At 45.1% G+C, this 44228-nt stretch carries 44 protein-coding genes and 1 tRNA gene; 21 read left to right on the top strand and 24 right to left on the bottom strand.

Annotated elements, in window-relative coordinates:
• Window positions 1-32: 32 nt before the first annotated feature.
• Window positions 33-117: transfer RNA gene (locus AACQ79_RS17280), tRNA-Tyr, on the top strand.
• Window positions 118-216: 99 nt separating this feature from the next.
• On the opposite strand, the gene AACQ79_RS17275 is transcribed toward AACQ79_RS17280, so the two are convergent.
• The 9 genes from AACQ79_RS17275 to gmhB all read right to left on the bottom strand — a co-directional run bounded on the left by AACQ79_RS17275 (window position 217) and on the right by gmhB (window position 9198).
• The gene (locus tag AACQ79_RS17275) at window positions 217-984 is read right to left on the bottom strand and encodes a PKD domain-containing protein (RefSeq protein ID WP_094166367.1); all 768 of its coding nucleotides are present in this window, start codon (window positions 982-984) and stop codon (window positions 217-219) included.
• Between the two features lie 22 nt (window positions 985-1006).
• Complete coding sequence (locus AACQ79_RS17270) at window positions 1007-1243, bottom strand: hypothetical protein (RefSeq protein WP_094125026.1); 237 nt, start codon at window positions 1241-1243, stop codon at window positions 1007-1009.
• A gap of 76 nt (window positions 1244-1319) precedes the next feature.
• On the bottom strand, window positions 1320-2954 hold the full coding sequence (locus AACQ79_RS17265) for an ATP-binding protein (RefSeq protein WP_170899444.1): 1635 nt from the start codon (window positions 2952-2954) through the stop codon (window positions 1320-1322).
• Window positions 2945-3667 (bottom strand): winged helix-turn-helix domain-containing protein, encoded by a 723-nt coding sequence (locus AACQ79_RS17260; protein WP_017044211.1) that lies wholly within the window; start codon window positions 3665-3667, stop codon window positions 2945-2947. The genes AACQ79_RS17265 and AACQ79_RS17260 overlap by 10 nt, the downstream gene beginning before the upstream one ends.
• Before the next feature lie 259 nt (window positions 3668-3926).
• A complete protein-coding gene (gene treC / locus AACQ79_RS17255) occupies window positions 3927-5618 on the bottom strand; it encodes an alpha,alpha-phosphotrehalase (RefSeq protein WP_170899443.1) in 1692 nt (563 codons plus the stop codon).
• A 61-nt stretch (window positions 5619-5679) separates the two neighbouring features.
• Window positions 5680-7104: a PTS trehalose transporter subunit IIBC gene (gene treB / locus AACQ79_RS17250; RefSeq protein WP_026027679.1), complete on the bottom strand. Its 1425-nt coding sequence runs from the start codon at window positions 7102-7104 to the stop codon at window positions 5680-5682.
• A gap of 168 nt (window positions 7105-7272) precedes the next feature.
• On the bottom strand, window positions 7273-8220 hold the full coding sequence (gene treR / locus AACQ79_RS17245; RefSeq protein ID WP_013857380.1) for a trehalose operon repressor TreR: 948 nt from the start codon (window positions 8218-8220) through the stop codon (window positions 7273-7275).
• 55 nt (window positions 8221-8275) lie between these two features.
• Window positions 8276-8620 (bottom strand): MliC family protein, encoded by a 345-nt coding sequence (locus tag AACQ79_RS17240; RefSeq protein WP_170899442.1) that lies wholly within the window; start codon window positions 8618-8620, stop codon window positions 8276-8278.
• Window positions 8621-8646: 26 nt separating this feature from the next.
• Entirely contained in the window at window positions 8647-9198 is a 552-nt protein-coding gene (gmhB, locus tag AACQ79_RS17235; protein ID WP_013857382.1) for a D-glycero-beta-D-manno-heptose 1,7-bisphosphate 7-phosphatase, read from the bottom strand.
• Between the two features lie 197 nt (window positions 9199-9395).
• On the opposite strand from gmhB, the gene metN reads away from it, so the two are divergent.
• The 3 genes from metN to AACQ79_RS17220 are packed head-to-tail and all read left to right on the top strand — an operon-like array spanning window position 9396 to window position 11956.
• Complete coding sequence (metN, locus tag AACQ79_RS17230; RefSeq protein WP_013857383.1) at window positions 9396-10430, top strand: methionine ABC transporter ATP-binding protein MetN; 1035 nt, start codon at window positions 9396-9398, stop codon at window positions 10428-10430.
• Window positions 10420-11097, top strand: coding sequence for a methionine ABC transporter permease (locus tag AACQ79_RS17225; RefSeq protein ID WP_017044205.1), 678 nt, complete (start codon window positions 10420-10422; stop codon window positions 11095-11097). The genes metN and AACQ79_RS17225 overlap by 11 nt, the downstream gene beginning before the upstream one ends.
• Window positions 11098-11146: 49 nt before the next feature.
• The gene (locus AACQ79_RS17220; protein ID WP_013857385.1) at window positions 11147-11956 is read left to right on the top strand and encodes a MetQ/NlpA family lipoprotein; all 810 of its coding nucleotides are present in this window, start codon (window positions 11147-11149) and stop codon (window positions 11954-11956) included.
• Between the two features lie 94 nt (window positions 11957-12050).
• Here AACQ79_RS17220 and AACQ79_RS17215 read toward each other — a convergent pair whose 3' ends face one another.
• Window positions 12051-12827 carry a Zn-ribbon-containing protein gene (locus AACQ79_RS17215; protein ID WP_088728698.1) on the bottom strand — a complete coding sequence of 259 codons (777 nt, stop codon included), beginning with the start codon at window positions 12825-12827 and terminating at the stop codon, window positions 12051-12053.
• Window positions 12828-12829: 2 nt separating this feature from the next.
• Window positions 12830-13375, bottom strand: coding sequence for a SecY-interacting protein (gene syd / locus AACQ79_RS17210; RefSeq protein WP_047688882.1), 546 nt, complete (start codon window positions 13373-13375; stop codon window positions 12830-12832).
• Between the two features lie 98 nt (window positions 13376-13473).
• On the opposite strand from syd, the gene queF reads away from it, so the two are divergent.
• The 5 genes from queF to xni all read left to right on the top strand — a co-directional run bounded on the left by queF (window position 13474) and on the right by xni (window position 20861).
• Window positions 13474-14319: an NADPH-dependent 7-cyano-7-deazaguanine reductase QueF gene (gene queF / locus AACQ79_RS17205; RefSeq protein WP_013857388.1), complete on the top strand. Its 846-nt coding sequence runs from the start codon at window positions 13474-13476 to the stop codon at window positions 14317-14319.
• A 14-nt stretch (window positions 14320-14333) separates the two neighbouring features.
• Window positions 14334-16601 (top strand): tetratricopeptide repeat protein, encoded by a 2268-nt coding sequence (locus AACQ79_RS17200; protein WP_170899441.1) that lies wholly within the window; start codon window positions 14334-14336, stop codon window positions 16599-16601.
• A 109-nt stretch (window positions 16602-16710) separates the two neighbouring features.
• On the top strand, window positions 16711-18267 hold the full coding sequence (locus tag AACQ79_RS17195) for a GGDEF domain-containing protein (protein WP_064624685.1): 1557 nt from the start codon (window positions 16711-16713) through the stop codon (window positions 18265-18267).
• Between the two features lie 301 nt (window positions 18268-18568).
• Window positions 18569-19936: a nucleotide 5'-monophosphate nucleosidase PpnN gene (gene ppnN, locus AACQ79_RS17190; RefSeq protein WP_094151183.1), complete on the top strand. Its 1368-nt coding sequence runs from the start codon at window positions 18569-18571 to the stop codon at window positions 19934-19936.
• Window positions 19937-20075: 139 nt separating this feature from the next.
• Window positions 20076-20861, top strand: coding sequence for a flap endonuclease Xni (gene xni, locus AACQ79_RS17185; protein ID WP_026028115.1), 786 nt, complete (start codon window positions 20076-20078; stop codon window positions 20859-20861).
• 44 nt (window positions 20862-20905) lie between these two features.
• Here xni and rlmM read toward each other — a convergent pair whose 3' ends face one another.
• From rlmM to pomA, 6 genes are all read right to left on the bottom strand, one after another.
• Window positions 20906-21997 (bottom strand): 23S rRNA (cytidine(2498)-2'-O)-methyltransferase RlmM, encoded by a 1092-nt coding sequence (gene rlmM / locus AACQ79_RS17180; RefSeq protein WP_170899440.1) that lies wholly within the window; start codon window positions 21995-21997, stop codon window positions 20906-20908.
• The gene (locus AACQ79_RS17175) at window positions 21994-22392 is read right to left on the bottom strand and encodes a DUF423 domain-containing protein (protein ID WP_013857395.1); all 399 of its coding nucleotides are present in this window, start codon (window positions 22390-22392) and stop codon (window positions 21994-21996) included. Before AACQ79_RS17175 ends, rlmM begins: the two co-directional genes overlap by 4 nt.
• Window positions 22382-23293, bottom strand: a complete 912-nt coding sequence (locus AACQ79_RS17170; RefSeq protein ID WP_026027676.1) for a transcriptional regulator GcvA — start codon at window positions 23291-23293, stop codon at window positions 22382-22384. Before AACQ79_RS17170 ends, AACQ79_RS17175 begins: the two co-directional genes overlap by 11 nt.
• Before the next feature lie 376 nt (window positions 23294-23669).
• Window positions 23670-25118, bottom strand: a complete 1449-nt coding sequence (gene thiI / locus AACQ79_RS17165) for a tRNA uracil 4-sulfurtransferase ThiI (protein ID WP_026028114.1) — start codon at window positions 25116-25118, stop codon at window positions 23670-23672.
• A 162-nt stretch (window positions 25119-25280) separates the two neighbouring features.
• Window positions 25281-26225, bottom strand: coding sequence for a flagellar motor protein MotB (locus tag AACQ79_RS17160; protein WP_017045578.1), 945 nt, complete (start codon window positions 26223-26225; stop codon window positions 25281-25283).
• A gap of 11 nt (window positions 26226-26236) precedes the next feature.
• Window positions 26237-27001 carry a flagellar motor protein PomA gene (gene pomA / locus AACQ79_RS17155; protein ID WP_017045579.1) on the bottom strand — a complete coding sequence of 255 codons (765 nt, stop codon included), beginning with the start codon at window positions 26999-27001 and terminating at the stop codon, window positions 26237-26239.
• Between the two features lie 353 nt (window positions 27002-27354).
• Between pomA and xseB the strand changes: the two genes are divergently transcribed.
• From xseB to dxs, 3 genes are all read left to right on the top strand, one after another.
• A complete protein-coding gene (gene xseB / locus AACQ79_RS17150) occupies window positions 27355-27597 on the top strand; it encodes an exodeoxyribonuclease VII small subunit (RefSeq protein ID WP_010319093.1) in 243 nt (80 codons plus the stop codon).
• Window positions 27598-27745: 148 nt separating this feature from the next.
• Window positions 27746-28630 carry a (2E,6E)-farnesyl diphosphate synthase gene (gene ispA / locus AACQ79_RS17145; RefSeq protein ID WP_013857402.1) on the top strand — a complete coding sequence of 295 codons (885 nt, stop codon included), beginning with the start codon at window positions 27746-27748 and terminating at the stop codon, window positions 28628-28630.
• A gap of 19 nt (window positions 28631-28649) precedes the next feature.
• Window positions 28650-30533 carry a 1-deoxy-D-xylulose-5-phosphate synthase gene (gene dxs / locus AACQ79_RS17140; RefSeq protein WP_013857403.1) on the top strand — a complete coding sequence of 628 codons (1884 nt, stop codon included), beginning with the start codon at window positions 28650-28652 and terminating at the stop codon, window positions 30531-30533.
• Window positions 30534-30658: 125 nt separating this feature from the next.
• Here dxs and truC read toward each other — a convergent pair whose 3' ends face one another.
• Both truC and AACQ79_RS17130 read right to left on the bottom strand, forming a co-directional pair.
• Complete coding sequence (gene truC, locus AACQ79_RS17135; RefSeq protein ID WP_064624677.1) at window positions 30659-31381, bottom strand: tRNA pseudouridine(65) synthase TruC; 723 nt, start codon at window positions 31379-31381, stop codon at window positions 30659-30661.
• The gene (locus tag AACQ79_RS17130; RefSeq protein ID WP_017047976.1) at window positions 31375-31695 is read right to left on the bottom strand and encodes a YqcC family protein; all 321 of its coding nucleotides are present in this window, start codon (window positions 31693-31695) and stop codon (window positions 31375-31377) included. Before AACQ79_RS17130 ends, truC begins: the two co-directional genes overlap by 7 nt.
• A gap of 122 nt (window positions 31696-31817) precedes the next feature.
• Between AACQ79_RS17130 and AACQ79_RS17125 the strand changes: the two genes are divergently transcribed.
• Together AACQ79_RS17125 and AACQ79_RS17120 are read left to right on the top strand one after the other, a co-directional pair.
• Entirely contained in the window at window positions 31818-32861 is a 1044-nt protein-coding gene (locus AACQ79_RS17125) for a DUF3549 family protein (protein ID WP_170899439.1), read from the top strand.
• A gap of 11 nt (window positions 32862-32872) precedes the next feature.
• Window positions 32873-33172 (top strand): DUF3301 domain-containing protein, encoded by a 300-nt coding sequence (locus tag AACQ79_RS17120; RefSeq protein WP_017045584.1) that lies wholly within the window; start codon window positions 32873-32875, stop codon window positions 33170-33172.
• Here AACQ79_RS17120 and AACQ79_RS17115 read toward each other — a convergent pair.
• Entirely contained in the window at window positions 33132-33644 is a 513-nt protein-coding gene (locus AACQ79_RS17115; protein WP_013857407.1) for a GNAT family N-acetyltransferase, read from the bottom strand. The genes AACQ79_RS17120 and AACQ79_RS17115 overlap by 41 nt on opposite strands.
• Window positions 33645-34512: 868 nt before the next feature.
• Between AACQ79_RS17115 and AACQ79_RS17110 the strand changes: the two genes are divergently transcribed.
• Complete coding sequence (locus AACQ79_RS17110) at window positions 34513-34800, top strand: hypothetical protein (RefSeq protein ID WP_013857408.1); 288 nt, start codon at window positions 34513-34515, stop codon at window positions 34798-34800.
• Window positions 34801-34807: 7 nt separating this feature from the next.
• Window positions 34808-35257: a YaiI/YqxD family protein gene (locus tag AACQ79_RS17105; RefSeq protein WP_026027673.1), complete on the top strand. Its 450-nt coding sequence runs from the start codon at window positions 34808-34810 to the stop codon at window positions 35255-35257.
• A 51-nt stretch (window positions 35258-35308) separates the two neighbouring features.
• Here AACQ79_RS17105 and ykgO read toward each other — a convergent pair whose 3' ends face one another.
• Together ykgO and AACQ79_RS17095 are read right to left on the bottom strand one after the other, a co-directional pair.
• Window positions 35309-35434 (bottom strand): type B 50S ribosomal protein L36, encoded by a 126-nt coding sequence (gene ykgO / locus AACQ79_RS17100; RefSeq protein WP_010319082.1) that lies wholly within the window; start codon window positions 35432-35434, stop codon window positions 35309-35311.
• A 3-nt stretch (window positions 35435-35437) separates the two neighbouring features.
• On the bottom strand, window positions 35438-35692 hold the full coding sequence (locus AACQ79_RS17095) for a type B 50S ribosomal protein L31 (protein WP_010319081.1): 255 nt from the start codon (window positions 35690-35692) through the stop codon (window positions 35438-35440).
• A 121-nt stretch (window positions 35693-35813) separates the two neighbouring features.
• Here AACQ79_RS17095 and tsaA point away from each other — a divergent pair, with 121 nt between their 5' ends.
• From tsaA to AACQ79_RS17070, 5 genes are all read left to right on the top strand, one after another.
• Window positions 35814-36509 (top strand): tRNA (N6-threonylcarbamoyladenosine(37)-N6)-methyltransferase TrmO, encoded by a 696-nt coding sequence (gene tsaA, locus AACQ79_RS17090; RefSeq protein ID WP_047688902.1) that lies wholly within the window; start codon window positions 35814-35816, stop codon window positions 36507-36509.
• A gap of 88 nt (window positions 36510-36597) precedes the next feature.
• Window positions 36598-38313, top strand: a complete 1716-nt coding sequence (locus tag AACQ79_RS17085) for a proline--tRNA ligase (RefSeq protein ID WP_017047972.1) — start codon at window positions 36598-36600, stop codon at window positions 38311-38313.
• Between the two features lie 140 nt (window positions 38314-38453).
• On the top strand, window positions 38454-39095 hold the full coding sequence (locus AACQ79_RS17080; RefSeq protein ID WP_088731992.1) for a tellurite resistance TerB family protein: 642 nt from the start codon (window positions 38454-38456) through the stop codon (window positions 39093-39095).
• 108 nt (window positions 39096-39203) lie between these two features.
• Window positions 39204-39410, top strand: coding sequence for a YaeP family protein (locus AACQ79_RS17075; RefSeq protein WP_010319078.1), 207 nt, complete (start codon window positions 39204-39206; stop codon window positions 39408-39410).
• Window positions 39410-39601 carry a DUF4250 domain-containing protein gene (locus AACQ79_RS17070; protein WP_010319077.1) on the top strand — a complete coding sequence of 64 codons (192 nt, stop codon included), beginning with the start codon at window positions 39410-39412 and terminating at the stop codon, window positions 39599-39601. Before AACQ79_RS17075 ends, AACQ79_RS17070 begins: the two co-directional genes overlap by 1 nt.
• Window positions 39602-39680: 79 nt before the next feature.
• Here AACQ79_RS17070 and AACQ79_RS17065 read toward each other — a convergent pair whose 3' ends face one another.
• Together AACQ79_RS17065 and purL are read right to left on the bottom strand one after the other, a co-directional pair.
• Window positions 39681-39914, bottom strand: coding sequence for a DUF3622 domain-containing protein (locus AACQ79_RS17065; RefSeq protein ID WP_010319076.1), 234 nt, complete (start codon window positions 39912-39914; stop codon window positions 39681-39683).
• A gap of 240 nt (window positions 39915-40154) precedes the next feature.
• Window positions 40155-44051: a phosphoribosylformylglycinamidine synthase gene (gene purL, locus AACQ79_RS17060; protein ID WP_170899438.1), complete on the bottom strand. Its 3897-nt coding sequence runs from the start codon at window positions 44049-44051 to the stop codon at window positions 40155-40157.
• Window positions 44052-44228: the final 177 nt, after the last annotated feature.

The raw sequence follows: 44228 nt of genomic DNA, 5'->3' as shown, positions 1-44228 counted from the left end.
TTCAAGCCTATTTTTAGAATAGGAAAACACCCGGAGGGGTTCCCGAGTGGCCAAAGGGAGCAGACTGTAAATCTGCCGGCTCCGCCTTCGATGGTTCGAATCCGTCCCCCTCCACCATATTTTCTCGATTGAGAACGATAAAAAGCCAGCTTTCGAGCTGGCTTTTTCGTTTCTTTACATCATAGCTCTATAAACTGACGTCACTAAGTAGTCTAGTTAACCCTCAATATACTGAAGTAGAGCGGTAACACAGCTTTGTGCATCACTGCAATTGATACTCTCTGGCAGTTCAGTCTGCAATAAAAACCCTTGTTCCAAAGAGTGGCAAGATGAACTTTCACTTAAACAAATCGGAACTCCTTGAGCAGAAAGGGCATTTAATAACAACAAAGCCGTTTGTATATTTCCCCCAGCATTGGCGGCAAAATGTAGCTCAAACTCAGCAGCGCTATTGAGTGAAGTCAGCGCATGCTCTAATTGAGTGTCCACTTCGCTTAAAGAAACCGAATCTAAATCACTAAAGCTCAGCATGCCTTGGTTCCTATCAGCATACCGCCAAGCAACGATATCAACCTGCTGCATATAGGCTCGCTGCATGCTTTGCGCGGCCGCCTGAATGATCACCTGCATTTGGTCACTGTTGCTTCTTCCACCACTGTCTTTGACTGATAATTCAAAAATATACGTGCCAGCAATCGTAGGATAAAACGCCGTTGCTTTCAGAGAATCTGCATTGATTAAGGTAAGCGATTGAGGCCCAGAAACTTGACGCCAAGACTTCGTTTTAATTTCATATATTGATAACTCAGATTTCGCCGTTCCGCTCAACGTAATACTATTTACTGGCAGTATTAACATCTGATCAGCACCAGCATTAACCGTAGGCTTAGTCAGCTTATCCGCATCTTTCAAATCATCGGCTTTACATCCCACGATAAGTGCGAGCACACTCAGGATCACGAACAACTGGTTTAACTTAAACATAATATTTTCCTGTGATTAAGCATTAGAAGAGGTAACTGGTACTGATGGAAAGAAAGGCGACTTCACTACCGTCCAAATACAATGCAGCATCTTGTTGCGAGTAATCCATCATCACATTCGATTGCGTATTGGTTTGGCTGAGCTGGTCATTTAAGCGGACCCCATCGCTGAAGGCTGAGATCCATTCCATCGGTTTAGTGGCACTGGTGGATGAGAAAAATACGCCGCTTAAAAACAGCGCTAATAATTTGGTATTCATGCTTACTCCTTGTGAGCGGTCTGATTCACCGACCCATTCAAGGTAGCATTCTCAATACAAATAAATCGTCAGCAGTTTATTGACCATTTGTATCCAGTTTGGTCACATTAGGTAGCGAAATCTGCTTTGGCCATTGCAGTTCAAAACATGCGCCCCCTAATGCTGAACCATTTACTTTTACTCTAACCTTACCTTGATGCCAACGAGTGATCTGTTTGACAATCGCCAGCCCAAGACCATGGCCTTTTTCACTATTACGCTCTTGATTATTCACTTGAGTAAAGGGCTCAAAAATACGTTCAATATCATCTGGCGCAATACCGGGGCCATCGTCTTCGACCACCAAAAAAAGTTGCCCATTAGATTCGTTCAACGAGAGATGGATCTCTTGCTGCGCAAATCGCGCGGCATTACTCAGCAAGTTTTTAACGGCCCGCAATAAAGCTCGATTATCGACAAATATCGTTTGCTGTCGCAACGAATCCAACACGCTGACACGCAATGTGAGTTGCGGGTTTTCAAGCTGGAAATGCTCCGCTTCTGCAACCAAATTGTCGGCAAAGTGGCAATAAGAAAAATGGCGAATATCTGTGATACGGTTATAGCGCGACAAAACAAGTGTCTGGTTAATCAAATGATCGAGATCTTCAATACTGGAGTGAATCACTTGGCGGTATTTTTCTTTCTGGCTTAAGGCAATGTCTTCATCCTCAAGCATTTCAAATGCAAAGCGTAAACGGTAGAGCGGTGTTCGTAAATCATGCGCCACGGCGTTGGTTAAGGTTCTTTGGCTGGCAATCAGCTTTTCGATGTTATTTGCCATATTATTAAAAGAATGACTGAGCTGAGAGACCACGGAAAGCCGAGACGTCGTCGCTCTACGAGATAATACTCCTTGACCAAATTCATTCGCCGTTTTTACCAGACGTTTCAGATCTCGCCATAAAGGATAAATCCACATAACTAAGGCCACAGAAATGGCTAAAAAAAAGAAACCGCCGATAGCCGTAGTGAGCTTTAATTGGGTTTGGTAGGAAATATTGTCCTCGACGCGTAACCACGTATTCTCATCCACCGCAGCCAATAAGATCATGCTGCCTTGTTGATTGATATAACTAGTCATCTGCTCTTCATCAGCCAACAACTTACTTCGCTCGATGGGTGACAAATCTTGCTCTCGCAATAGACTTAACTCTAAAGGTATTCGGCTATTTTGCTCAGCAATACTGGTTTGCCATTGAGTACGAGGTTGGCTACGAAGATTTTCTACCGCGAGGTATAATGTACCTCTGGACTGGTTAAGCGCAGCGAGTTCTCTCGGTTCATTGATCGCGAAATAGAGCACTTTGTCACTGTTCAGCACTCTTTGCAAAAGTGCCATAGGATCACCATCTTGAAAAATGATCTCGCCTTTTTGCAACGCTTGATAAACTTCTGGGGAGGAGTGGTAACTGTCTAATGCCTCTAATCGAAGTGGGTAACTGAAATGCTTAGCATAGCCGTCAATAATCGTTGTCCACTCAGCTTGAGGCGCTTGACGTAATTTTTCAGATAGAAACGTAAAGTTACTCTGATAGACAGGCTTATAAAACTCTTCAGAGATACTGCGGCTAAGATATGGGATCGGATTAAATTGCGTGGGAATACTGAGTAATAAGATCGGCAGAAACACAGCTACCCAGAGTACCCAAAAAGATCGAATCATGACCACTTCCCTTCCGATACAGCGCAGAGCTGATATCCTTTACCTCGAACCGTTTTTATCAACTTAGGTTCATTAGGATCATCTCCGAGCGCACGCCGCAAGCGTGATATACGACGATCAATTGAGCGATCTAAACCATCATATTCAAAACCACGCACATGCTGAGCGATATCATCTCTCGTGACAATGGTGCCGACATGTTGGGCGAGTAAATACAAGAGCTCAAACTCGCTGGTCGTGAGTTTTATGGGCTGCTGCTCAAGTAATACCGCTCGATGTTGCAAATTCATCCACAAGCTACCTATGCACAATTCATATTTGTCACTTTGACTTCCTCTTGCTTGCCTTCGAAGTAAGGCTCGAATACGTGACAGTAGCAAACGGGGCTTAACCTGCTTAACAACATAGTCATCGGCACCCAGTTCCAACCCCATCACCTGATCAATATCGTCGTCCAACGCCGTTTGCATTAAGATCATACCGTGGTATTGATCTCGGACAGCGCGGCAGACATCCATACCACTTTGCCCTGGTAGCATAATATCCAGAATGACTAAATCAGGTTGCTCATCCAAAATCCGATCAACGGCTTGAATCCCATCCGCAACCGTTGAGACACAAAATTCATAGTGGTTGAGAAAGTCTTTGATCAGTTCCGAGAGTTCTAAATCGTCTTCAACGAGAACCACTCGATAAGAGGGGGAGAGAGTACTGTTCATTGTGTTTCACACATCCGTTTGCTAAGAACGCAAACTATAGCGGATTGTGTTTCATCTTTGTGTGACTAATTGTGACCAAGCAACAAAGTTGTGGTGTTGTTAAAATATTAAACAAACCATCAACAGCCAAACCTACCGCGTTGAATCAATAAGAGCACGAAGAAAGTACCATTGAGCCGTGACTCATAAACAGAGTCGATAAAAAAGCCCCGAAAATTCGGGGCTGAAAAATGACTGAATCTATAGGGGTAGGACTCAATCAGGATACTAAATCGAACAAAATTACGCGTGTTTCATACGGACGAAGCACTTGATGTTCCAAAACTTTGAGTGGTTTTATATCTGTATAGTTGCCTAACAGGTATTTTGCTTTCTCAACCGGTAACTCTTTTGGCAGCACGCATTCGGTGTCAACGCCATAATAGTTATTGATACAGATCAGCACCTGTTTCGCGTTGCGTCGCTGGTAGGCAAAAATCTCTTTATGATCGGGTAGTAAATCGGTGTAATCACCATCGGTAATTACACCGATTTTTTTACGCAGCGCTATCAACTCTCGATAGAAATAGAACACCGATTGCTCATCAGCTAACGCACATTGCGCATTCAATTCTTGATAGTTTTCTGCAATGTCTAGCCAAGGCTGACCTTGGCTAAAACCAGCAAAGCGCTCTGCATTCCATTGCATTGGCGTGCGAGAATTGTCACGGGATTTTTGTGCAAGAATGACCATCATCGCTTCATGACTTACCCCTTGCTGGTTCACCATGATGTCGTAAATGTTAGTACTTTCCACATCTCGGTACTGTTCAATAGCGGTGTAGCCGGGATTGGTCATGCCAATTTCTTCACCTTGATAAACATAAGGCGTGCCTTGCATCATATGAATCGATGCGGCCAACATTTTTGCCGACTCAACGCGATAACGTTGATCATCCCCTAAACGGCTCACGATACGAGGCTGATCATGGTTACACCAAAAAAGTGCTCCCCACCCTTTACCATTTAAACCCGTTTGCCAATGGTTGAAAATCTGCTTCAATTGCAAGAAATCAAATGGCGCTTTCGTCCATTTTTCACCATTCGGATAATCCACTTTTAAATGGTGGAAGTTAAACACCATCGACAGCTCTTTGCCGTCCAAGCGTGAATATTGTTGGCAATGTTCAAGCGTTGTTGAGGACATTTCCCCCACGGTGACACTGCCGTACTGTTGGAAAACCGCTTGGCTGATCTCTTGTAAAAATTCATGCACGCGCGGGCCATCGGTATAAAAACGGCGTCCATCACCTTGGTGATCATCACTGAAATCCTGCGCTTTTGAGATTAAATTGATCACATCGAGACGAAAACCATCCACCCCTTTTTCGGCCCAAAAACGAATCACTTGCTTCACTTCCTCACGAACTTGAGGATTTTCCCAATTTAGATCCGCCTGCTCTTTGGCAAATAGGTGCAGATAATATTGCCCTGTTGCGTCATCTAACGCCCATGCACTACCACCAAACTTTGACTGCCAATTATTTGGAGCCTGACCATTAATCGGGTCTTGCCAAATATAATAGTCACGATACGGGCTTGATTTATCACCCAACGCCGACTGAAACCAAGTGTGCTCGGTTGAGGTGTGGTTAACCACAATATCCATAATAATGCGGATACCTCTTTGATGAGCTTGAGTCAGCAGTTCATCAAAATCTTGCATGCTACCGAATTGAGGATTGACACTGTAATAATCCGAAATGTCATAACCGTTATCAACCATCGGAGATGAATAAATGGGTGTCAGCCAAATGGCATCAATTCCCAAGCGGTGCAAGTAATCCAGTTTAGAGATGATCCCTTTGATATCTCCCGTTCCTTTATTGCCGCTATCACAAAAACTTTTGGGATAAATCTGATAGATGGTAGCGGTTTTCCACCACTGACTATCACTCTTGGTTATAACCATATTGACAACTCACTTACCAAAATGAAAATGAGTGGTGAAAACTCACCACTCGAATGAAAGGTTATGCACTTGCTGGCTCTAGCTCGCCTTTAGCTTGAGCTCGTTTGTATAAAAACAGAGTAAGCAGAATTGGGACGGCCATCGCCACCAGCATCGCGATGCCGTAAATACCCCAGTATTGTGGTTGAATCGAAAGAATACCTGGTAAACCACCCACACCGATGCCATTCGCCATCACCCCTGCACTACCACAAATTGCGGCTGCAATAGCACTACCAATCATGGCGCTTAGCATTGGGAACTTGTACTTTAAGTTGACACCATACATCGCTGGCTCTGTCACACCCAAATAAGCCGAAATAGCCGCAGGAACAGAGATGTCTCGCTCACCGTGTTTTTTGCTGATAAAGATGATACCGACGACCGCAGACGCTTGAGCAATATTTGACAGTGCAATCAGTGGCCAAATTGGCGTACCACCCATTTCTTGCATCAATTGCAGATCCACCGCGTTAGTGGTGTGGTGAATCCCGGTAATGACCAGTGGCGCATACAAGAAACCGAACACCATTGAACCGATAACCGCAAAATCGCCAGTCATTGCAGCTTTAGCCGCAAACGCGACGCCATCGCCCAATACGCGACCAAATGGACCAATTAAAGCGTGGGCCAAAATAACGGACAATATGATAGAGATAAACGGCACAACAACGAGGTAAAGATAAGAAGGGATGATGCGCTTTAAGTTTGTCTCAATAAACGCCAGAGCAACACCCGCCAACATCGCAGGAATCACCTGAGCTTGATAGCCGACTTTCTCTATCACAAACAAGCCAAAATCCCACACTTCGGGCATCTGCTTACCGATCAGATAAGCATTCATTAATTGAGGCGAAACCAGAGTCACACCCAAAGTAATACCTAGTATCGGTGTTCCACCCAACTTTTTCACCGTTGACCAACAAACACCAACCGGTAGGAAGAAGAAAATAGCCTCGCCAATTAACCATAAGAAAGAATGAACCGTGGCCCAAAATTGGCTAATTTCAACCAAGGTTTTGCCATCGAACATACGAATGTCGCCAATGACATTACGAAAACCGAGGATTAAACCGCCGGTGATGATCGCTGGCAGCAAAGGAACAAAGATTTCCGCAAGATGCGAAATGCCACGTTCTAAAAAGTTCATGTTTTGGCGAGCGGCTTTCTTCGCTTCATCTTTAGAAACGGCTTCTTTGCCTGAAAGCCCGATTAAGATGGCGTAAACTTCGTCCACCTCAGTACCAATCACAACTTGAAACTGCCCAGCATTGGTAAAACACCCTTTAACCATGCTCAGCTGTTCTAGTCCTTTTTTATCCGCCTTGTCGGTATCATTTAGAACAAAGCGTAAACGAGTCAAACAGTGACTCACACTGGCGATGTTCTCTTTACCACCTACCAGCTCGATAAGACGTATCACGTCTTGCTTCGCTATCTTGGCCATACTTTTGCCCACCCTATATTGGAATACTGTCTGTTTTTTCTTTTTAATGGGAACATTCCCACCTACAAGTGCAATATTGACATAAATAATAAAAGGTAAAAATAGGAACAATCCCATTAATTGAATAAGATCACAGACTAATTGTAATTCACTTTAAGAAATAAGGAGTTAGCTTGTTAGCGGTTGTTGAGTGATGTGTGCAGGGTTCATTTCATTATTAAGCTGTAAAATCAATAAATTAGCTGCTTTTTCTCCCGCTTGAGCATAGCCAGGATCAATACTGTAAATATTAGGGAAAAGAAAAGAGAGCAGTTCATTACCACCCACACCAGTGACGGCGATATCATCTCGGCCCAATTCTTGGAGACGTTTAATCACGCCAAGTGCCAGAGTGTCACTGGCGCACACGATAGCTTGAGTCTGATCATTCAGCACTTCATCAACCAGTTGGTAGGCACTTTCATGATGCAAACGTCCAGTGCGATAATTGGGAGTGCATCCACTTTGTTTGCACCAATCTAAGTACGAATCTAAACGTAATTTACCTGTCGTTTTATCGCTAGGATCGACCCCAATGTAGGAAATATGAACTCGATTTTTCGAAGTCAAATGAGCAAGCGCGCCTTGAATAACACCATAATTGTCATAGTTAATCGATGAGACTTTATCGGCATCCATCGCAATCACAACCGCTCGCGATGCCCATAGGTTGAGTTGTGTGATATCGAGATCGGTAAAACCAAATACAATTACACCATCCACATTACGCTTATGTAAAACCTCAAGGTGCTCGTTCGTTTTAGTACGATCAAACTGGCTTTCCATAATCACCACATCGTACCCATTTTGATACAACACCTGTAGCATTCGCCCCACGGCGCGGTTTTCAGACGGTGACTCAAGGCGTGAGATAATCACGCCAATCACTTTCTCACTGCCACCACGCATTAACTGAGCCGATTTCAGTGGCACATACCCAGAATCTTGGATAACGCGTTCCACTTTTGCTCGTGTTTCAGGCTTCACTTTTGGGTCGTTCGTCAATACACGAGAAACCGTCGATTTACCAACACCAGACAGTTTTGCAATATCCAAGATAGTCAGTTTTCTGCTCATGCGAACCTATAGCGTAAATAAAAATGGAAGATAGCATGCGCTTATCTTAAATGAATTATTGAGTGGTACAGCCTTGATAAGTCATTGATCCCACTTCGAGCAAAGCCTCATCGCCTTTCGTATGTAAAAGCACGGTTTGAGGCTGAGTTTGCTCGCTATCGTCGATCACATACTTTGCGCCAGAGGCAGCTGGAATTTGTATTAATGTATATTCGCGATCGGCAATACGGAGAACGGCTGACTGTTGCTCAATATACGCAACATCAAAATGCTCACCAGAACGGCATTGATAATGCTGGAACAGGTTCTCACTTTCAACGCGCGAATCGTTCGCGTAGTGTGGTGAGCATGCCGCTAAAAAACCAACACTGAATCCAACAAAAAGAAATGATTTATTCATATTGCCTTCCACAAAGGGGGGAATTTTTACGGTGCAAGAAAAGCAGGGACATCGCGAATACTATCAAGTACCACGGTGGCGAGTAATTCACCTTGCTCAGTAACGGGTTTACCCGTACGCACTAACACACGAGTACCAACACCTGCGGCTTGTGCAGCCATCATATCTTCAGCTTTATCGCCTATCATCACGGATTTTTCCATATCGATATCAAGAAAGTCCCGTGCGGAGATAAACATACCAGGCTTGGGTTTGCGGCAATCACACTCTTCTTTATACTTACCTTCACCGTGCTCTGCATGGTGCGGGCAGTAATAAATACCATCAAACTCGACACCGTGATCGGCAAAATTCCAGTCCATCCATTGCGTTAAAGATAAAAAGCGCTCTTCACTAAATTTCCCACGAGCGATACCTGATTGGTTGGTCACCAAAACCAGCAAATACCCCATGTCTTGAAACTTCTTAGTGGCTTCAAATACACCATCAATAAACTCAAAATCATGCTCATCATGAACATAGCCATGGTCAACGTTGATCACGCCATCGCGATCTAAAAACACTGCAGGTTTAGCCAAAATAACTCTCTCATATCACGCCAGATATGATGATTATTACACGCTTTATTTTTTTCATCACTACCTAATTCACTAAAGCATTTAGACGTCTAGACGTAAAAATATCTATTGACTTAAATCAAGTTAAGCCATAGCATCGTCCAACAAGTGAGAGAGAGTTCAACATTTTATTCTGTTATCCCTGCACAGGTTTTCCGATGATTCAAATTAATCAAGTAAATAAAGTTTTCTATCAAGGCAATAAGGAAATTCATGCTTTGAAAGAGATTAATCTTCACATTAAGCAAGGCACTATTTTTGGTGTAATTGGCTCGTCAGGTGCAGGGAAAAGTACGCTGATTCGCTGTGTCAACATGCTAGAAGCTCCAACAACAGGTTCGGTTGTGGTTGATGGCGTTGATTTAACTCAACTGAGCAAATCAGAACTCAGCCAAGCTCGTCGCAACATTGGCATGATCTTTCAACACTTCAATTTGCTTTCATCACGTACGGTATTTGACAACGTTGCTCTGCCACTTGAACTGGCTGGTGTCGAAAAAAATAGCATTGAAAAGAAAGTGTCGGAGCTGTTGCAACTGGTCGGCCTGACGGATAAGCGCGAAACTTATCCTGCAAATCTGAGTGGTGGTCAAAAGCAACGTGTTGCAATAGCGCGAGCACTCGCCTCTGATCCCAAAGTATTGCTGTGTGACGAAGCCACCAGTGCGCTTGATCCTGCGACGACTCAATCGATTTTAGAGCTATTGAAAGAGATCAACCGCACACTCAATATCACCATTTTGCTAATTACTCACGAAATGGATGTGGTAAAAAGTATTTGCCACGAAGTGGCCATTATTGGCGACGGTGAACTGGTTGAAAAAGGCACAGTTGGCGAGATTTTTGCTCACCCTAAAACCGCCTTAGCTCATCAATTTATTCGCTCAACGCTCGATTTATCAATTCCGGAAGATTACCAAGCTCGCCTGCAAGCCACTCGCGTAAAAGGTAGCTACCCGCTGGTGCGATTAGAGTTTACAGGCGCAACGGTTGATGCTCCCTTGATGACACAAATTGCCCGTAAATTTAATATTGATGTCAGTATATTAAGTTCTGATCTTGATTACGCTGGTGGCGTTAAATTCGGCATGATGGTCGCTGAACTGTTTGGTAATGAGTCGGACGATACGGCCGCTCTTGAATTTCTTCGCGAAAACAACGTAAAAGTAGAGGTACTTGGTTATGTCCTTTAACACCATCACCGCTTGGTTAAACCTGAATGGCGATCTTCTACTGATGGCAACCTGGCAAACACTCTACATGGTCGCTGTCGCGGGCATCGTCGGTTTCGTGGTTGGTATTCCACTGGGGGTTATTTTACATACCACCAAAAAAGGCGGCCTCCTCGAAAACACTCAGCTGAACCGCATTCTTGGTGCCATCGTCAACATTGGTCGCTCTGTGCCATTTTTGGTGCTTATGGTGGCCATTATTCCGGTGACAAAACTGCTTGTCGGTACGTTTATTGGTACCACTGCGGCTATTGTTCCGCTGACGATTGGCGCAATTCCATTTGTCGCTCGTTTAATTGAAAGTGCATTGCTGGAAGTGCCCACTGGTTTGGTCGAAGCTGCGCAGTCAATGGGGGCTACGCCGATCCAAATTATTCGTAAAGTGTTGCTTCCTGAAGCGCTACCAACGATTGTCAACTCAGTCACCATCACTATGGTCACTCTAGTAAGTTACTCTGCCATGGCCGGAACCGTTGGCGGCGGTGGCTTGGGCGATGTTGCTATTCGTTACGGCTTTCATCGCTACGACTTAGGCATCATGACGGTCACCGTGGTGATGTTGATTGTCTTAGTACAAATTATTCAATCGATTGGCGATAAGTTTGTCCGCCGTGTCGACCACCGTTAAATCACAATAAAGTTAAAACACAGATTCGTTTTATAACAAGGAGTTAATCATGAAATTTAGCCTTAAAGCTCTACTTACCCTCGCCGTTAGCGCTTCAGCACTCGTGCTGGCAGGCTGTGGTGAAAAAGCGGTCGACAACAATAAAATCAAAGTGGGTGTCATTGCCGGTGCTGAAGCACAAGTTGCTGAAGTTGCAGCAAAAATTGCAAAAGAAAAATACAACCTAGATGTAGAACTCGTAACATTTACCGACTATGTTACCCCTAATGCGGCACTGGATGATGGTTCGATTGATATCAATGCATTCCAACACAAGCCATACCTTGATCAACAGATCGCTGACCGCGGTTACAAATTAGCGATTGCAGGTAACACCTTTGTTTACCCGATTGCTGGCTATTCAAAACAAGTGAAATCGGTTGATGAGATTCAAGATGGCTCTCGTATTGCGGTACCTAACGATCCAACCAACCTTGGTCGCTCTTTACTGCTGCTAGAACAGCAAGGCCTTATTACTCTACGTGACGGAGCAGGCCTACTGGCAACGGTACGTGATGTGGTCGCCAACCCAAAAAACATCACTATTGTTGAGTTAGATGCCGCGCAACTGCCTCGTTCACTTGACGACGTTACGCTCTCTATCATCAACACGACCTACGCCAGCTCAATCAATCTAACGCCTGAAAAAGATGGTGTGTTCGTTGAAGATAAAGAGTCACCTTATGTCAATATCATTGTTTCTCGTGCAGAAAATCTGAATGCTGAAAACGTGACTAACTTTGTTAAAGCCTACCAAACAGAAGAAGTGTACCAAGCCGCTTCGAAAATCTTTGACGGTGGCGCAGTAAAAGGCTGGTAATTAATAAGCCTATTACCTGTGCAAAAAAGCCCATAAAAACAGAAAAGCCGATACGCGATGTATCGGCTTTTTCGTATCAACAACACGCACCTGCTTACTTAATATGATCCCAAGACATATTGGACACAATACGGCATGGGTCGCACTTAAAATGGAAAATGTCGTGCAGCGGTTCATCGAGTAGCCACTCTCCCCCACATTTCGGGCATTTTCTGGCTTGTTCGTCCGCTAGGCTCTGGCCGCCAACTCGATATTGGTAGTAATAAGTAGGGACGTGGGTCAAAAACTCAATTCGTCCTCGTAAATCCCATCCTCTAATAAACAGCACACTGTCCACATCGCAAATCTCGTGCAATGCAGCGTGTTCTGCTCGGCAACCACCCGCCATCTGAAGTTCATCACACGCCTGCCACTCTGTTTGCCATTTGATCACTGCTTTATGATCGCCATTTAAGGTCGCAGAATTACGATATAAAGGGATCGGCAGCAATGTGTCACCACTGCGCAGCGGAGAACAAGTGTGTACATAAGTGGTGTAAAGTATCTGCCAGCTAGGCAAAACATCATCAGCGGCTTGCTCGGAATTAAGATCGCGCCCCAACAAACGGGCTTTCGGAGCCAGCAAACTAGCCTCCGTCAAGCGACTCAGGCACACCCTAACAAAATCAGAATGATACTTAGGGTGTAAGCTTTCTTGCTCTGGGCAAACCACCCGCACAAAGAACTCGCCCTCTCCCATCACGATGGGGAATTCACGCCCAAGCACTTGACCGTTATAGCGTAAAGCATCCATTAGGCCATTAATCGCTTTATCTACCGCCGAGATAGTCGTGTTATCAAAACACTCAAACTGCAATTCAACCACGTACATCGTTACACCACAGGTTCTAAATTAGCGAAAAACTCGGCCACACTTTCGGCCAGCACGTCGCGTTTATCGGTACCTAAACGTTCTAAAATCACATGTCCAGAAAGGTTACAGATCGAAATTACATCCATCTCCGCATCGGTTGCACCAATAAACACGGTTGGTTTGAGTTTTAGTCGGCGCTGAGTCACCAAATGACCGAGGATATTTTCCTGCAAACGAACAAAATCATCCTCACTCCACACTTGCAATAGAGCGAGCTCGTTGCCTTGCCATTTAGCGGGCATGTCCGCACAAAACTGTACGCCATAAAAGGCTTTAATATCAGAATGTAGAGTCAATTCAATCGCTGCTTCTACGTTAGAAAAATCAGCTGCAACCGATCTGACGACGGGCTTCCACAGCACACTGTCTTGGTCGTTCATCACTGCGCAAGGAGAATCCAACTCAGCCAACTCATCATTACGAGGAGACTCGCCATGCTTTGTTTGGTAAGCGTCAAGATAACGTTGAGTAAATGAAAGTAAGGCTTGCTCGGCAGTTTGTGCCATGAAGTGCTCCAAAATTGATGAGTCGCTGCCTTGTGTGATGACAGCAACACTAGGATTGCGTAAAATTCTGCTTATTCTAATCGAATTGACGTGAAAGTATGAGCAAATATTCCGATGCCAAAGCGCTGGCAGGGTTAACCCTTGGCAAAAAAACCGACTACGCCAAACAATACGATCCAAGCTTACTGCAACCTGTCCCTCGTAGCTTAAACCGTGATGATCTGCATTTGGGGGATAGCTTACCGTTTAAAGGCTGTGACATTTGGACTTTGTACGAGCTCTCTTGGCTCAATGAAAAAGGGTTACCACAAGTGGCAATTGGCGAGGTTTCTATCCCTGCGACAAGTGCTAGTTTGATTGAATCTAAATCCTTTAAGCTCTACCTCAATAGCTATAACCAAAGCAAAATAGCCAGTTGGGATGAAGTAACGCAGCGCTTAACCAACGATTTATCGGCCTGTGCCGGCGCGCCAGTCAGTGTCACTCTCAACCCGGTGACCGATTACACTGGCCAAGCGATTGTGACTATGCAGGGTGAATGCATTGATGGACAAGATATTGAGATTGAAAGTTACCAATTTGATGCCAGCTTACTGAAAAGTGCCGCGCGTGGTGAGCAAGTCAATGAAACACTGCACAGCCATTTACTGAAATCGAACTGTTTAATCACCAATCAACCCGACTGGGGCAGCGTCGAAATTCATTATCAAGGTCAACAAATTGATCGAGAAGCACTGTTACGTTATCTCGTCTCATTTCGTGAACATAATGAGTTCCACGAACAGTGTGTAGAGCGCATCTTCACCGACATTATGCAATACTGCCAACCGACACAGTTAACGGTATACGCTCGATACACTCGCCGCGGCGGTTTGGATATCAACCCATTTCGCTCAACCGAACAAGAACGGCCAACACATAACCAACGTATGGCCCGTCAATAAGGATTAGCATTAGGATGATCAACGTGCGCTGGACACTTTTGCTCAGTTTAACTCTGGCTCTGTTTTCATTGGCTTCACAAGCCACTATCTACTCGTCGCCAATGTTAAATGAAGCCAATGGGTTGATTGATATCTCACCGAATCAAGCCAAAACCCTAGCCACTGAGTATCTGACTCAGCGCAAGTTGGCCGAAAAATCAGAAAAATCATCATCAGTGATGGCGCGCGATGAAAGCGACAGTCGGATTCGAACTCCGGGCAGCAGCGTTGATGCGTTAAAGATTTTAGCCAAAGCAGAGTTCCAGTTGCACAATATGGATGCCGCACTGGCCGCGTTAAAACTTGCTGAAGAGCTCACGCAACACTATCAATTGCCTTATTTAGCCACGGATGTACAAATACTCAAAACTCGTCTAATTTGGCTCAATAATAATGATGCAAGCGCCGCTCGGCAGGCGCTACGCGCGATCAGCATTCAATATGATGCCATCAAAAATGCGGATCAAGTGGCAAAAGGTCTCGATTATAAAATTACCCTGCTCAAAGCAGAAATTGCCTCAAAAGCCAATGATATCGAACTGGCCAATAAGCTTTTTGCTGACCTAAAGCCTTACATTGATTCGATCTCCTCACCGAAAACCGTGATTGAATATCAGATTGTTATTGGTCAACATTTTCTCACTCATGGCTTTTACAATCGCGCTTTATCTGAGTTGCTAGTTGCCTATTGGGGCGCGATTGAAAACAACTCAAGCGCCCTACTCGCTAAAACTAATACCTTACTGGCTCAGCTTTTTTTTGAAAGAAAAGTGCTCGATAAGGCTTTAGAGCATTTGTCTCAAGCCGCCGATTTTTATGACGGCTATAACAAGTCGCCAGCCTTGGCTGATGTATTGCAACGTATGGGCGATGTCTATTACCAGCAAGGTAAATACAATCTAGCGCTCGTTCACTACTTCAACGTGATCGATCACGAAACGAGCCGCAATGATCTGGAAAAAGTCATTGAAGTGCGTATTAGTTTGGCGGCGACCTACCTTAGTCTCTATAACTACCCATTAACTGACCAGTATCTCACTCGCGCTGAAGACTTGCTTGAGCTGAAAGATTATCCTCGTTTAAAGGCACAGGCTTACTTACTGCATTCAGGATTGGCCTTTCACCAAAAACAAGCCGATGTGGTCATCAGCAACGCTCAACACGCCTTAAGCGTTGCTAAAACGATGCAAGATGAAGAGATTGAAGAGCATGCCTATCGGTTACTGGCCTTGGGTTATGAGCAAAACGGTCAGTACGCACAGGCCTTAGAGAACATAAAACGCAGCAATGCACTATCGCAAATACGCCAAGAAAAACTCAATCAGATCAGTGAAGATGCTTTTCGTCAGCAAAAAGAGTTTGTAGAACAAACCCTACATCTGGTTGGGCAAGAAAAAGCGCTGCTCAAAACTCAAGAAGAGTATAATAAATTCAAAAAGATCGCCTTTATTCTGTTTATCATCTCCATCATTTTATTTTTACTGCTACTGCGTAGAGGCTACCTTATCCAGTTGCAAAATGAAGAAATCGATGAACTCAACAGCACGCTCTTTACCCATTCTCGCTCTCGCTTGCGTAACTTGCGCATGCTCAATGCTAAGCTTCCTTCAGCGATGCAAAAAAGCAGCCGTCATTTTGAGCCGTGGTATATTGGTGAACTCATCCACGAGCCACTGAGTGATCGCCTCCGCTTTGTGATGATTGATATTCCCTTTCTGCGCAACATGTACTTAGAACATGGCTATTCAGCTGGCTTAGAATTGGAGCATCAATTTGGTCAGTTTTTAAAATCGAAAATCAAAGAACCGAATCGGATTTATCACTTTTCAGATTCCAATCTGCTCTATATCGAACCGAATGCCGATCGCAATACACTGCCTGAAATCGCATTCGATCAAATTCAGCAATGGATAGATGAATTTCAACCTGAACGTCGCTTAAACCGTACAATACGGATGGGCATCGCCGACTACCCATTTTTGCCAAGAGCTTATATGGCGATTAATGATAAAGAGCTGCTCGATATTCTGCTGATGGCAACCAACACGGCTCGTGAGCTAAGCATGAGAGAAGGAGCAAGCCATTGGGTCTACTTAAAAGCGATCGATAACGCTCCAGCCGCTAGTTTTGCCTCCAACAATATTCGCAAATCATGCAAGCACGCCATCAATCAAGGGTTGATAAAAGTGCATTCTTCTTATAAGAATGAGGAGAGCATCAAAAAACTCCTAAAAGATGGGTAATTACTCGGCATTCAATGTGTTAAAGCAGTGACGTGGGCAATTAATTTGTTATTATCGATAAATCAATTAATAGGATCCTAACGATCCTCGCAGTTTAGTTTAGTTGTACATGGGCGCTCTCGAACAGGATATTCAAACACAGTTACAGCAGCTGAAAACTCAGTTGGAACAGGTTCGTTTGACACACAGGGACACTTCGTTCAAATTTAAACGAGAACATACTGTCCTAAAACGGATCGTCGCATCATTAAGCTTGGCGTGTCAGGGCAATGATCATCAGCTAAATATTAATTTATCGGATCTTCGTGAAGCTCTAGAGCAACAAAAAGACGTAAGCACGCTCATACCTCGCTTAGCCGTATTGGAGCGCATGTTGAAGCAACAAACTTTGGTTATGGAAAAAGAAAACTCTCATTTGGACTCTCAAATCAAACATTGTGGAGAAACATTACTTCGCGTTGCTGGCCTACCCGCCAAACTTAAGCGTGATTTGCGTGATTTGCTCAGTTTTTCAGAAGCTCAGCCTAAAGCCGAACAAGCGATTCAACTGCTTGGGATTTATGAACGTGCAATCAAAATAATAACAGCGAACCCAAACACGGCCATCAGCGAGCTGCATGTCGCGGATAGAGAGCTATTGACCAAGCTATCCGATGAACTGCAACACCTAATCACTGAATTAGATTTTGAAGGCGAATCAGGGGAACTACTGGTAGATATTCGTGCCAAGCTGTTGATTGGCGTATCAACATCAACGCTCTTAGAGTTGACGTTAGAGATTCTAAAACTGGTGATTGATGGCACCAACAGTGAGCGCAAAACATCTGAGAAGTTTTTAGAACAGGTCAACTCATCACTCACAAAACACATTAAAAGTAGCACTCACAACGCAGACCAAAGCCAGAGCTACTTTGAACATCGCCAAGAGATGAATGCTGAACTCGCCGCTTTGATTACCCAAAGCCAAACCCTAATCAAAGATTCTGTGGCGATTGACGATCTTAAGCTCTCCGTTTCACCTATATTATGCGAAATGGCGTCACTTTCTGAACGCTTAAGTCATGCAGAGCAACGCGAGCAGGCACTGATTGAACGCTTAAATTATGGCAAAAATCAAATGGAAGCTCTGTTTGAGCTCACCCAAGATTATCGCCGTCGATTGGAAGATCAGTCTCAGCGCTTGCTGCTTGATCCACTGACAAAAGTCTATAATCGCACCGCCTTTAATGACCACCTTGAGCTGGAATATCGGCGCTGGATAAGAGCTCAACACACTTTCCGAATCGTAATCTTTGATATTGATAAGTTCAAAACTATCAACGATAGCTTTGGCTATACGGCAGGTGATAAAGCCCTTAAAATTATTGCCCGCACCATATCCAAAGAAGCATCCGATACGGATACCGTGGCACGTTTCTCTGGTGAAGAATTTATTATTTTACTTCCCGATCAAGAAGATAATCACTGTTTCAAGCTAGTACAAAATATTCAACGTAATGTGTCTAAACTGCCTTTCAAGTTCAGAGACAAGAGTATTACGATTACACTTTCAGCCGCGAGTACCTGTTTTAAAGACTCCGATACGCCAGAGGAAGTACTTGAACGTTTACGCCGCTCGTTACTAGAAGCCAAGAGTTTCGGCCCTAACCAAGTGGTTTGGAAATAAACACAAGTCCAGATCGGATGTAGACAAAAGAAACCCATTCAAATCGCGGCCTTAACTGGTCGCTATTTGAACAAAACCAAACTAAAGCGTGCTTAACATCACACTCTGCTTGCATAAACATTTCCTAACAATCGAGAAAAGAACTAGATTGATACTGTAATTTCAATCAGTTATGTCGTCCTATCGCACATCCGCCACTAAACGAACCATGACCTATACTCCATACTAAGCGGGTATATATAAAAACCAACTTTAGTCGTAGCGTGGACATTTTCCTTACTTCTCAACTAAGGAGGCCAGTATGATTACTCATATCAGCCCTACAGGCAGCATGGATCTGCTTTCTCAACTTGAAGTTGAGCGTCTAAAAAAGACCGCGTCGAGCGATCTATATCAACTGTATCGCAACTGCACTTTGGCGGTACTTAACTCTGGTAGCCATACGGATAACTCAAAAGAACTTCTTGAAAAATATAAATCTTTTGATGTCACTGTCATGCGCCGTGAACGCGGTATCAAGCTAGAGCTGACGAATCCACCAGAACATGCCTTTGTTGATGGGCAGATCATTAAAGGAATTCAAGAACATCTGTTTTCGGTCCTACGCGATATCGTTTATGTCAACATGCATCTGGCGGATAATCAGCGCCTAAATCTTACCAATGCCATTCACATCACCAACTTAGTGTTTGGTATTTTGCGTAATGCCAGTGCCTTGGTTCCCGGTCTTGAACCTAACTTAGTGGTTTGTTGGGGTGGACACTCTATCAACCCTACTGAGTACCAATATACGCGGGAAGTGGGCCATGAACTGGGTTTGCGTGAACTGAACATTTGTACAGGCTGCGGACCAGGCGCTATGGAGGGGCCAATGAAAGGGGCCGCCATTGGACACGCTAAACAGCGCTATACCGCACAACGCTATCTTGGCTTAACCGAACCATCGATCATTGCCGCCGAGCCACCAAATCCGATTGTGAACGAATTGGTGATTATGCCGGATATTGAAAAACGCCTAGAAGCTTTTGTGCGAATGGCGCACGGCATCATTATTTTCCCCGGTGGAGCAGGAACAGCGGAAGAACTGCTGTACATTTTGGGTATCATGATGCATCCAGATAACGCAAGCCAACCAATGCCAATTGTACTGACTGGGCCAAAAGAGAGCGAAGCCTACTTCCGTTCAATCGACACATTCATTGCCGAAACATTAGGTGAAAAAGCACGCCAACATTATCAAATCGTCATTGATGATCCAGAAAAAGCGGCGCGTATCATGAGCCAAGCGATGCCGCTGGTTCGTCAACATCGTAAAGATAGCGGTGATGCTTATAGTTTCAACTGGTCCCTCAAAATCGAGCCTGAGTTCCAACTGCCTTTTGAACCGACTCACGACAGTATGGCCAACTTGGATTTACACCTAAACCAAAAACCAGAAGTACTCGCTGCTAACTTGCGTCGCGCCTTCTCTGGCATTGTCGCTGGTAATGTGAAAGCGGAAGGCATTCGAGAAATTGAACGTCACGGCCCATTCATCATTGATGGCGATGCCCAATTGATGAAAAAAATGGATCTATTGCTAAAAGACTTCGTTGCACAACACCGAATGAAGCTACCGGGTGGCAGTGCTTATGAACCTTGCTATAAAATTGCAACCATTAACCATTAACCATTAACCATTAACCATTAACCATTAACCATTAACCATTAACCATTAAAGGCAAAAATAACTTATGCCGGGGATGAGTGGCAATATTAAGTGAGATCATTACAATAAGGGCTTATTAAGCCCTTATTTTTTGGTCGTTATGTCTTTACACCTTGTCATCATTGATGCTTTGAATTTGATCCGTCGGGTGCACTCCGCACAACCCGATCCTAACGATATGGCAAGAACCATAGAGACAACCTCGCGCACCTTGCACCGTATCATCAATGAAGCTCAACCGACCCACATCATCGCCGTGTTTGATCATCACTTACAAGACCGGGGCTGGAGAGCACAACTTCTACCGACTTATAAGCAGAACCGGAAGCCGATGCCAGAAGCACTGCAACTTGGCTTAGACGCCATTCAGCAAGCATGGTGGGAATTAGGGATTGATTCACTGCTCTCGGAAGGTGATGAAGCCGATGATTTGGTGGCCACCTTAGCCACGAAAGTGGCAAGCCACGGTGAAAAAGTAACGATCATTTCAACCGATAAAGGCTACTGCCAACTGCTCTCTCCCACTTTACAAATTCGTGACTACTTTCAACATCGTTGGTTAGATCAACCCTTTATTGAACAGGAATTTGGCGTAAAGCCGAGCCAATTAACCGATTTTTGGGGATTAACGGGCATCAGTTCAAGCCAAGTTCCCGGCATTGCCGGCATTGGTCCAAAAGCAGCAAAAGAGATATTAACACAATTTCCCGACATAGAAGCGGCCTACGCCAGTGCTGATTTGGCCAAGAAATACCGTAAAAAATTTGATGAGCAGATCGATATGGCGCGAGTCTGCAAACACATTGCCACACTAAAGACCGATATAGAGCTCGGTTTTAACTTGCAAGACATTCGCTTTTCAGCGCAAGTATCCCATCCAGAATAGCAAAACGCTCCTAGAAAGGAGCGTTAAATTAACCTATTGGAGCATTAGTGCGGAGAGATGTTCGACAAGCATTGGACATGCACTGTGATCTCTTCACGATCATGATACAAATGCTTTGCCTGCATGCGGAACTTTACATCATTTTTAATCAGAAAAACTTTTAGGTTTTCAATATCTTGTAAAACTTCATCATAGCGCCCTTTCATTGGCAGCTTTAAGTTGAAGATGGCTTCTTTCGCCCAACCCTTGAGGATCCACTGCCCCATTAAATGCGCAACACGAGCTGGCTTTTCAATCATGTCACACACAATCCAAGTCACGTTCTTGCGTGGCGGCTCAAATTTAAAACCATCCTCGGCATGGTGTTTCACTTGTCCTGTGTCCATCAAACTTTCAGCCATTAGACCGTTGTCGATAGCATGAACAAACATCGAACGCTTCACCAGTTGGTAAGTCCAGCCCCCCGGGCATGCGCCCAAGTCTACCGCCCACATTCCCGGAGCCAAACGTTCATCCCACTCTTCACGAGGAATAAACACATGGAAAGCCTCTTCCAACTTCAGTGTGGAACGACTTGGCGCATCGGCTGGGAATTTCAAACGAGGAATACCCATGAAAAAAGGCGAGTTATTGTTGGTGTACGAATACCCGACGAAGCAGTGGCCGGGTTGAATAAAGCAGACATGTAGCACAGGTCTCTTCGCCGACTCTTTGTTAGACAGAATCCCCTTGCCACGTAACGCTTGACGCAATGGCACGGTAAACTTACGACAAAATTTGAGCAACTCTTTCGCTTCATTGGTATCTGGCGTTTCAATGCGAATGTCACCACAACGCGGAAAACCCTCAAGTTCGGCGAGTTCAGATAAGATAGGCGAAATACGATCATCTTTAGGTAAATCGCTAAATTCCGTCGCTACCGCAAACATCTGACGAGCAAAAATAAGCGATTGGAAATCGATCTCTTTAACCAACTTATCAGCATCACCGGCCTGATAGCACTCAAACAAAACGTAACCCGTATTGTTTTTCAAACGAGGAAAACCAAAAACCTCTAGCTTAGTCGCTTTATCTTGGATCTCTCCGGCACACTCTTTTTCAAAGCCTGCACGACAATAGAGCATTACGTGTTTCACTGGTCCACCTCTTGAATATTAAGTGCTGCATAGCCAAACACTCCCCACCCTAGCATAAAGAACACGCCACCAAATGGCGTGATCGGGCCAAACCACTTGATGCCCGTGAGTGCTAAAGCGTAAAGACTGCCGCTAAAACAAAGGACGCCGATGATAAAGCAAATTGCCGCAATGAAAAAATATTTTTGTGCTTTCGATCCCAAACGACAACGCAGCAAAATACCACACGCTAATATGGCTAAAGCGTGAATCGATTGGTACTGCACTCCCGTTTCAAACACCGAAAGCAAGTAAGGGGTTAAATACGCTTTTAGGCCGTGCGCCGCAAAAGCTCCTAGAGCGACACCAACGCCCGCCATAAAAGCCGCGATAGTGAGCAATAACTTACTCTTCATCTAGCAATACCTCTTGTTCCCTTCTGGCTTTTTTGAGCATCCAATCACGGAAAGTGGCGATGCGCCCCATATCGGCCTGCTTCTCGTGACAGACCACATAGAAAGCATTTTTAGTCATCAGCACTTCGTCAAAAGGCGCAATCAAGCGACCCGCTTCCAGCTCCGGCTGAGCTAACACGTTATTCCCCAGTGCGATACCTTGCCCATGCGCCGCCGCTTGTAGCACCATGGTCGAATGGCTAAAAATGGGGCCGTGGTTGACATTCACCCCTTCAAGATCGTTCTCTTTGGCAAACTGTTTCCAATCTTTACGTGAAGTATCGTGTAGCAGAGTATGGCGTGTTAGATCGTCCAGTGTTTCTAAAGGCTTAGGGCCTAACAGCAGTGAAGGAGAACAAAGCGGGATCAAAAACTCTTGATACAACTTATCCGCGCGTAAACCAGGCCAGTTACCTCGCCCATAATAAATCGCCACATCCACATCATCGGTTAACGAACCTTCATCCATATCAACCGCTTTGATACGCACATCAATATCCGGCTCTTGCTGGTTAAAATCGGCCAGACGCGGCACGAGCCACTGAATCGCAAAACTCGGCGGTAAACTAATGGTTAATGCCCCTTTCTCACTGCGCTCTAGTACCTTATCGGTGGCTTCAGAGAGTGCGGTGAAGATATCTTTAATGTCGAGAAAGTAACTTTGCCCTTCTTCTGTCAATAGCAGAGAACGATTACGACGGCGAAATAGCTTTAACCCTAAAAATTCCTCTAACGCTTTGATTTGATGACTGACTGCGGCTTGTGTCACAAATAGCTCTTCCGCAGCGCGAGTAAAACTCAGCTGGCGAGCTGCCGCTTCAAACACTTTCAGCGAGTTTAATGGTGGCAATCTTCTGGACATAGGTACACTCAAAAATTAGATTAGTTTTTTTAATCTGAAACATTATAAATTGTCCATTGCCGAGCGGCTAGAGAAATTCTATATTTCACCCCGCAACAAGGCCTGAACGGCTTGATTCAGTTATGAATCAATTGGCTTTTGTTGCGATGTTGTGTTTGCAAACTCGTATTTCGAGTGAGGTAGAATTCTACCATCCTGTTTTGTGCAGTTATCCCCTGCACCAAAACATATACTTCCTGTATTTATTGTTTGACCTGTCTGTCAAATTCTTTAGCACCGCCCTTGGGCGGTGTTTTTTTATGTCTGTGATTAAGTCGGAGCCATAAAAAAACCGCTCACGAAAACGTGAGCGGTCGATTCTGTATCGAGATAACGATTAAGGTCGATATACCTTTATGTTGTTAAAGCCTTGCTCTTTCAAATACAGAGCTTGAAGCCGGCTCATCACACCGCGCGCACAATATAAGAGATATGTTTTCGATTGATCCAAATCGCCAAACTGAGTCGATAACTTGTAGAAAGGTAAATGTTTTACTTCCACTCCTTCAATCAGCAGTGGCTTATCATCTTCTTCATCTGGGCTACGAATATCGAGCACCACCGCATCTTTTTCGATAGCAGTCACTTGTTCAACTTCAGGTGCTTGCTCTTGGCTCTCTTTTTCAATATCACGAATATCCATTTGACGAGCGTTGTAAACAACGTGCTCTAGGATTGAGAAATCAAACTTCGCCTCTTCGGCTTCTAATTTCGCTTTCACCGCTTTAACTGTTGGGCTTTTTGAAATAACCCCACAGTATTCTGGCATCGTTTTGGCGAAATCTTCTGTTCCAATCTCGCGCGCCACTTTAATAATCTCTTCTTTGTCCCAGTTGATGAGAGGACGCAAAATTAGAGTATCTGTCACACCATCAATATGACGAAGATTAGTTAGAGTTTGGCTCGAAACTTGACCCAACGCTTCTCCGGTCACTAAAGCTTCAATATTTAACTTATGAGCTATCATGCCTGCGGCGCGCATAAACATACGTTTTAGCACCACACCCATTTGACCATCGTCTACTTTTTCTAAGATTTCAGCCACCACAGGCTCGAAATCGACCGAGATAAAACGCACTTTGGCTGAAGAACCGTATTTATTCCACAAATAATGGGCCACTTGCTTTACACCAATTTCATGCGCAGGGCCGCCTAAATTGAAGAAGCAATAATGCACTTTTGAGCCACGTTTGATGTGTAAATAGCTTGATACACCCGAGTCAAAACCACCAGAAATCAAACTCAATAAATCTTCTTGAGTGCCAAGAGGGAAACCACCTAAACCTTTATAACGGGCAATCACTTGATTGAGCAATTCATCGGCTATTTCAATATTGATGGTAACGTCTGGGTTTTTAAGTTGAACTTTTGCACTCTCAACTGCTTGGTTTAAACCACCACCAACATAACGCTCAACATCGATTGAGGTAAAATCATGCTTTCCTCGACGCTTAGCACGCACGACAAAAGTTTTTCCTTCGATGTTATTACGGCTGAGTGCTAACACTTGCTCGTAAATGTCATGCATATCCTTAAACTCAGATTGCTGCACTTCGAGCACTTGCTGGATGCCAGGAGTATGAGTCAGAATTTCAAGGACTTCTTGATAGTATTGGTCACTTTGCGCAGCCACTTCAATGTGATCGCGACGGTTAAATACCGCGACTGACTCTGTTCTTCGTTTGATGATATTACGAATATTGGACTCTAAAATTTTTGTGAAGCGCTTGCGTACTGAGTCACTTTTAACAAAAATTTCCGGATGGGGCTTAACAATAAATTTCATAGTTCTATTCGCAATCTGATTGGGCAACGTGGTGAATCAATGGGTCGCATTCTGCTTGCTACTGATACACCGCTAAGGGCGCAGGATTATACACGAGGTGATAACCATAAAAAAGACGAGCCTTAGCGCTCGTCTATGTGTTTTTACATAATCCAACGTAACTTACTGAACGGATGGAACTTCATCACTGTACAGCGGTTCACCTTGCATGATACTGATTTCTACTCGGCGGTTGCGTGAACGTTCACTTTCCGTATCGTTAGAGCCGACTGGGTCGGTATCGGCCATACCACGCACCCTGAGTCGTTGATGAGAAAACCCACGAACCTTTTCCATCTCTTGCGCCACAGAAACCGCTCGTTGAGCCGAAAGATCCCAATTTGAGCGATACAATTCAGAATCGACACTTTGATTGTCGGTATGGCCAGAAATACGCACAATGCCCGGCACATCTTTAACCAGATCGGCAATTTGACGAACCAATGGACGAAACTTAGGTTGTAGAAATGCAGAACCTTCGGGAAACGCACCTTTTTCACGAATACGGATCACCAATTGCTGACCTAAGTTTTCAACTTCAATAGCGCCTTGTTCGATTTCTCTTGCTAACGCTTTTTTGATGTCCTGTTCAACAATTTCCATCTCCTGCGACATAGATTCTGCTTGCTGTTGTTGCATTTCCGATTCGGTATTTTGATTGCTCTGTGTTGAGGTTTCTGGGGATTGCCCCCCAGTCAATTGCCCTTCATCACGCTGCATACCACCAGAACGGTCAGAATCACCTTCTTGGAAATTTAATGTCTGCTGGGTGATATCAATGGTTTGTTGCATGATGACATCAATTGGTGTCGGTTCGGGGCGGCCTGGGCGAAACTCTTGTGCAATGATGCTTGTCCCTTTAGGAATGTCTTTCACTTCCAAACGATTTTGCACACCAAAAGCAAACTTCATCGAGCCTGCTATCTGTTTAAACTTCAGAACGTCCATCTCGGAAAAAGAGAGCAGCAGTACGAAGAAACACATCAACAGCGACATTAAATCGGCAAAGGTTCCCATCCACAACGGCAAGCCGGGAGGTGGGCATTTACAGCCTTCTTCATCATCCATTACAGGCTCCGTTATTCACTATCAACATCTAAAACACGCTTGCCTTCATTGAGGTAGTTTTTCAGATAACTATCAATGACCCGTGGGTTTTGTCCATCCTGAATAGCCAGAACGCCATCCATGATTAAACGACGGTTAAGCTTTTCTTGGTCTCGGCGCAAAGCAAGTTTGTCTGCAATCGGGAAAAAAATCATGTTCGAGAGAACAGCGCCGTACAAGGTAGTTAATAAGGCAACGGCCATGGCAGGGCCAATTGATTTAGGGTCATCCATGTTAGACAACATGGCAACCAAGCCCACCAAAGTACCGATCATGCCCATTGCTGGCGCTACGTCACCAAAGGCACGAAATACACCAGACCCTTGAGAATGGCGCTCATCGGTTAATACAATGTCTTTTTGCAACGCAGAACGCACCACGTCAGCATCATGGCCATCCACCAGCAAATCGATCCCTTTTTGCATGAAGCTATTAGTAATTTCCATCTCTTCTAATGCAAGAAAGCCGCCTTTACGTGCCGCATCCGCCATTTCCACGATTTTTGCGATCAAATCTTCAGGCTCATCAGCTTTAAACATAAAAGCCTTACCTGCGACTTTGGCTGCACCAAAAAATTGTCCCATCGTGAATTTCATCAAAACAACAAAGGTTGAGCCCCCCACTACGATCAAGATAGATGTGACGTCGAAGAACATCATTAGGCTTCCGCCTAAAATCATCGCCATGATAACGAAAGCGAGGCCTCCGATCAGGCCTATCAGCGTTGCTAAATCCACAAAGCACTCCTCATGCTGCTTACCCGCGATAATGAGTTTAAACTCGTTATCGGCAATAGATTCAAATCTTTAAGTAAATTATTGGATCATACCGAAATTTTCTCTATTCAGTTTATACCTAAACTGAGCAAAGATGCACTGTTGCCAGCACACTGATATGGCCAAGATTCTGAGTCACCGTCACTATTTCAGTAAATATCGGTCTGGTTGCTAAGTATCGTATTATTATTTTTATTATTTGTGATAGTGACAGTTCCAAAAGAGGGACTTTTCAGACAAAAATCGTTGGTTAAATTTGACCATCACTACGCCCTAAGGTAACTTTCGTGCATATTTACCAAGATAAAAAGATTATGGCGAGCAAGAAACCTGAAAATATGTCCTTCGAAGCGACAATCGAAGAACTTGATAGCTTAGTGGAACAGCTAGAAAATGGCGATTTAGCCTTAGATGATGCGCTAAAAAAATTCGAGCGCGGAATATCCCTTGCTCGTGCTGGACAAAGTAAGTTAAGTGAAGCGGAGCAGCGAGTCAGTATTTTGCTCAGTGCGAGCGATGACGCGCCACTCTCTGACTTTACTGAACTACCTGAGTAATAGGCACGTATTACTGATACATACTTATTACTGACTCATATTTATCGATCTCATCGCTCGCTATGTGACATGAACCTGTCAATTAAGTCACAGGGAAACGGTCGATCGTAACCTAGTAGATACCACAACTTAGTAGAAAGAGTGCCCTATGATTGAGGCTCTGAGCTCCTATCAGCAAAGAAATATTGACCAATTAAACCTTTGGTTAGGCCGTTTACCGCACCAAAAACAACCGTTGATTGACGCGATGCGCTACGGTTTGTTACTTGGCGGCAAAAGAGCTCGACCTTATTTGGTGTATATCACAGGGCAAATGCTTGGTTGTACGCCAGATGAACTCGATACCCCAGCCTGCGCAATAGAATGTATTCATGCTTATTCATTGATCCACGATGACCTTCCCGCGATGGACGACGATGAATTGCGTCGCGGTAAAGCCACTTGTCACATCGAATTTGACGAAGCCATCGCGATTTTAGCGGGCGATGCCCTGCAAACACTGGCCTTTACTATTTTGGCAGAAGGTCAACTCGCCGAACATGCGCAAGTCAACCGCATTAAGATGGTCCAAATGTTGGCTCAAGCTTCCGGTGCTCAAGGTATGTGTATAGGGCAAGCGTTGGATCTGCAAGCAGAAAATCGTCTGGTCTCAGTGCAGGAATTAGAAGAGATCCATCGCAATAAAACGGGAGCCTTGATGCGTTGTGCAATCCGTTTAGGTGCGCTTGCGGCTGGTGAAAAAGGGCTTGCGGTACTACCACAATTGGATCGCTATGCCGATGCCGTTGGTCTCGCATTCCAAGTTCAAGATGATATTTTGGATATCGTTAGCGATACCGAGACATTAGGTAAACCTCAAGGCTCGGATCAACAACTCAATAAAAGTACCTACCCAGCGCTGCTAGGGTTACAAGGTGCTATTGATAAAGCACAAAGTCTGTTACAGGAAGCTCTTCAAGCCTTGGAAGCAATACCCTACAATACAGAATCACTCGAAGAGTTCGCCCGATACGTCGTCGAGCGCAAGAACTAAACTATAAGCGCGCAAAATTATGACTCTTGATATTTCAAAATACCCAACACTGGCTTTAGCAAATACACCCGATGAACTGCGCAGTCTGCCGAAAGAGGTTCTGCCAACGTTGTGTGATGAATTAAGAAACTACCTTCTCAATTCCGTCAGTCAGTCGAGTGGCCACCTTGCGTCAGGCTTAGGCACGGTTGAATTAACGGTTGCCCTACACTACGTCTATAACACCCCTTTTGATCAGCTGATTTGGGATGTAGGCCACCAAGCTTACCCGCACAAAATCTTAACTGGTCGCCGCGAGCAAATGTCGACCATTCGTCAAAAAGACGGTCTTCATCCTTTTCCTTGGCGTGAAGAAAGTGAATATGACACGCTCTCTGTCGGCCACTCGTCCACCTCAATCAGTGCCGCCTTAGGGATGGCGATCAGTGCAGGTAAAGAAGGGAAAAATCGCAAAGTGGTGGGCGTGATTGGTGATGGTGCTATCACAGCAGGCATGGCCTTTGAAGCAATGAACCATGCTGGCGACGTTCATCCGGATATGTTAGTCGTGCTCAACGACAACGAAATGTCGATCTCTGAAAACGTCGGCGCACTGAATAATCATTTAGCGCAACTGCTTTCCGGTAGCCTTTATACCTCAATCCGTGAAGGAGGCAAAAAAGTGCTCTCTGGCATACCGCCTATCAAAGAGCTGGTACGCCGCACAGAAGAGCACTTGAAAGGCATGGTCGTACCCGGCACCTTGTTTGAAGAGCTTGGATTTAACTATATCGGCCCAGTCGATGGCCATGATGTGATTGAACTTATCAAGACATTACGCAACATGCGCGAGCTCAAAGGCCCGCAGTTTTTGCACATCATGACCAAAAAAGGCAAAGGCTATGAGCCCGCAGAAAAAGATCCGATTGGTTACCATGGCGTTCCTAAATTTGACCCGAGCCACACTAGCCTACCAAAAAGCAGCAATGCTAAACCTACTTTTTCTAAAATCTTTGGCGATTTTTTATGCGACATGGCCGCGCAAGATCCAAAATTAATGGCGATTACACCCGCGATGCGCGAAGGCTCTGGCATGGTTCGCTTTTCAAAAGAGTTCCCACAACAATATTTTGATGTGGCGATTGCTGAGCAACATGCCGTCACCCTTGCGACAGGTATGGCGATTGCGGGAGATCATCCGATAGTGGCGATCTACTCAACCTTTTTACAACGGGGTTATGATCAACTGATCCACGATGTTGCCATCATGAATTTACCGGTTATGTTTGCCATTGACCGCGCAGGGTTAGTCGGAGCTGATGGCCAAACTCACCAAGGTGCGTTTGATTTAAGCTTCATGCGCTGCATTCCCAACATGGTGATCATGGCACCCGCCGATGAAAATGAGTGCCGACAAATGCTCTATACCGGCCATAAACACACAGGGCCAAGCGCAGTGCGTTATCCTCGTGGCAATGGCATGGGAGTCGAAATCCAAACCCAATTTAGTGCGTTAGAGATTGGCAAAGGACGCATTATGCGCCAATGTGACACGGCTATCGCGAATGAAAAAATCGCGATCCTCAACTTTGGCACTTTCCTACCAAATGCGCTTGAAGCAGCCGATAAGCTAAATGCAACAGTGGCTGACATGCGATTTGTTAAGCCCCTTGATGAAACACTCATTCGCCAACTGGCTGCGCAACATGATGTGCTAGTGACCTTGGAAGAGAACGCGATTGCAGGTGGTGCGGGTGCCGGCGTCATTGAACTGATGATGAAAGAGAAAATCCTAAAACCGGTACTCAATCTAGGTTTGCCTGATCAATTCATCGCTCAAGGCACACAAGAAGAGCTGCATGCAGAATTAGGTTTAGATGCCAAAGGAATCGAGCGTTCCATTCAAGAATATTTAGCAAAATAGCGAGCGTTTTATAAGCTGTCGGTTTTATGAACTGAAGGTTTTTATGAACCGAATAGCTCGATAAGCTACACCACTTTCAGTTACATCCCAATACTCAAAACCCTCGCATCGCGAGGGTTTTGTTTTTATATCGGCTGGCTCCACTCAAACTGAGTAAACAGCCGTTGCCATACCTCATCAAAACCAGCTTTAAGCACTAATGTTTGGCCAGTAAACGGATGAGTAAAACGTAATTCAGAGGCATGGAGCATCAGACGCTGCGCGTCATAATGATCGCGAAATAGGCGGTTGTGCTTTCCATCACCATGAGTGGTATCACCAATAATCGGATGACTCAAATGGTGCATATGACGACGCAACTGATGTTTACGGCCCGTTTGCGGTTTCATTTCCACCAAACAGTAGCGGCTGGTTGGGAAACGCCCGGTTGAATACGGCACTTCTACTGTCGCTAATGGTTGATAAGCGGTGATCGCTTCTTGGGCTTCTTTATCTTGTTTGGCAAACTTATCGGCAATTTTATCTAGCTCGATTTTGAGTGGGTAATCAAGCACATCCCCTTGTTCAATCCAACCACGCACAATCGCATGGTACGTTTTTTCCATTTGATGGTTGGCAAACATCGGCATCATTTGCGCCGCCACTTCACTGGAGAGCGCAAACACGAGCACGCCAGAAGTTGGCCTATCTAATCGATGTAGGGGAAACACATGCTGGCCAATTTGATCGCGCAGCGTTTGCATCACAAATTGCGTTTCGTGTTTATCTAGCCATGAGCGATGCACCAGCATTCCTGCGGGTTTATTCACGGCGACCAAATCATCGTCCTGATACAGAATCTCTAACATGGTTGGCTTACCTCATCAATCAAACGTAGCAACGCAATCACCTCAGCCAATTCCGCTTGATGTTGCCATGCCTCTTCAAAATAGGGAGTGAGCGAAAACCCTTGAGGAAGCTCTGTTTGCTGCTCAATTGCCAATAACATTTTGGGGATGAAAATCCACTGCAGCCACTGCTCCGGAGTGAGGGTATCGATGGAGAAAGGCTCTGTGCTCATCAATGCGCTTTCGCTTGGCGGCTGAGATTGCCAGCACTGAGTATTGCGTAGCTGAGTTTCTAATTGCTTCAACAGGTGGGTAAGTTCTGTGCTTACTGTCATTATTCACCAAGTTAATTTGCTAAGTGACCTTGAAAATGGGCTATAGAGTACCATTTATTGTTCAAAGAGAGTTATTGATCAAAAATAGTTATTCAAGAACACAAGTTAAGGCCACTTTATCCATGGATACCATTCATACGCTTAGCCAATTGCTCACCAATAGTGGTAGCCAATATCGGATCTTTGATTTAGGAAGACGCATCTGCCCGATTGAAAATACACACTTTTCTCAAGTAGAAAAAGGTCAACAACCGTATCCCTATCCATTGCAGCGTCATGCTCATCTTGCTATCGCGTATTGGAACCAAGCCCAACAACCTTGGATCTGGTTTCTTAAATTCTCTTTGGATGAACGCGGCCTACTCAAACAAGCTGAGATAGGTAACTTCATCAAGTTTGTACTTGAAGCGATGGGGTCACGTTTGCATCAAGATCTCAGCGATGAGCAGCAGCAAAAGCTTGCCAATAACCCTTATACCTTTAAACCGAGCGACGACAAAATGGCAGTATTCCACAGCCAAATACGCGCCCAGTTGAACCTACCATCAAGCCAATATTATGAGCATGCGCAACACTATTTTAGTGGGGATTTAGGCTGGGAAAACTGGCAGACGGTCGGCTTACAAGGCATTACTGATATTTGTGCTCGTTTAAACAAAGAACAAAATAGCGTGTTACTAAGGAAAGCATTAAACCACCTCCCCGCTCAGCCTTTGTATGCCCTGCTGGGGGCACTCGAACATAGTGCACCGTTGAATGATAAGTTGGCGCTGCGTTTGCAAGAGATGGCAATGCTGCACATCGAAAGCCACGAACCTGATCTGTTCTTACTCTCTGCCTTAATACGAGCCTTATCAGGTACGAATAATGCACTCACCGCGACCTTGGTTGAACGTATTCTGCAAAGCCCACGCTTGAGCCATCAAGAGATATTAATTGCCATTGCAGGGCGCTCGTGGCATGTATTGTCTAACCCATTGCTTGCCGAAACGTTTTTATTACGCTTGGCGCAAACAGGCAATCAAGCCCTCTTTAACCAGCTCTTTGCTGATTTAGTGATGCTGCCAGAACTGCGAATGGTACTGCTGCCACTGCTGCATTCTAGCCCTTCGTTCGAATTAGCCGATGCCTTAATTCGCTTACAGCAAGCGACCAAAACTCAATAACTGGAATGTTTATGCTAGGCGATCTATTGGCTATTTTATTACTCAGCTTGGGCTGCTTTCTTTTCTGGCAACAGCGTCGCCAAGCCGAATTGGCAAAAGCGGCGATCAGTCGAAAATGCGAACAACTCGACTTACAGCTGATCAGCGTTGCTTTTGGACGCCACAAATTCAAAACGCCAGAAGGACTCTGGCGTTGGCATACTGTTTATTGGTTTGAGTTTTCTGCACTAGGTGACGACTGCTACCAAGGTGAATTACAAATGATAGGCTTTAGGCCATCTGCTTTTCATTTGCCGCCTCATCGTATGTAAACTCAAATTCCCAATAAGGGCCAAAAACATCTTCTTTCTCACCCAACAGCTCAAAGCCGAGTTTTTTGAGTACCGCAATAGAGGCATGGTGGCCAATATTAGCAGTGGCTGTAATTTTTTGTCGTTGCAATTGGTAGGCTGCTTTAGGTAAAAAAGCCTTCAATGCCTCAGTTGCAATGCCTTTGCCCCAATACAATTTATCAAACAGAAAACCGAGTTCTGCTCGCTCTTCGTCAAGTTCAATGAACAAATGCCCCATGTATTCGCGGTTATAATTATCTAACACCGCCATTGCGTACAAATGAGGATCATGAAGCACTCGTTGAAAAAGCTGTTTTGCTGAAGCGACCGTTTTAGGGCCATTCATCTGTGCCCGATTTTTGGCGCAACAATTGAGCATCAAAAAATCAGACTCTAACGAATCGGTGTAAGGGAGAAGAAGCGTTCTTCTTGTTACGGTTGTCACGTACAATCCTTGTTAGCCGCAAAATAATACCGAAAGACTCAACTAGGCTCAGGGCAATACGCCTTAGCCCAGATAAAATCTGGTACTCTATTTTTGCAAAGAAGCCGAAAATTAAACCAACCGAACGATGAGGTAATTGATCTAGATTGTTTTTTTGTTGTTATTATTTTGCTGCACTTATCATATGAACTTTTTTTGAAGCAACAACACGCTAAAGCCAGAATGCAAGTAATAAGAAAAGCCTCAACACGCATGTGTCGAGGCTTAAAGTCTTACTCGCAGCAGTCCAGCTACTAAATTGTGTGCTCCATGCATCATCCATAATAGTGGCCAATTCTTCGGCTCATCCTGCATCGCCATCCTAGCGGTGTCCAAACTTTCCATGGTACTAACACTCCGGTCAATACTCATCACTTGTTCCTTGAGCGGTGTCCATAACATCATCCTGATGTTGTCCTGCCTTATCCACAAGGTGTCCATCGCCAATCCATGCAGCTCGCATCCTGCCAACTGTTGTATCCTTACGCTGTCCTAGCATCCTGCGTGGTTATTCTTCGTGAACAACCTTGTCTTCTTCCTGAAGAGACCAAACCTTGGTGCTTTGTAATTCCTTGTCAGAATCCTTCCGACAGGGTTCAATTTACTCGTTTGGCTTTAAGAAACAATCACCTAAAAATATCATTTTTAAAAAAACAACCTAAAGAAATAGATATATTAATTAAAAACAAATAGTTATAAAAAAATCACCACCAAACACTGCGTTAAACACTGTGATTTCTTACAAACAATGTGCGAGATCTCTTACATCACTTCGCCACTTTTGCTCTTGGTAAATAAAAGGTAAGATCACAGCCACTCACAAAAAGGACAACCTATGCTCACAAAAGATGTCACTCAAGAACTAGAAAGCATCTTGACTCTCTTACAACAACAAGGAAAGGAACCGAGTGTGGCCTTAGTAAAGTCACGTCTTAGCACCTCAGTGCCAATGCCAGCCTTGATTGCAACCATCAAAAGTTGGAAAAATGCACACCGAGTTCCCAAAGTAGAAGTGAGCGTTAGTACGGAAAATAGCGCGAACAAGGTAGCCGAACTTGAAACGCAACTAGCCGCTTTGTCAGCCCGAGTAGCAGCCCTAGAGGCACAACTAACCGAGAAGTAATTGAATGATGAAAATTTGGGTGGACGCCGATGCATGTCCGAAAGTAATTCGTGAAACCATTGTCCGCGCAGCCGAAAGGACGGGCGTTGAATGTACTTTTGTGGCCAATCATGTCGTTCCGATTCCGCAACGATCCAACATTCGTTCACTGCAAGTCCCCAGTGGTTTTGATGTTGCCGATAACGAAATCGTCAAACGGGTAGAAGTGGGCGATTTGGTAATTACTTCCGATATTCCGCTGGCCGATGAAGTGATAACCAAAGGTGGCTTGGCACTCAATTCTCGTGGTGAGCTGTATACCAAAGAGACCATCAAGGCTCGCCTCAATATTCGAGATTTTATGGACACAATGCGATCAAGCGGTATCCAAACTGGCGGACCAAGTGCGCTTTCTCAAACAGAACGACGCGAATTTGCCAACCATTTGGATCGCATTTTGGCTAAAGCGAACAAATAACCACGTTTTGACGGTTGGACAATCACTAGCCTGTCCAACCGTTTCTCTTCATTAGCGCTGAACCGCCTTAAATCTTGGATTGGTTTTACAAATTACATATAAACGACCGCGTCTTTTGACGATTTGACAATCTGGATGACGTGATTTTGCGCTTTTTAATGAACTTAATACTTTCATAGTTTACTCCTTACCAAACTGAGCAAAGCGACGATTGAAATTCGCCACTCGTCCTTCTTTTTGAACAACTCGCTGCTTACCGGTGTAATACGGATGCGATTCAGACGACACATCTAAGGTGAAATAAGGATAGGTGTTGCCATCTTCCCACTCGATCGTCCGATCAGTTTTTAGCGTTGAACCCACAATAAAATACTTATCCACACTGGTGTCGTGGAAAACCACTTTTTGGTATGGCGGATGAATTCCGTCTTTCATCAATTTCCCCTCACTTAAATTGTTATGTTATAACATGCCAATTAATAATCATTACCAAGAAGAAAAGCAAGCTTAAATATGATATTTTTCTCAACCAACGTGAAAAAAGACGGATACGGATATGCACACCATTGCTCCGATTGGTACTATTGAAACGCCTTATAAAGAAAAATTTGCCGTTCCTCGCCAACCTCGCTTAGTGGCGAGCGCAAGCGCGAGAGTCAAGCTCATCGGTCACGCTAATTGCTTAGAGTCGGTGCGAGGCATCGAACAATTTAGCCATGTCTGGTTACTTTTTCTGTTTGACCAAAACCTCGATGCCGGTTGGAAACCGACGGTGCGCCCACCGCGCTTAGGCGGAAATGAGCGGATCGGCGTATTTGCTTCACGGGCCACGTTTCGACCTAACGGTATCGGTATGTCTGCCGTTGAATTGAAAGGCGTCACTCAACAAGGTGATCAGGTTTATTTGGAACTAGGCAGCGTAGATTTAGTCGATAACACACCGATCATTGACATCAAACCCTATATTCCCTATTCCGATTCGATAGCCACAGCCAGCGGTGGCTATGCCGAGAGCGAGCCCGACAAGATCGCAGTGACCTTTAGCCAAGCGGCGTTAACAGCACTGAATGCGCGTGCAGATCACGACATGGTTAAAGCCGTCATAGAGCAAGTGCTGGCTCAAGACCCTCGCCCAGCCTATAAGAAACACAAAATCGATCATAAAGAATATGCGGTAAATCTGTTCGATCTGAACGTAAAATTCACTATCGCAAACAACTTAGTCTCAGTAACCGCAATAGAACGCTTTTGACAAAGCCGATTGGCTGATATTATTAGCGGCTTAATTCTAGCCTCTCATTGGAGAGCGCTTTTAACCATCATGAAACGGATACCATAGAATGCGTACCAGTAAATATCTTCTTTCTACTTTGAAGGAGACTCCAAACGACGCAGAAGTCGTGAGCCATCAGCTCATGTTACGTGCAGGTATGATCCGTAAGCTGGCTTCAGGTCTTTATACCTGGCTGCCTACTGGTCTACGTGTGCTGCGTAAAGTCGAAAACATCGTTCGTCAAGAGATCGACAATGCCGGTGCAATCGAAACCTTGATGCCCGTTGTGCAACCGTTTGAACTGTGGGAAGAGACAGGCCGCTCTGAGAAAATGGGCCCTGAGCTACTTCGCTTTACTGACCGCCATACTCGTCCGTTTGTGCTTAGTCCAACAGCAGAAGAAGTAATCACCAGCTTGGTACGCAACGAAGTCAGCTCTTACAAGCAATTGCCGCTGAACCTGTACCAGATTCAAACCAAATTCCGTGATGAGAGACGTCCTCGTTTTGGTGTGATGCGTGCTCGTGAATTCTGCATGATGGATGCCTATAGCTTTGATATTGATAAAGCAGGCTTAGAGAAATCTTACCAAGCGATGCACGAAGCTTACTGTAAAGCCTTCGATCGCATGGGGCTTGATTACCGCCCAGTACTAGCCGACACCGGCGCTATCGGTGGTAACGGCTCTCATGAGTTCCATGTATTGGCTGAAAGTGGTGAAGACATCATCGCCTTCTCAACTGAATCGGATTACGCCGCCAACATCGAAAAAGCGGAAGCCATTGCGCCAGCCGTTGAGCGCGCCGCGCCAACTCAAGAGATGACGCAGGTTGATACGCCAAACGCCAAAACCATCGCTGAATTGGTTGAGCAGCATGGCCTACCGATTGAGAAAACAGTTAAAACACTGTTTGTAAAAGCATCTGATGAGATCGATGCCTCTATCGTGGCACTGATTATCCGTGGTGATCATGAACTCAATGAAATCAAAGCCGAGAAACTCGCTGAAGTTGCCGCTCCGCTAGAAATGGCTAGCGAAGAAGAGATTCGCGCACTGATTGGCGCAGGCCCAGGCTCTCTTGGCCCTGTTGGTCTTGAATTGCCGTTTATCGTTGATCACAGCGTAGCCGTCATGAGCGATTTTGGCGCAGGAGCCAACATCGATGGCAAACACTACTTTGGCATCAACTGGGGCCGTGACGTTGAGCTAGCGAAAGTGGAAGACCTCCGTAACGTCGTTGAAGGCGACCCAAGCCCATGTGGCAAAGGGACACTAATGCTCAAACGCGGTATCGAAGTGGGTCATATTTTCCAATTGGGTACTAACTACTCTGAGAAAATGAACTGTGGCGTTCTTGATTCCAATGGTAAAAACACCATTTTAGAGATGGGTTGTTACGGCATTGGTGTATCACGCGTTGTAGCATCAGCCATCGAACAAAACAACGATAAATACGGCATCATCTGGCCTGACGCGATCGCACCTTTCCAAGTGGCGATTGTCCCCATGAACATGCACAAATCAGAGCGCGTCCAACAAGCTGCTGAAAAGCTGTATGCGGAATTGACCGCAGCTGGTATTGAAGTGCTATTTGATGATCGTAAAGAGCGCCCGGGCGTAATGTTCTCAGATATGGAACTGATCGGTGTACCACATACCATCATTATTGGCGATCGCAGTATGGATGAGGGCAACTTCGAATATAAACATCGCCGCAGTGGTGAGAAGTCGGCCGTCGCTATGAATGAAATAGTCTCCTTTATTAATGCTCAAATCGCCTAATAAAGTGTGCTCTTGAAAAGGTTGCCTAAATGGCAACCTTTTTTATTTTGTCACCAGCCACACAAGCTTTTTCAAGCATATTAATCTTCGATTCATCTACGGTGATCTATTCTTTAATCCATTATTAATGGAGGTGACCTATGGATCTAAAAAGTTTACTTAACCAAGCATTGAATTCAGACATCGTAAAACAAGGTTCAAGCCAACTCGGCGCTATCACACAAGATTCAAGTAAACTCAAAACCTTAGGAGCTGGTGCACTCGGTGGTGGCCTAATCGGTTTATTGATGGGCTCGAAGAAAGCAAAAAAAATAGGCACTAAAGTGATAGGGATTGGTGGAGCAGCGGCGCTCGGCGCACTAGCCTATAAAGCGTATAATGACTGGCAAGCAAAACAAACTACCACTCAACCGCAGTCTAGCTTTGACCCTAATGATGCTAGCCACAGCACGCTGATCCTAAAAGCGATGATTGCCGCCGCAAAAGCTGATGGCCATGTGGATGAACAAGAAATGGCGAAAATTGAGCAAGCCATCTCTGAAATGGGCGCAGATAACCAATTGCAGCAGCTGGTAAAAAATGAGCTGCATAAACCGCTCGATCCCACGGCTATTGCACAGTTAGCCACAACGCCCGCACAAGCGAGTGAGCTTTATCTGGCCTCTTTACTTATCGCCGATGAACAAAATTTCATGGAAAAAGCGTATCTGAACGAGCTTGCTAAGCAACTACAGCTAGCCGACGATCTGGTCATGGCGCTAGAGCAGCAAGTGAACGCTTAAAGTTTCATCACATGCAATCAGAGCTTGCGCAAACGCAAGTTCTGATTTTGTCTTTGCCAAACGTAATGTGTATATTGAGAGCCATTATCATTAGTTAGGATTTAATCTATGCAAGTTTACGGTTGTTGTGAATTAGTGCGCGAGCTTTATGCGCAGATAGGCAGTGGTGATCAAGCTTATATTCCTCAAGCAATCTCCTGCGCCATCAAAACCTTGAATGATGTCGCAGCAGACGAATCGCTGCCAAAAGCGGTTCGAGAGCAAGCAGCCTTTGCGGCAGCTAACTTGCTGATTTCTGATTTCGAGGATAAGTGATGAATTTAGCCAATTTTGCCTCGATGGATCCAATCATGCTGATGAGCATCATCAATATGAAGCTACGTGATGATTTTAATGGCGATCTTGATAAGCTGGCGGATGACTTTGATATCGATCGGGCGGCATTAGAAGCTCGCTTAGCCAGTGCAGGCTTTGAGTTTTTACCGCAAATCGGTCAATTTCGTTAAGGCATAAAAAACCCGCTAATTTAAAGCGGGTTTTCGTTCAAATAACAGTTCTTAAAGCACAGCACTCAGATTTTTTGTACTAAGCTTTTTTCTCTTTTCTTGCCAGAGCCTTACGCTCATTGCGTTTCGCTTGGTTCTCAATAAAGCCACTGAGCTCTTTTTCCGCCCAAGCTTGTGCTTGTGCTTCGCTTTCAAAACCCATTTCGCGCTTTGAAACAACACTTCTGCGAGAGGTCACTTGACGTACGATTTCCGCCGCCCAACCATTGCGCTTTTCAGTCACTTTGATGGTAAATTTTTTACTTTCTGACATTTTCGTTTTCCTAAGGGAATAATAAGGGATTACTCATCAACGTTTGTCGCGCGCCATTATATTATATGGCGGCGGATGTTGAACACCATCCCTTGGTAAGCGCGGCATTAGAGCACAAATCACAATTTTTTTCTGCATTTTTTACAAAAAATTCATCCTCAAAGTAAACAAAAAAGCCGCTGAGTTGCAGCGGCTGGAATAACAAGACTAAGTCGTTTCTCTCACTGGCGACAAGGTGAGTTACCCTAAGTTCTTACGTGCATTTTGGAACATACGCATCCATGGGCTGTTTTCACCCCAAGAATCAGGATGCCAAGAGTTCGCTACCGTGCGGAACACGCGCTCTGGGTGCGGCATCATGATCGTCACACGGCCATCTTGAGTCGTTAAGCCTGTAATGGCATTTGGTGAACCATTTGGGTTGTTCGGATATTGCTGCGTGGCATGGCCGTTGTTATCCACAAAACGCAGCGCAACGGTGCCTGATTGTTCAATCGCCGTTAAATGTGCCGTATCACGAACTTCAACGCGCCCTTCGCCATGCGAAACCGCAATCGGCATGCGCGAGCCAGCCATCTCATTAAAAAACAGTGAATCAGATTGCTGCACTTCCACTAAGCTAAAGCGCGCTTCAAAACGCTCTGATTCATTGCGCACAAAACGCGGCCATAAATCCGCACCAGGGATTAACTCTTTCAAATTCGACAGCATTTGACAGCCGTTACACACTCCTAGCGAGAAAGTATCTTCACGTTGGAAGAAACGTTGGAACTGTTCACGAGCTTGTACATTAAACAGCACTGATTTCGCCCAGCCTTCGCCCGCGCCCAATACGTCACCATAAGAGAACCCACCACATGCGACGAGGCCTTGGTACTCTTCAAGCACCGCTTGACCCGTTAAGATGTCGCTCATGTGTATATCGGTTGTTTCAAAGCCTGCGCGATCAAACGCTGCCGCCATTTCAACGTGTGAGTTAACCCCTTGCTCGCGCAAAATAGCCATTTTTGGCTTCACGCCTTTAGCAATATACGGTGCCGCAACATCTTGTTGCACGTCAAAGCTCAAACTGACGTTAAGACCTTTATCACTGTTATCTTGTTTTGCTGCAAACTCTTGATCCGCGCACTGCGGGTTATCGCGTAGCGCTTGCATTTTATGCGTAGTTTCAGCCCAAATGGTGCGAAGTTCGGTGCGGTTACGCACAACAATAGGTTGTTCACCAGCGGTAATGGCTAGTTCATCAGAAGCGTCAACACGACCGATAACGTGTGAACACGCTTGTAAACCATGCGCCGTTAGCGTCGAGATCACCGTCTCTAAATCGTGGCGACGAACTTGAATGACTGCGCCCAGCTCTTCATTAAATAACGCGGCCAATGCATCATCACCTAGCGCGGCGATATCGGCTTTCACGCCACAATGACCAGCAAAGGCCATTTCAGCTAGAGTAACGAATAAACCACCGTCACCTTTATCGTGATAGGCAATAATCTGCTGATTCGCGACCAAGGTTTGGATCGCTTCATAGAAGGCTTTAAGCTGCGCCGTATTATCTACGTCTGCGGGTTTATCACCCAACTGTTTGTAGACTTGTGCTAACGCCGTTGCGCCCAAGCGATTCTTACCATTACCTAAATCAATCAAAACCAGTGAGGTTTCGCCCTTATCGGTTCTTAACTGAGGGGTGATGGTGTTACGTACATCTTCAACACGAGCAAATGCCGTGATCACCAATGATAGCGGAGAGGTCACTTCTTTTTGTTCGCCATTTTCATCCCATTTGGTCTTCATCGACATCGAATCTTTACCCACTGGGATAGTCAGGCCGAGCGCAGGACAAAGCTCTTCACCGACCGCTTTTACTGCCTCATACAAACCAGCATCTTCACCTGGGTGACCCGCTGGTGACATCCAGTTCGCCGACAACTTAATGTGTTTGATATCACCGATATGGGTAGCGGCAATATTGGTGATCGCTTCGCCCACGGCTAAACGTGCCGATGCCCCAAAATCCAGCAAGGCAACTGGCGTGCGCTCACCCATCGACATCGCTTCGCCATGGTAAGTATCATAACTTGCCGCAGTGACCGCGCAGTTTGCTACTGGCACTTGCCACGGACCAACCATTTGGTCACGAGCGACCAAGCCAGTGACGGTTCGGTCACCAATGGTGATGAGGAAGGTTTTTTCTGCAACCGCAGGGAGACGCAGTATACGATCAATCGCTTCGTTCAATTCGATATCACGGCGATCAAGTGCTGGATTATTAACTTTCAGCGTCTTCACATCACGATACATTTTAGGTGTTTTGCCAAGCAATACGTCCATCGGCATATCAATTGGCGTATTGTCGAAATGTGAATCTTCCAATTTCAGTTCACGCTCTTCAGTGGCAATGCCCACAACAGCATAAGGCGCGCGCTCACGTTGGCAAATGGCGTCAAAGCGCGCCATGTTTTCTGGCGCTACAGCCAGTACGTAACGCTCTTGTGATTCATTACACCAAATTTCAAGCGGGCTCATTCCCGGCTCATCGTTAGGTACATCACGCAGTTGGAAAATACCGCCACGTTCACCATCATCAACAAGCTCAGGCAATGCGTTTGAGATACCACCAGCGCCCACATCATGGATAAAGGCGATCGGATTCGCCTCACCGAGTTGCCAGCAGCGATCAATCACCTCTTGGCAGCGGCGTTCCATCTCTGGGTTTTCACGCTGTACCGACGCAAAATCAAGATCTTCCGCAGATTGACCAGATGCCATAGAAGAAGCGGCCCCCCCACCAAGGCCAATGTTCATTGCCGGACCACCAAGCACAATTAAGCTCGCGCCAACAGGGATCTCTTTTTTCTGCACATGCTCGTCGCGGATATTCCCCATCCCACCAGCAATCATGATTGGTTTGTGATAACCACGCACTTCTTCACCAGCATGAGAGTTAACTTTCTCTTCGTAAGTACGGAAGTAACCTAACAAGTTTGGACGACCAAATTCGTTGTTAAAAGCCGCGCCACCGAGCGGGCCTTCCAGCATAATATCAAGTGCCGTGACAATGCGCCCCGGTTTACCAAAATCCGTTTCCCAAGGCTGCACAAAATTAGGAATACGCAAGTTTGAAGTAGTAAAACCGACTAACCCGGCTTTAGGTTTTCCACCAATCCCCGTTGCACCTTCGTCACGAATTTCACCACCGGAACCCGTTGATGCGCCCGGCCAAGGAGCAATCGCCGTCGGGTGGTTGTGTGTTTCCACCTTCATTAAAATATGCGCTTTTTCATGGTGATAACCATATTGGCGTGTCTCTGGATCAGGGAAAAAACGCCCAACTTCTGAACCCACCATGACGGCGGCATTATCTTTATAGGCAGACAGCACGTGATCAGGAGTCACTTCATAAGTGTTTTTGATCATCTTAAACAGCGATTTATCTTGCTTAACGCCATCAATAGTCCAATCGGCATTGAAGATTTTATGGCGACAATGCTCAGAGTTTGCTTGAGCAAACATCATTAATTCGATATCGGTTGGATTACGCTCAAGCTTAGTGACGAAGCTTTCGAACAAATAATCAATTTCATCGTCAGCCAATGCAAGCCCAAGGGTAACGTTTGCTTTTTCAAGCGCTGAGCGGCCGCCATTCAGCAAGTCGACGTACGCTACGGGAGCTGGTTCAGCGACTTTAAACAGTGAGGTTGCTGATTCGAAATCGGTAAACACGACTTCCATCATTCGGTCGTACAGCAGGGAATAAAGCGTAACAAGTTGCGGTTGAGAAAGTTCGCGATCTAATTCGATGTAGTAAGCCGTGCCTCGCTCTAAGCGCTTCACCTCATTCAAACCACAGTTATGCGCAATATCCGTCGCTTTGGAAGACCAAGGCGAGATGGTTCCAGGGCGAGGAGTGACCAGTAAAAGAAGACCTTGTGGCTCATGTTCTTGAATCGTTGGGCCATAAGTGAGTAGTTTCTCTAATTTTTCAAGGGATTGAGCGTCTAAATCCGCAGAGAGATCAGCAAAATGCATGAACTCCGCGTAAATACCCGATACAGGCAGTTGCTGTTCACGACAAAGTTCAACGAGTTTGTTAACACGAAACTCAGAAAGCGCTGGGGAGCCACGCAAAATTCTCATGTGCTTAGGTCTCTTATACAGTGGGTTGAGGTGTAATTGGAATGAATTCAAAATCATTAAAATACAATAAGTTAATAAAAGAAAACTGAATACATACCAATTTCACCTCGTGATTTCGAACGCATTATAAAGGAATTCTTTTTGTGACGTAACACCAAAAGCAACCGTTTGCGTCAT

The sequence above is a fragment of the Vibrio sp. 3-2(1) genome, from assembly GCF_963887575.1.
GTDB lineage: Bacteria > Pseudomonadota > Gammaproteobacteria > Enterobacterales > Vibrionaceae > Vibrio > Vibrio anguillarum.
Note: the sequence above shows the minus strand (reverse complement) of the source record. Positions and strands in the feature narration are given on the sequence as shown.

Coding starts and splice junctions, on each gene's coding strand:
- AACQ79_RS17275 (WP_094166367.1), bottom strand. CDS start 984: ATGTTTAAGTTAAACCAGTTGTTCGTGATCCTGAGTGTGCTCGCACTT.
- AACQ79_RS17270 (WP_094125026.1), bottom strand. CDS start 1,243: ATGAATACCAAATTATTAGCGCTGTTTTTAAGCGGCGTATTTTTCTCA.
- AACQ79_RS17260 (WP_017044211.1), bottom strand. CDS start 3,667: ATGAACAGTACTCTCTCCCCCTCTTATCGAGTGGTTCTCGTTGAAGAC.
- treC (WP_170899443.1), bottom strand. CDS start 5,618: ATGGTTATAACCAAGAGTGATAGTCAGTGGTGGAAAACCGCTACCATC.
- treB (WP_026027679.1), bottom strand. CDS start 7,104: ATGGCCAAGATAGCGAAGCAAGACGTGATACGTCTTATCGAGCTGGTA.
- treR (WP_013857380.1), bottom strand. CDS start 8,220: ATGAGCAGAAAACTGACTATCTTGGATATTGCAAAACTGTCTGGTGTT.
- AACQ79_RS17240 (WP_170899442.1), bottom strand. CDS start 8,620: ATGAATAAATCATTTCTTTTTGTTGGATTCAGTGTTGGTTTTTTAGCG.
- metN (WP_013857383.1), top strand. CDS start 9,396: ATGATTCAAATTAATCAAGTAAATAAAGTTTTCTATCAAGGCAATAAG.
- AACQ79_RS17225 (WP_017044205.1), top strand. CDS start 10,420: ATGTCCTTTAACACCATCACCGCTTGGTTAAACCTGAATGGCGATCTT.
- AACQ79_RS17220 (WP_013857385.1), top strand. CDS start 11,147: ATGAAATTTAGCCTTAAAGCTCTACTTACCCTCGCCGTTAGCGCTTCA.
- AACQ79_RS17215 (WP_088728698.1), bottom strand. CDS start 12,827: ATGTACGTGGTTGAATTGCAGTTTGAGTGTTTTGATAACACGACTATC.
- syd (WP_047688882.1), bottom strand. CDS start 13,375: ATGGCACAAACTGCCGAGCAAGCCTTACTTTCATTTACTCAACGTTAT.
- queF (WP_013857388.1), top strand. CDS start 13,474: ATGAGCAAATATTCCGATGCCAAAGCGCTGGCAGGGTTAACCCTTGGC.
- AACQ79_RS17200 (WP_170899441.1), top strand. CDS start 14,334: ATGATCAACGTGCGCTGGACACTTTTGCTCAGTTTAACTCTGGCTCTG.
- AACQ79_RS17195 (WP_064624685.1), top strand. CDS start 16,711: ATGGGCGCTCTCGAACAGGATATTCAAACACAGTTACAGCAGCTGAAA.
- ppnN (WP_094151183.1), top strand. CDS start 18,569: ATGATTACTCATATCAGCCCTACAGGCAGCATGGATCTGCTTTCTCAA.
- xni (WP_026028115.1), top strand. CDS start 20,076: ATGTCTTTACACCTTGTCATCATTGATGCTTTGAATTTGATCCGTCGG.
- AACQ79_RS17175 (WP_013857395.1), bottom strand. CDS start 22,392: ATGAAGAGTAAGTTATTGCTCACTATCGCGGCTTTTATGGCGGGCGTT.
- AACQ79_RS17170 (WP_026027676.1), bottom strand. CDS start 23,293: ATGTCCAGAAGATTGCCACCATTAAACTCGCTGAAAGTGTTTGAAGCG.
- thiI (WP_026028114.1), bottom strand. CDS start 25,118: ATGAAATTTATTGTTAAGCCCCATCCGGAAATTTTTGTTAAAAGTGAC.
- AACQ79_RS17160 (WP_017045578.1), bottom strand. CDS start 26,225: ATGGATGATGAAGAAGGCTGTAAATGCCCACCTCCCGGCTTGCCGTTG.
- xseB (WP_010319093.1), top strand. CDS start 27,355: ATGGCGAGCAAGAAACCTGAAAATATGTCCTTCGAAGCGACAATCGAA.
- ispA (WP_013857402.1), top strand. CDS start 27,746: ATGATTGAGGCTCTGAGCTCCTATCAGCAAAGAAATATTGACCAATTA.
- dxs (WP_013857403.1), top strand. CDS start 28,650: ATGACTCTTGATATTTCAAAATACCCAACACTGGCTTTAGCAAATACA.
- truC (WP_064624677.1), bottom strand. CDS start 31,381: ATGTTAGAGATTCTGTATCAGGACGATGATTTGGTCGCCGTGAATAAA.
- AACQ79_RS17130 (WP_017047976.1), bottom strand. CDS start 31,695: ATGACAGTAAGCACAGAACTTACCCACCTGTTGAAGCAATTAGAAACT.
- AACQ79_RS17125 (WP_170899439.1), top strand. CDS start 31,818: ATGGATACCATTCATACGCTTAGCCAATTGCTCACCAATAGTGGTAGC.
- AACQ79_RS17120 (WP_017045584.1), top strand. CDS start 32,873: ATGCTAGGCGATCTATTGGCTATTTTATTACTCAGCTTGGGCTGCTTT.
- AACQ79_RS17110 (WP_013857408.1), top strand. CDS start 34,513: ATGCTCACAAAAGATGTCACTCAAGAACTAGAAAGCATCTTGACTCTC.
- AACQ79_RS17105 (WP_026027673.1), top strand. CDS start 34,808: ATGAAAATTTGGGTGGACGCCGATGCATGTCCGAAAGTAATTCGTGAA.
- ykgO (WP_010319082.1), bottom strand. CDS start 35,434: ATGAAAGTATTAAGTTCATTAAAAAGCGCAAAATCACGTCATCCAGAT.
- AACQ79_RS17095 (WP_010319081.1), bottom strand. CDS start 35,692: ATGAAAGACGGAATTCATCCGCCATACCAAAAAGTGGTTTTCCACGAC.
- tsaA (WP_047688902.1), top strand. CDS start 35,814: ATGCACACCATTGCTCCGATTGGTACTATTGAAACGCCTTATAAAGAA.
- AACQ79_RS17085 (WP_017047972.1), top strand. CDS start 36,598: ATGCGTACCAGTAAATATCTTCTTTCTACTTTGAAGGAGACTCCAAAC.
- AACQ79_RS17080 (WP_088731992.1), top strand. CDS start 38,454: ATGGATCTAAAAAGTTTACTTAACCAAGCATTGAATTCAGACATCGTA.
- AACQ79_RS17075 (WP_010319078.1), top strand. CDS start 39,204: ATGCAAGTTTACGGTTGTTGTGAATTAGTGCGCGAGCTTTATGCGCAG.
- AACQ79_RS17070 (WP_010319077.1), top strand. CDS start 39,410: ATGAATTTAGCCAATTTTGCCTCGATGGATCCAATCATGCTGATGAGC.
- AACQ79_RS17065 (WP_010319076.1), bottom strand. CDS start 39,914: ATGTCAGAAAGTAAAAAATTTACCATCAAAGTGACTGAAAAGCGCAAT.
- purL (WP_170899438.1), bottom strand. CDS start 44,051: ATGAGAATTTTGCGTGGCTCCCCAGCGCTTTCTGAGTTTCGTGTTAAC.